Origin of the sequence: Streptomyces sp. NPDC056486, assembly GCF_042795295.1 — a bacterium.
Lineage (GTDB): Bacteria > Actinomycetota > Actinomycetes > Streptomycetales > Streptomycetaceae > Streptomyces.
Genome location: NZ_JBHTSF010000055.1, coordinates 1 through 53,820 on the forward strand (window position 1 = coordinate 1; position 53,820 = coordinate 53,820).

51 protein-coding genes are annotated in these 53,820 nt (G+C 70.7%); 31 read left to right on the forward strand and 20 right to left on the reverse strand.

Annotation, left to right across the window (positions count from 1 at the left end; translation table 11 throughout):
* The first annotated feature begins 61 nt into the window (after window positions 1-61).
* Both ACFQ7F_RS22220 and ACFQ7F_RS22225 read left to right on the forward strand, forming a co-directional pair.
* Complete coding sequence (locus ACFQ7F_RS22220; protein WP_383273071.1) at window positions 62-1,624, forward strand: sigma-70 family RNA polymerase sigma factor; 1,563 nt, start codon at window positions 62-64, stop codon at window positions 1,622-1,624.
* Between the two features lie 128 nt (window positions 1,625-1,752).
* The gene (locus ACFQ7F_RS22225; RefSeq protein ID WP_383272974.1) at window positions 1,753-2,541 is read left to right on the forward strand and encodes a VOC family protein; all 789 of its coding nucleotides are present in this window, start codon (window positions 1,753-1,755) and stop codon (window positions 2,539-2,541) included.
* 25 nt (window positions 2,542-2,566) lie between these two features.
* Here the strand turns inward: ACFQ7F_RS22225 and ACFQ7F_RS22230 are convergent, their stop codons facing one another.
* From ACFQ7F_RS22230 to ACFQ7F_RS22270, 9 genes are all read right to left on the reverse strand, one after another.
* Complete coding sequence (locus ACFQ7F_RS22230; RefSeq protein ID WP_383272977.1) at window positions 2,567-3,403, reverse strand: DUF1206 domain-containing protein; 837 nt, start codon at window positions 3,401-3,403, stop codon at window positions 2,567-2,569.
* Between the two features lie 67 nt (window positions 3,404-3,470).
* Window positions 3,471-3,887, reverse strand: coding sequence for an N-acetyltransferase (locus tag ACFQ7F_RS22235; RefSeq protein ID WP_383272979.1), 417 nt, complete (start codon window positions 3,885-3,887; stop codon window positions 3,471-3,473).
* A gap of 151 nt (window positions 3,888-4,038) precedes the next feature.
* A complete protein-coding gene (locus ACFQ7F_RS22240) occupies window positions 4,039-5,061 on the reverse strand; it encodes a hemolysin family protein (RefSeq protein ID WP_383272980.1) in 1,023 nt (340 codons plus the stop codon).
* Window positions 5,058-6,413 (reverse strand): hemolysin family protein, encoded by a 1,356-nt coding sequence (locus ACFQ7F_RS22245; RefSeq protein WP_383273073.1) that lies wholly within the window; start codon window positions 6,411-6,413, stop codon window positions 5,058-5,060. Before ACFQ7F_RS22245 ends, ACFQ7F_RS22240 begins: the two co-directional genes overlap by 4 nt.
* A 197-nt stretch (window positions 6,414-6,610) precedes the next feature.
* A complete protein-coding gene (locus ACFQ7F_RS22250; RefSeq protein ID WP_383272982.1) occupies window positions 6,611-7,399 on the reverse strand; it encodes an ABC transporter permease subunit in 789 nt (262 codons plus the stop codon).
* Window positions 7,396-8,346, reverse strand: coding sequence for an ABC transporter ATP-binding protein (locus tag ACFQ7F_RS22255; protein WP_383272984.1), 951 nt, complete (start codon window positions 8,344-8,346; stop codon window positions 7,396-7,398). The genes ACFQ7F_RS22250 and ACFQ7F_RS22255 overlap by 4 nt, the downstream gene beginning before the upstream one ends.
* A gap of 86 nt (window positions 8,347-8,432) precedes the next feature.
* Window positions 8,433-9,107, reverse strand: a complete 675-nt coding sequence (locus ACFQ7F_RS22260; protein ID WP_383272986.1) for a response regulator — start codon at window positions 9,105-9,107, stop codon at window positions 8,433-8,435.
* A gap of 228 nt (window positions 9,108-9,335) precedes the next feature.
* Window positions 9,336-10,541, reverse strand: a complete 1,206-nt coding sequence (locus tag ACFQ7F_RS22265; protein WP_383272988.1) for a sensor histidine kinase — start codon at window positions 10,539-10,541, stop codon at window positions 9,336-9,338.
* A gap of 82 nt (window positions 10,542-10,623) precedes the next feature.
* Window positions 10,624-12,123 (reverse strand): serine hydrolase domain-containing protein, encoded by a 1,500-nt coding sequence (locus tag ACFQ7F_RS22270; protein ID WP_383272990.1) that lies wholly within the window; start codon window positions 12,121-12,123, stop codon window positions 10,624-10,626.
* Window positions 12,124-12,279: 156 nt separating this feature from the next.
* Between ACFQ7F_RS22270 and ACFQ7F_RS22275 the strand changes: the two genes are divergently transcribed.
* Window positions 12,280-12,906, forward strand: a complete 627-nt coding sequence (locus tag ACFQ7F_RS22275) for a TetR/AcrR family transcriptional regulator (protein ID WP_383272992.1) — start codon at window positions 12,280-12,282, stop codon at window positions 12,904-12,906.
* Window positions 12,907-12,957: 51 nt separating this feature from the next.
* Here ACFQ7F_RS22275 and ACFQ7F_RS22280 read toward each other — a convergent pair whose 3' ends face one another.
* Complete coding sequence (locus ACFQ7F_RS22280; RefSeq protein WP_383272994.1) at window positions 12,958-13,344, reverse strand: hypothetical protein; 387 nt, start codon at window positions 13,342-13,344, stop codon at window positions 12,958-12,960.
* Between the two features lie 611 nt (window positions 13,345-13,955).
* Here ACFQ7F_RS22280 and ACFQ7F_RS22285 point away from each other — a divergent pair.
* The 16 genes from ACFQ7F_RS22285 to ACFQ7F_RS22360 all read left to right on the forward strand — a co-directional run bounded on the left by ACFQ7F_RS22285 (window position 13,956) and on the right by ACFQ7F_RS22360 (window position 31,691).
* Window positions 13,956-15,941, forward strand: coding sequence for a hypothetical protein (locus tag ACFQ7F_RS22285; protein ID WP_383272996.1), 1,986 nt, complete (start codon window positions 13,956-13,958; stop codon window positions 15,939-15,941).
* A gap of 151 nt (window positions 15,942-16,092) precedes the next feature.
* Window positions 16,093-16,785 carry an alpha/beta hydrolase gene (locus ACFQ7F_RS22290; protein WP_383272998.1) on the forward strand — a complete coding sequence of 231 codons (693 nt, stop codon included), beginning with the start codon at window positions 16,093-16,095 and terminating at the stop codon, window positions 16,783-16,785.
* A 98-nt stretch (window positions 16,786-16,883) separates the two neighbouring features.
* Window positions 16,884-18,170, forward strand: coding sequence for an NAD(P)/FAD-dependent oxidoreductase (locus tag ACFQ7F_RS22295; RefSeq protein WP_383273000.1), 1,287 nt, complete (start codon window positions 16,884-16,886; stop codon window positions 18,168-18,170).
* The gene (locus ACFQ7F_RS22300) at window positions 18,167-18,910 is read left to right on the forward strand and encodes a DUF1365 domain-containing protein (RefSeq protein ID WP_383273002.1); all 744 of its coding nucleotides are present in this window, start codon (window positions 18,167-18,169) and stop codon (window positions 18,908-18,910) included. Before ACFQ7F_RS22295 ends, ACFQ7F_RS22300 begins: the two co-directional genes overlap by 4 nt.
* The gene (locus ACFQ7F_RS22305; protein ID WP_383273004.1) at window positions 18,907-20,211 is read left to right on the forward strand and encodes a class I SAM-dependent methyltransferase; all 1,305 of its coding nucleotides are present in this window, start codon (window positions 18,907-18,909) and stop codon (window positions 20,209-20,211) included. Before ACFQ7F_RS22300 ends, ACFQ7F_RS22305 begins: the two co-directional genes overlap by 4 nt.
* Window positions 20,208-21,023: a DUF1295 domain-containing protein gene (locus ACFQ7F_RS22310; RefSeq protein WP_383273006.1), complete on the forward strand. Its 816-nt coding sequence runs from the start codon at window positions 20,208-20,210 to the stop codon at window positions 21,021-21,023. Before ACFQ7F_RS22305 ends, ACFQ7F_RS22310 begins: the two co-directional genes overlap by 4 nt.
* Before the next feature lie 213 nt (window positions 21,024-21,236).
* Window positions 21,237-21,986, forward strand: a complete 750-nt coding sequence (locus ACFQ7F_RS22315) for an ANTAR domain-containing protein (RefSeq protein ID WP_383273008.1) — start codon at window positions 21,237-21,239, stop codon at window positions 21,984-21,986.
* A 173-nt stretch (window positions 21,987-22,159) separates the two neighbouring features.
* Complete coding sequence (locus ACFQ7F_RS22320) at window positions 22,160-22,930, forward strand: GntR family transcriptional regulator (protein WP_383273010.1); 771 nt, start codon at window positions 22,160-22,162, stop codon at window positions 22,928-22,930.
* A 51-nt stretch (window positions 22,931-22,981) separates the two neighbouring features.
* Window positions 22,982-23,209: a ferredoxin family protein gene (locus tag ACFQ7F_RS22325; RefSeq protein WP_383273012.1), complete on the forward strand. Its 228-nt coding sequence runs from the start codon at window positions 22,982-22,984 to the stop codon at window positions 23,207-23,209.
* Window positions 23,210-23,220: 11 nt separating this feature from the next.
* Window positions 23,221-24,570: an ABC transporter substrate-binding protein gene (locus ACFQ7F_RS22330; RefSeq protein ID WP_383273014.1), complete on the forward strand. Its 1,350-nt coding sequence runs from the start codon at window positions 23,221-23,223 to the stop codon at window positions 24,568-24,570.
* Window positions 24,570-25,439, forward strand: a complete 870-nt coding sequence (locus ACFQ7F_RS22335; protein WP_383273075.1) for an ABC transporter permease — start codon at window positions 24,570-24,572, stop codon at window positions 25,437-25,439. The genes ACFQ7F_RS22330 and ACFQ7F_RS22335 overlap by 1 nt, the downstream gene beginning before the upstream one ends.
* A complete protein-coding gene (locus ACFQ7F_RS22340) occupies window positions 25,436-26,224 on the forward strand; it encodes an ABC transporter ATP-binding protein (RefSeq protein ID WP_383273016.1) in 789 nt (262 codons plus the stop codon). Before ACFQ7F_RS22335 ends, ACFQ7F_RS22340 begins: the two co-directional genes overlap by 4 nt.
* Window positions 26,225-26,256: 32 nt before the next feature.
* Window positions 26,257-28,965 carry a fumarate reductase/succinate dehydrogenase flavoprotein subunit gene (locus ACFQ7F_RS22345; protein ID WP_383273018.1) on the forward strand — a complete coding sequence of 903 codons (2,709 nt, stop codon included), beginning with the start codon at window positions 26,257-26,259 and terminating at the stop codon, window positions 28,963-28,965.
* 150 nt (window positions 28,966-29,115) lie between these two features.
* Complete coding sequence (locus tag ACFQ7F_RS22350; RefSeq protein ID WP_383273020.1) at window positions 29,116-29,790, forward strand: DedA family protein; 675 nt, start codon at window positions 29,116-29,118, stop codon at window positions 29,788-29,790.
* Window positions 29,791-29,889: 99 nt separating this feature from the next.
* Window positions 29,890-31,056 (forward strand): sensor histidine kinase, encoded by a 1,167-nt coding sequence (locus ACFQ7F_RS22355; RefSeq protein ID WP_383273022.1) that lies wholly within the window; start codon window positions 29,890-29,892, stop codon window positions 31,054-31,056.
* Window positions 31,047-31,691, forward strand: a complete 645-nt coding sequence (locus ACFQ7F_RS22360; protein WP_383273024.1) for a response regulator — start codon at window positions 31,047-31,049, stop codon at window positions 31,689-31,691. Before ACFQ7F_RS22355 ends, ACFQ7F_RS22360 begins: the two co-directional genes overlap by 10 nt.
* Before the next feature lie 10 nt (window positions 31,692-31,701).
* Here the strand turns inward: ACFQ7F_RS22360 and ACFQ7F_RS22365 are convergent, their stop codons facing one another.
* The 3 genes from ACFQ7F_RS22365 to ACFQ7F_RS22375 all read right to left on the reverse strand — a co-directional run bounded on the left by ACFQ7F_RS22365 (window position 31,702) and on the right by ACFQ7F_RS22375 (window position 33,927).
* A complete protein-coding gene (locus tag ACFQ7F_RS22365) occupies window positions 31,702-32,262 on the reverse strand; it encodes a TetR/AcrR family transcriptional regulator (RefSeq protein ID WP_383273026.1) in 561 nt (186 codons plus the stop codon).
* A 62-nt stretch (window positions 32,263-32,324) separates the two neighbouring features.
* A complete protein-coding gene (locus ACFQ7F_RS22370; protein ID WP_383273028.1) occupies window positions 32,325-33,734 on the reverse strand; it encodes an amidase in 1,410 nt (469 codons plus the stop codon).
* On the reverse strand, window positions 33,721-33,927 hold the full coding sequence (locus tag ACFQ7F_RS22375) for a hypothetical protein (RefSeq protein WP_383273030.1): 207 nt from the start codon (window positions 33,925-33,927) through the stop codon (window positions 33,721-33,723). The genes ACFQ7F_RS22370 and ACFQ7F_RS22375 overlap by 14 nt, the downstream gene beginning before the upstream one ends.
* Before the next feature lie 177 nt (window positions 33,928-34,104).
* Between ACFQ7F_RS22375 and ACFQ7F_RS22380 the strand changes: the two genes are divergently transcribed.
* Complete coding sequence (locus tag ACFQ7F_RS22380) at window positions 34,105-35,022, forward strand: MBL fold metallo-hydrolase (RefSeq protein ID WP_383273032.1); 918 nt, start codon at window positions 34,105-34,107, stop codon at window positions 35,020-35,022.
* Between the two features lie 4 nt (window positions 35,023-35,026).
* On the opposite strand, the gene ACFQ7F_RS22385 is transcribed toward ACFQ7F_RS22380, so the two are convergent.
* Window positions 35,027-35,947, reverse strand: coding sequence for an AEC family transporter (locus ACFQ7F_RS22385; protein WP_383273034.1), 921 nt, complete (start codon window positions 35,945-35,947; stop codon window positions 35,027-35,029).
* Between the two features lie 165 nt (window positions 35,948-36,112).
* Here ACFQ7F_RS22385 and ACFQ7F_RS22390 point away from each other — a divergent pair, with 165 nt between their 5' ends.
* From ACFQ7F_RS22390 to ACFQ7F_RS22400, 3 genes are all read left to right on the forward strand, one after another.
* Window positions 36,113-36,976 carry a mycofactocin-coupled SDR family oxidoreductase gene (locus ACFQ7F_RS22390; RefSeq protein WP_383273036.1) on the forward strand — a complete coding sequence of 288 codons (864 nt, stop codon included), beginning with the start codon at window positions 36,113-36,115 and terminating at the stop codon, window positions 36,974-36,976.
* A gap of 25 nt (window positions 36,977-37,001) precedes the next feature.
* Window positions 37,002-38,648, forward strand: coding sequence for an amidohydrolase (locus ACFQ7F_RS22395; RefSeq protein WP_383273038.1), 1,647 nt, complete (start codon window positions 37,002-37,004; stop codon window positions 38,646-38,648).
* A gap of 149 nt (window positions 38,649-38,797) precedes the next feature.
* The gene (locus ACFQ7F_RS22400) at window positions 38,798-39,634 is read left to right on the forward strand and encodes an STAS domain-containing protein (RefSeq protein WP_383273040.1); all 837 of its coding nucleotides are present in this window, start codon (window positions 38,798-38,800) and stop codon (window positions 39,632-39,634) included.
* 101 nt (window positions 39,635-39,735) lie between these two features.
* On the opposite strand, the gene ACFQ7F_RS22405 is transcribed toward ACFQ7F_RS22400, so the two are convergent.
* A complete protein-coding gene (locus tag ACFQ7F_RS22405) occupies window positions 39,736-40,476 on the reverse strand; it encodes a hypothetical protein (RefSeq protein ID WP_383273042.1) in 741 nt (246 codons plus the stop codon).
* Window positions 40,477-40,504: 28 nt separating this feature from the next.
* Complete coding sequence (locus ACFQ7F_RS22410; RefSeq protein ID WP_383273044.1) at window positions 40,505-41,911, reverse strand: hypothetical protein; 1,407 nt, start codon at window positions 41,909-41,911, stop codon at window positions 40,505-40,507.
* Window positions 41,912-42,100: 189 nt separating this feature from the next.
* Between ACFQ7F_RS22410 and ACFQ7F_RS22415 the strand changes: the two genes are divergently transcribed.
* Window positions 42,101-43,543: a hypothetical protein gene (locus tag ACFQ7F_RS22415; RefSeq protein ID WP_383273046.1), complete on the forward strand. Its 1,443-nt coding sequence runs from the start codon at window positions 42,101-42,103 to the stop codon at window positions 43,541-43,543.
* Window positions 43,544-43,580: 37 nt separating this feature from the next.
* On the forward strand, window positions 43,581-45,068 hold the full coding sequence (locus tag ACFQ7F_RS22420) for a hypothetical protein (protein ID WP_383273048.1): 1,488 nt from the start codon (window positions 43,581-43,583) through the stop codon (window positions 45,066-45,068).
* A gap of 19 nt (window positions 45,069-45,087) precedes the next feature.
* Here ACFQ7F_RS22420 and ACFQ7F_RS22425 read toward each other — a convergent pair whose 3' ends face one another.
* Window positions 45,088-45,804, reverse strand: coding sequence for a 1-acyl-sn-glycerol-3-phosphate acyltransferase (locus ACFQ7F_RS22425; protein WP_383273050.1), 717 nt, complete (start codon window positions 45,802-45,804; stop codon window positions 45,088-45,090).
* Window positions 45,805-45,965: 161 nt separating this feature from the next.
* Here ACFQ7F_RS22425 and ACFQ7F_RS22430 point away from each other — a divergent pair, with 161 nt between their 5' ends.
* Window positions 45,966-46,214 (forward strand): acyl carrier protein, encoded by a 249-nt coding sequence (locus tag ACFQ7F_RS22430; protein ID WP_383273052.1) that lies wholly within the window; start codon window positions 45,966-45,968, stop codon window positions 46,212-46,214.
* Window positions 46,211-47,416: a beta-ketoacyl-[acyl-carrier-protein] synthase family protein gene (locus ACFQ7F_RS22435; protein WP_383273054.1), complete on the forward strand. Its 1,206-nt coding sequence runs from the start codon at window positions 46,211-46,213 to the stop codon at window positions 47,414-47,416. The genes ACFQ7F_RS22430 and ACFQ7F_RS22435 overlap by 4 nt, the downstream gene beginning before the upstream one ends.
* A 145-nt stretch (window positions 47,417-47,561) precedes the next feature.
* Here ACFQ7F_RS22435 and ACFQ7F_RS22440 read toward each other — a convergent pair whose 3' ends face one another.
* Window positions 47,562-48,620 carry a VWA domain-containing protein gene (locus ACFQ7F_RS22440; protein WP_383273056.1) on the reverse strand — a complete coding sequence of 353 codons (1,059 nt, stop codon included), beginning with the start codon at window positions 48,618-48,620 and terminating at the stop codon, window positions 47,562-47,564.
* A gap of 186 nt (window positions 48,621-48,806) precedes the next feature.
* Here ACFQ7F_RS22440 and ACFQ7F_RS22445 point away from each other — a divergent pair, with 186 nt between their 5' ends.
* Entirely contained in the window at window positions 48,807-49,259 is a 453-nt protein-coding gene (locus ACFQ7F_RS22445; protein ID WP_383273058.1) for an SRPBCC family protein, read from the forward strand.
* 65 nt (window positions 49,260-49,324) lie between these two features.
* On the opposite strand, the gene ACFQ7F_RS22450 is transcribed toward ACFQ7F_RS22445, so the two are convergent.
* Both ACFQ7F_RS22450 and ACFQ7F_RS22455 read right to left on the reverse strand, forming a co-directional pair.
* On the reverse strand, window positions 49,325-49,639 hold the full coding sequence (locus tag ACFQ7F_RS22450) for a hypothetical protein (protein WP_383273060.1): 315 nt from the start codon (window positions 49,637-49,639) through the stop codon (window positions 49,325-49,327).
* Window positions 49,640-49,817: 178 nt separating this feature from the next.
* Window positions 49,818-51,023, reverse strand: a complete 1,206-nt coding sequence (locus ACFQ7F_RS22455) for a helix-turn-helix domain-containing protein (protein ID WP_383273062.1) — start codon at window positions 51,021-51,023, stop codon at window positions 49,818-49,820.
* Between the two features lie 243 nt (window positions 51,024-51,266).
* Here ACFQ7F_RS22455 and ACFQ7F_RS22460 point away from each other — a divergent pair, with 243 nt between their 5' ends.
* Genes ACFQ7F_RS22460 through ACFQ7F_RS22470 form a run of 3 tightly spaced genes read left to right on the forward strand, consistent with a single transcriptional unit; the run spans window position 51,267 to window position 53,732 of the window.
* Window positions 51,267-51,938 carry a DUF4097 family beta strand repeat-containing protein gene (locus tag ACFQ7F_RS22460; RefSeq protein WP_383273064.1) on the forward strand — a complete coding sequence of 224 codons (672 nt, stop codon included), beginning with the start codon at window positions 51,267-51,269 and terminating at the stop codon, window positions 51,936-51,938.
* Between the two features lie 28 nt (window positions 51,939-51,966).
* The gene (locus ACFQ7F_RS22465) at window positions 51,967-52,950 is read left to right on the forward strand and encodes an ATP-binding cassette domain-containing protein (RefSeq protein WP_383273066.1); all 984 of its coding nucleotides are present in this window, start codon (window positions 51,967-51,969) and stop codon (window positions 52,948-52,950) included.
* The gene (locus tag ACFQ7F_RS22470) at window positions 52,947-53,732 is read left to right on the forward strand and encodes an ABC transporter permease (RefSeq protein ID WP_383273069.1); all 786 of its coding nucleotides are present in this window, start codon (window positions 52,947-52,949) and stop codon (window positions 53,730-53,732) included. The genes ACFQ7F_RS22465 and ACFQ7F_RS22470 overlap by 4 nt, the downstream gene beginning before the upstream one ends.
* The last annotated feature ends 88 nt before the right edge of the window (window positions 53,733-53,820 follow it).

Sequence of the window (53,820 nt, forward strand, 5' to 3'; positions counted from 1 at the left end):
TCGCGGACGGTGGGCAGGATCCGGTCCTCGACGCCACGGGAGACGAGCGAGGGACGACCTGGTGGCCGGATACCTGCCGCTGGTCTACAACATCGTCGGGCGGGCGCTCGACGGCCACGCCGACGTCGACGACGTGGTGCAGGAGACCATGCTGCGGGCGCTCGCCGGCCTGTCGTCGCTCCGCGACCCGGCGAGCTTCCGGTCCTGGCTCGTGGCCATCGCCATGAACGAGATCCGCAGGCACTGGCAGCAGCGTGCGTCCGGGCAGAAGAGCCCGAGCCCGCTCCACGAGGCGCACGACGTCGTGGACCCCGGTGCGGACTTCGTCGACCTGACCATCATCCGGCTCGGCCTGGTGGGGCAGCGCCGGGAGGTGGCAGAGGCCACCCGCTGGCTGGACACCGACGACCGCGCGCTCCTGTCGCTGTGGTGGCTCGAGGTCTCCGGCGAGCTCACCCGGGCAGAGGTCGCGTCCGCCATGGAGCTGCCGACGCAGCACGCCACGGTCCGGGTGCAGCGGATGAAGACCCAGCTGGAGACGGCCCGGATCGTGGTCCGCGCGCTGGCCGCGACGCCCCGGTGCCCGGATCTGAGCGACGTGGTGGCCCCGTGGGACGGCACCCCTTCCGGCCTCTGGCGCAAGCGCCTGGCCCGGCACGTCCGTGACTGCGCGATGTGCTCGGGCCACGGCGCGGGCCTGGTGCTCGCCGAGCGTCTCCTTGTGGGCGTCGCCCTGGTGCCGCCGACCGCCGCGCTGGCCGCCCCCGGTGCGATACGCGCGGTGAGCGCGGCCGACGCACACCACCTTGCGGCCGACTCACCGCACACGGCGACCGACGCGCACACCACGGCGGGGAACACGTACGAGATATCCGGCTCCCGGAGCGCACCGGCGAGACACGCGGCCAAGCGCCGTCGGACGCCGCGCAAAGGCCGCACAGCGGCCGCGGGCGTCGCCGTGCTCGTTGTCGCGACCGGGGTCATCTACTCGGCGACCCGCCCCTCGGACGACGTACAGACCGAGGCAGAGCCGCTCACCGCCTCGCAGTCGCCCTCCTCGGCGGCTCCGACCACCAAGGCCCCCAAGGCCGGCAAGTCCCCCTCCGCCTCCCCCAGCCGGACACGGAAGCCGTCCCCCAAGCCCACGCCGTCGAAGACGAGGACAAAGGCGCCGAAGCCCGAGGCGACCCCGAAGCCCACCCGCTCGAGCAGCGCGCCCAAGGCCCCACAGGCCCCGGCGGGCAACTCGTACAGCGCGGAGGTCACCCGGCTGGTCAACGCCGAGCGCTCCAAGAGCGGCTGCGGCCCGCTGACCCTCAACAGCAAGCTGGGCAAAGCGGCGCAGGGCCACTCCGAGGACATGGCGGAGCGCGACTTCTTCGACCACACCAACCCCGACGGCAAGGATCCCGGCGACCGGGTCACGGCAGCGGGCTACAAGTGGACCACCTACGGCGAGAACATCGCCGCGGGCCAGCGCACCCCGGCCGCCGTCATGGACTCGTGGATGAACAGCTCCGGCCACAAGGCCAACATCCTCAACTGTTCCTTCAAGGAGATCGGCATCGGCTACCGGCAGGGCAGCGGCGGCCCCTGGTGGACGCAGAACTTCGGCGCGCAGTGAGCATGGAGCACACGCGTGGCGACCGGCGGTGCGGGGCCCGACGGGCGCGGACGCCTCCGTTCGAATAGCGTGAAATCGACAGGAATCCCCCGCAAGTCGCTCGGGAGTCCTCAGAAGGAGGCCTCGCGATGTCCGCGTACCCGGAAGGCACGCCCTGCTGGGCGGACGCGATGTTCCCCGACGTGGCGGCCGCGAAGAGCTTCTACGGCGAGCTGCTCGGCTGGACGTTCGACTCCGGCTCGGAGGAGTTCGGCGGCTATGCGCAGGCGCGCTCGGACGGCAGGGCCGTGGCCGCGGTCGCCCCGCAGATGCCGGGCGTGGAAGGCCCGGCCGCCTGGAACCTCTACTTCGCCTCGCCCGACGCCGCCGCGACGGCCGCGAAGATCCGCGACAACGGCGGGACCCTGGCCATGGAGCCGATGCCGGTCGGTGAGTTCGGCACCATGGTGACGGCCCAGGAGCCGAGCGGCGCGCACTTCGGCGTCTGGCAGCCGGGCACCCACCAGGGCTTCGAGAAGACCGGCGAGGCCGGTGCGTACTGCTGGGCGGAGCTCACCACGCGGGACCCTGCGGCGACGGACGCGTTCCTGCCCTCCGTGTTCCCCTTCGAGGTGGAGACGATGGACGTCGACGACGTGGACTACGGCGTCTTCAAGGTCGGCGGCCGGCCGGTGCTCGGCCGGCTCAAGATGACCGAGGACTTCCCGCCGGACATGCCGCCGTATCTCAACGTGCACTTCGCCGTGGACAACTGCGATGCCGCGATCGTCACCGTCACCAAGCTCGGCGGCCGGCTGCTCTTCGGCCCGATGGACAGCCCCTTCGGCCGCTTCGCCACGGTCACCGACCAGCAGGATGCCACCTTCAGCGTCGTCGATCTGACCACCACGGAGGGCGAGATGCCCTCGTTCGCCTAGGCGGCAGGCGGCAGGCGGCACGCGTTCACAGACGCCGCCAGCGCGCGGAGGCGAAGGAGAACACCCCGAAGAGGATGAGCCCGGCCGCGACGGCGGCCAGGAGCCAGGGGCCGACGGGGGTGTGCGAGAAGCTGCGGAGCGTCGCGTCCACGCCCTTGGCCTCGTCGGGGTCGGCCTGGACGGCCGCCGTCAGGATGAAGACACCCGCGGCGGCGAACACCGCGCCGCGTGCGACACCACCGGTCACGCCGAGGGCGGTGACGACCTGCCGCGTGCGGCCCTTGAGGGAACCGAGGTCCAACTGGCGCAAGAAGCGGCGCATCATCGCCCGAACAGCGAGCACCACGCCGACGCCGATCAGCACGGCCCCCGCGGCGCCCACCAGGTGGCGGCCGTAGGGGAGTTCCAGCGTGGACGCCGTCCAGCCCTGCGACTTGGCGTCGCCGCTCGAGCCCTGACTCCCGCCGGCCGCGTATGTGGCGGTCGCCCAGCAGACGAAGGCGTAGAAGACCGCCCTGCCGCCGTCGAGGGCCCGAGAGGGGGCCTTGCGGCGGGGCCCCCGCCTCCCCACCGCGCGGGAGCCCCGCCACAGCGCCATGCAGCCGAACCCGACGGCCAGCGCCCACAGCATCACCTCACCGAAGGGCTGCTCGGCGACCTGGGCCAACGCGCCCTGTCTGTCGGCCTGTTCGCCGCTGCCGCCGAGGGCGATGCGCAGGGCGAGCGCGCCGATGAGGACGTAGACGACACCGCGGGCGACGAAGCCGGCCCTGCCCGCCGCTGTCAGCGATTCCTTCTCCGCCGAGCGACGGACCGCGGCCTTCTTGGTCCGGCCTCGCGTGTACACCCGAGACAACGTCATCGTGTCCTCCCAGAAACGTGGGCGCGTGGTGCGCGCCCGGTCTCCGAGTGCCCCGGTCAGCGGCCGTTCATTCCTGACGACCAAGCACCCCGCCGGATCTGGATCCCGGTGGCGACGCGGTGATGTGACGGCACCCCACGGCTCCCGGCACGAAGTCCATGCCTGTCTCCTCCGCCATCGCGGCGAAGAACTTCCGGCCGCCCGCGGACTGCCGGGAAGTGCTCCACGCGTACGCGGACCAGGGGTCCGTGGCGCGGTGGAGTGCTTCGCGCCCCAGGCCCATCCCCTGCCAGGGCCCGGCGATCGCGATCGTGTTGACGTGGGCGGCGCCGCACACATGGCACACCTGGTAGTCGAGGTGCCCGATGTCGTGGCCCTTGCCGTCCAGGAGCGTGATGACCTGGCAGCCCGCCGCCACCGTCGCCGGGGCCCACCGGTAGGTGACCGCCTGCGGGCAGGGAGGAGGCGGTCTTCGGAACTTCATCGCGGCGCCGCGCTCGTGCGGGGTGCCGGGTGACGGCGCGTGACTACGTCGGCACGGGACATTGCGAGCACAGTAGCCACAGAACACGACACACGTATATCCCCGTTCCGAGTGGCTTTTTCCCGCCCGGAGGGGCGGAACCGGGTGGCCATCAGACCGCCTGCCGCGGTTCCATGAGGCGGGCGAGCAGATCGTCCAGGCTGACCAGGCCGGTGAGACGGCCCGATTCGTCGCAGAGCACGGCGAGCGATGCGCGGCGGCGGCGCAGTTCCTCGACGGCGTGCGCGACGGTGTCGTCGGCGGCGAGTTCCGGTACGGGGCGGGCCAGTTCGCGGGCGGTCAGGGCGCGGCTGCGGGCGCGGGCCACCAGGGCGTCACGCGCGTGCACCGAGCCGAGGACGGTGGCACCGTCCCTGACGAGCAGCCGGGTGCGGTCGCTCGCCGCGGCCACCTCAAGGACATCGTCGATGCTGGCGTCGGCCGGGACGGACGTGATCTGCGCGGCCGCGGTCTGGAGGTCACCGACCGGGGTCAGTGGCGCGGTGAGCGAGGTGGTGATGAGGCCGGAGTCGGCCTCGCTGATCAGGCCGAGCCGCCACGACTCCTGGACCAGGTGCGCGAGTTGCTCGCGATTGTGCACCGAGGTGAGCTCGTCGCGCGGGGTGACCTTGCCCAGGCGGACGAGCGCGTTGCTGACCTTGTTGAGGACGGTGAGCAGCGGGCGTACGACCTTGACCACGGCGCGGAAGGGCGGGGTGAGCAGCATCGCGGAGCGCTCGGGGTGGGCGATGGCCCAGGACTTGGGTGCCATTTCACCGAGGACCATGTGCAGGAACACCACGACGACCATGGCGAGCGCGAAGGCGATGCCGTAGCTGACTCCGGCGGGCAGGCCCAGCTTCGCGAGGAGCGGGTCGAGTTCGTGCGAGATGGCGGGCTTGGAGACCGAGCCGAGACCCAGAGTGCAGACGGTGATGCCGAGTTGGGCCCCTGCGAGCATCAGGGACAGCTCCCGCATGCCCGCGAGCGCGGACTTGGCGCCGCGCTGCCCTGCGGCCACCGCGCGCTCCATGCGGTGCCGTTTGGCGGCGACAAGGGCGAACTCCGCGGCAACGAAGAAGCCGCTGGCGATCAGCAGCAGGACGGTGACGAAGAGGGCCAGCGGGAAGCTCATGCGGTGGTCTCCTCGGAGGTCTCCTCAGCGGCCGGCACGTGCGCGGCAGGCAGGCGCTCGATCCGTACGCGCTCCGGTACGTGGCGGTCCAGACCGAGTACGGCGACGGCGACGCGGCCGCCGTCGGACAGCTCCACGGTCAGGCGGTCGCCGATGGCCGGGAAGCGGCCGAGCCGGTCCACGATGAGCCCGGCCACGGTGTCGTAGTCGTCCTCCTCGGGCAGGTCGATGCCGGTCGCGTCGGCCACCTCGTCCAGACGCCGCCCCGCGTCGACGAACCAGCCGCCGCCGTCCGCGACCGCGAGCGCGACGACGGTGTCGGTCTCGTCGGCGATGTCCCCGACGAGTTCCTCGGCGATGTCCTCGTACGTCACGATGCCCGCCACACCTCCGTGCTCGTCGAGGACGACCGCGAACTCGTCGTCCCGCTCGCGCATCTGCGCCACCGCGCCCGGCAGCGGCAGGGTGTCGGGCAACAGCAGGGGGCGGCGGGCCTGTTCGCCCGCCGTGGTGCGGTCGAAGCGGCCTGTGGGCAGCCGCATCAGCTCGCGCACCCCGAGGACGCCCGCGACATCGTCCGGATGGTCACCCATGACGGGGTAGTTCGAGTGCCCGTGCCCGGCGATGAGCCGCACCGCCTCGTCCGCCGTGGCGTCCTTGCGCACGAAGGTGACGTCCGCACGCGGCACCATCACCTCGCTCAGCGTGCGCTCGGAGAACTCCAGGGCGTGGTCGAGGAGTTCGGCGCTCTCGCGCGGCAGCTGGCCGTGCTCGTGGGACTCGCCGATGAGGTGGCTGAGCTCTTCGAGGGTGGCGCCGTGGTGCAGCTCCTCGACGGGCTCGATGCCGATCCGGCGCAGCAGCCTGTTGGCCGCACTGTCGAAGACACGGACCACGGGTCCGACGACCTTCAGATACGCCAGCGTCGAGGCGGCCAGGGACTTCGCGAGCCGCTCGGGGACGGCGAGCGCGAGATTCTTGGGGGCGAGCTCGCCGAGGACCATCTGGAGCACGGTGGCGACGACGAAGCCGAGGACCACGGAGAGGGCGGAGACGACTCCGTCCGAGAGGCCGGTGCCGTCCAGGGCGGGCTTCACGAGCCCGGACACGGACGGCTCGGCGAGGAAGCCGACGACCAGACCGGTGACGGTGATGCCCAGCTGGGCGCCCGACAGCATGAACGAGAGCCGCTCGAGGACCTGCACGGCGCGGGCCGCCCGCCGGTCGCCCGCCTGTGCCTCGCGGGCGAGCGCGAGGCGGTCCGCGGCCACGTACGCGAACTCCTGCGCGACGAAGTAGCCGGTGCCCGCGGTCAGGACGAGAACGGCGAGCAGACCGAGTACGGCGGACAGCAACAGTGGCTCCGTTCCGGTGAAGGGGCGTGCCGGTCATTCTCGACGCGGCCGGTGCATCTCGCCACGCCGGACGTGACGCCCCGACCGTAGAGCGACAGTGGGTGTAGAAGTAAGGCTAACTTCTACACCCACTGTAAAAGAATCGCAAAATACCGAGATGCTGGGATGCCGGGATGCCGTACGAGGCCGGGATGTCATACGTCGCGTCGGCGCAGGCGCCACGCGGCCAGGCCGAGGAGCAGCAGGGTGTACGCGGCGACCAGGCCGAGCGAGGGCCAGGCGCCGAGGCTGCCGACCGTCTCCGGGCTCGCGTCCGAGGTCTGCGTGAGTTTCTCCAGGGCGGCCGTAGGCGTCGCCCCGGAGACCCAGCGCTGTAGATCACCGAGCAGCGGGCCGAACAGGGATGGCAGCAGCAGGACGCCGACCACGGTGACCACGGCCCCAGCCGAGTGCTTCAGGAGGGTGCCGACCGCGAGGCCGAGGAGTCCGACGAGCGCGAAGAGCGCGGCGATGCCGAACAGCGCGGGCAGCGGCTCGCCCCGGGCGTACTTGCCGTCCTCCAGGACCGCGCCGCCCAGGAGATACGCCGCCGTGCAGGCGACGAGCCCGGTGACGTACAGGAGGCAGGCGAGCAGGGTCGCCTTCGCGGCGAGCACACGGCCGCGGCGCGGTACGGCGGTGAGGGTGGTGGCGATGGTGCCGCTCGTGTACTCGCCGCACACGGTCAGGGCGCCCACCGCGCCCGCGACCATCAGCGAGACGACGCTGAGGGTGAGGCTGCCGCCGAGCACTGTGTCGTCGGCTTGCAGGCTGCCGCTCAGGGCGACGAACACCGCGCCGACAACGGTCAGTGCGCCGGTCGTCAGGAGGGTCCAGCGCGTGGAGCGCAGGCCTGCGAACTTGGTCCACTCGAAGGCCAGGGCTTCGCGGAAGCCGGGGGCGGCCGGGCTCGCTGTCACTTTGGCCGTCATCGTCATCGTCATCGGACCGGCTCCTTCGCCTCGGATTCGTACGTCGCCGCCGCGGTGCCCCGGTACTCCACCGAGGCCCGCGTCATGTCGGTGTAGACCTCCTCCAAGGAGGAGAAGACCGGGGTGAGTTCATGGATCGCCAGGCCTTGCGTGCGGGCCAGTTCGCCGATCTCGGCGGGCGTCAGGCCGCCGACCCGCCATCCGCCGCGCGCGTCCAGGCGTACGGACGCCCCCGCCGTCTCGAGCAGCGCCCGCATCCGCTGCGCCTCGGCGTCGGGTATGCGCAGGAGGGTGGCGCCCTGGGAGTTGGTCTCGATGAAGTCCCTCATGTCCGTGTCCGCGAGGAGCCGGCCGCGGCCGATCACGATCAGGTGATCGGCTGTCAGTTCCATCTCGCTCATGAGGTGGCTGGAGAGGAACACCGTCCTGCCGTCTGCCGCCAGGGACTTGAGCAGGTCGCGGATCCAGCGGATGCCTTCCGTGTCCAGGCCGTTGACCGGCTCGTCGAGGATGAGCACGCCGGGGTCGCCGAGCAGCGCCGCCGCGATGCCCAGGCGCTGGCCCATGCCCAGGGAGAGGCCTCTGGCCCGCTGCCCGGCGACGCGTGTGAGGCCCACCGCTTCGAGGACCTCGTCGACACGGCGTCCGCCGATTCCGTTGCTGCGGGCCAGGCCCAGGAGGTGCTGTCGCGCGGTGCGCCCGCCGTGCACCGATGTGGCGTCCAGGAGCGAGCCGACCTCGCGCAGGGGTGCGGCGAGACGGCCGTAGGGCCGCCCGTTGACCGTGACCGCGCCGCCGCTCGGTGCGTCGAGGCCGAGCATCATGCGCATGGTGGTCGACTTTCCGGCGCCGTTCGGGCCGAGGAAGCCGGTCACGCGGCCGGGGCGGACGGTGAAAGTGAGCCGGTCGACGGCCGCCTTGCCGCCGTACCGTTTGGTGAGTTCCCGTGCTTCGATCATGCCGTCGACGCTACGGAGGGCGTGTACCCCCGGACATCTGCCGACGGGAGTCGGCCGCTACTCCCTGGGGAGTAGCGGCCACCGGGTCAGGTCTCGCCCGCGCGCACCAGGCCGGTCTCGTACGCGAGGACCACCAACTGCGCCCTGTCCCGCGCCCCGAGCTTCGTCATCGCGCGGCTGACGTGCGTCTTCGCGGTCAGCGGCGACATGAGGAGACGGGCGCCGATCTCGTCGTTCGCCAGGCCGCGGCCGACCAGCGCGAGCACCTCGCGCTCCCGGTCGGTCAGCGGATCAAGGACCCGCAGCGCCTCGGCCTCGGGCGCCTTGAGCCGGGCGAACTCCTCGATGACCCGGCGGGTGACCCCGGGTGACAGGAGGCTCTGCCCGGCGGCGACGGTGCGGATCGCGGTGCGCAGGTCGTCCGGTTCGATGTCCTTGAGCAGGAAGCCCGCGGCCCCTGAGCGCAGCGCCTCGAAGACGTACTCGTCGGCCTCGAAGGTCGTCAGGACCAGCACGCGTACGGCGTCGAGGACACGGTCGGCCACGATGCGACGGGTGGCTTCGAGGCCGTCGCATCGTGGCATGCGGATGTCCATGAGGACGACGTCGGGGCGGGTGGTGCGGGCCAGCTCCACCGCCGCGAGGCCGTCCGCCGCCTCGCCGACCACCGCAAGGTCGTCGGTGAGGTCGAGCAGGGCGCGAAAGCCCGCGCGGACGACGGTCTGATCGTCGGCGAGCAACACCCTGATCCGGTCGCTCATACCGCGGTCCCCTCACTCCGGTCGCTCATACCCCGGGCCCTCACTCCGGTCGCTCACGCCGTGCCCTCCTCGATCCGAACGCTCATGCCGCCTCCGCCTCCTCCTCAACAGGAATCACCCCACGCGCCCGCCCCTTCACCGGACCCGCTTCAAGACGGCCGCTCACCGCGACGGCCTGCGTCTGGCCGACTATATGGCCGCCTGCCGGCAGCACCCCGGTCCGGGCGCTCACGCCGTGCCCTCCCCGACGGGAATCACGGCACGCACCTGCCACCCACCACCCGGCACCGGACCCGCTTCGAGCCCACCGCCCACCGCGGTGGCCCGCTCCCGCATGCCGATCAGGCCGTACCCCTCCCCCTCCCCCGTGGCCGCAGAGGTCCCGTCAGTCACTGCGGTCGCCGCCCCGTCGTCGGTGACCTCCACGGCGAGCCGGTCGCCCGTCGCGGCCACCGACACCGCCACGTGCCGCGCATCCGCATGCTTGATCACGTTGGTCAGCGCCTCCTGGACGATGCGGTACGCCGCCAACTCCACCAGCTGCGACAGCTCCCGGCCACCGGTGTCGGTGTGCAGGGTCACCCGAAGGCCGGTGCCGCGCACGCCCTCCACCAGTTCGCCGAGCTGCGCGAGGCGGGGCGCCGGGTCGACGGAGGCCGCCCGACGCCCCTCCCTCAACACCCCTACCGTGGCCCGCAGTTCGCGCACGGCCTCCTTGCCGGACGTCCGTACCTGCCGCATCGCCGTCCGTGCCACATCCGGCCTGCTGTCGAGCGCGTCCAGGGCGAGGCCCGCCTGCACGGTCATCGCCGACACGGTGTGGGCGACCACGTCGTGCAGTTCGCGCGCGATGCGCACCCTCTCCTGGTCGACCTTGCGCCGCGCCTCCCGCTCCCGGTCGGCCTCGGCGCGCTCGGCCCGGTCGGCGTACTCCTTCATCAACTCCTGCCGCCCACGCACCACTTCGCCGAGGAGCAAGGGAACGAGGGGCCAGAGCATCTCCAGGAGAGGGGCACCCTGGGGCTGCGCCACGTCTTTGCCCGCGATGACCGACACCACCCCCGAGACGAGAGCCGCGACCACGGCGGTACGCAGCGTGCGACGCCGGTCGCCCCGCACGGCGAGGGCGTACAGCGCGACCATCACCGGCAGATTGAGCAGCTCCCCGATGTGCCCGTAGAGCGCCCAGCCGGCGCAGGCCGCCCCGGTGACGACGGTGACGGCGACCGGCCACCGGCTGCGCACCAGGAGAGCCGCGACGGACACAGCGAACAGCAGCCAGGTCAGCCGGTCGGCCTGCCGGTGTCCGGGGTCGTTGACCGCCGCGTCAAGGCCGGTGGGCAGCGCGACGACGGCGGCCACGGCCAGGTCCGTGAGCTGCGAGGGCAAGGGCCACGGGAGGCGGCGCCACCAGGGGCGGGAGCTGGGGGTCACGGGACTCACGATAGGAGCAGCTCGCGCAGGGTGCGTACGACAGCGGGAGTATCCCTGACCCCTGAGGATCGCCTCGCCCATCTCAAGGGTGATGGCTCCGGCCGCCCCGTCGCCGCAGGTCCAAGGCCGCGAGAACCGTACGCTCCACCGCCAGCAGCAAGGCGAGCGCGATGGCGGCGACCAGGCCCCACCCCACGTCGGGCATCCACAGCAGCGCCATCGGCAGCGTACCGCCGAGGGTCGAGGGCAGCCACCACAGGAGCGCCGCGACGCCAAGGGCCGCGGTGACCGATGTGAGGGTGGTGACGACAATCCTGCGCTGTGAGCGGGCCCGGACCGCGGCACGCCGTCCGGGCATGCGGCGCAGGGCCGGGGCGGCCACGCTCAGCAGCAGCACTCCGGCGAGGCCTGCCGTGGCCCAGGGCAGGGCGACGGCGAACCCGTCGACGGGCGTAGTGCGGGGGTCCTCGCCGGAGAGCAGTTGCGCCGTCCCGATCGCGGCGTCACCGAACTCCTTGGCCCGCAGCTGGTGGTAGGCGTTCTGCAGAACGATCACGGCCCGGTCGCTTTCGGGCAGCATGACCACCATGGCCTGGAAACCGGGCAGAGCCCCGTCGTGCCAGACCATGCGTTCGCCCGTGCCCTTGAGCGTGCCGACCGACCAGCCGAGGCCGTAGCGGTCGGCGCTGCTGTCGACGTGCCCGCGCTGGGTGTCGGCGATCCCCTCCGCCGAAAGGACCCGGCGGCCGTTCAGCTGCCCTCCGCCAAGCTCGGCCATGGCGAATGCGGCCAAGTCCCGCACGCTGCCGCCCACATGGCCGTACGGGACGCCCGATGTGTCGTAGGGCGCGTCGAACGGGACAGGGGTGCCGAAGACGGAGCGGTGGCCGGGCGCCACCCGCTCGCGTACGAAGTCCCGCTCGGTGGCGACGGCGTGCTCCATTCCGAGCGGGTCGAGGATCTTCTCGTTCAGGTAGGTGCCGAACGGCCGCCCGGACACCTCTTCGACCAGCGCTCCGAGTACGGCGTAACCGGCGCTGGAGTAGGCGTAGGAGCCGCCGGGCCGGTCGGCGGGCTCGATCCGCGCCAGGTCGCGGGCCGCTTCGGCGAGGGCACCGGGCGCGTTGTCGTAGCGGTCCCCGATCTCGCCGGACGCGGAGGTGGGGATGCCGCTGGTGTGGGTGAGCAAATGCCGGACGGTGATGCGGTCGGACACGTCCGGGTCGGCGAGGCGGAACCACGGCAGATAGGTACGCACCGGAGCGTCGAGGGCCACGCGGCCGGCCTCCACCTGCTGCATCACGGCGAGGCCGGTGACCGGCTTGGACAGCGAGCCCCACAGGAAGGGGGTGTCGGGCGTGACCGCCCGGCCCCCGCCGTCCTCGCCGAAGCCCCGCTGGTGCACGACGCGGCCGTCCTCGATCACGGCGAGCGCGGCACCGGGCGTGCCCGTCGCGTCCAGTCGGCCGCGGACGAACGCGTCCACCTCCGACCAGTCCCCCGCGTCGGCGGCAGCGACGGGCGCCGCGAGGCCCGCCAGAACTCCCGCCAGCACGCCCGTCACGAACAACGCACGCGTCAACTGCCCTAATCGCGCACCCCATTGGCGCTCTCGCGCCTTCATTGCCACTACCGCTGCCATGTCCGCAGCCACCCCCTGGTCGGCGTCCCAACATTTTTACCATATGACCATATGGTAAAAACTTTCCGCAAGGTTCCGGGCGGATACCCTGGCGGCATGCCGAAGGTCGTCGATCACCAAGCCAGGCGCATCCAGGTCGCCGACGCCGTACAGAAGCTGGTCACCGAAGAGGGGCTCGACCGGGTCACCGTGGCACGGACCGCCGCGACGGCTGGCTTCTCCGTCGGCCATGTACAGCACTACTTCCCGACCAAGGACGAGATGCTGCTGTTCACCCACGAACGCGTCGTCCAGAAGATCCGCGACCGGGTCGCCGCCCTGGGGGAACGCGCCACGCGACAGGAGCTGCCGATCCGTGACGTGGTAGTCGAGGGGCTCGCGGAATGGCTTCCGGTGGACCCGCGCCGCCGTTCGGCACACCGGGTGGTGCTCGCCTTCCTCGGCCGCACCGTCGACAACCCCCGCCTGGCCGGGTCCCACGCCGAGACGGGCCGGCTCATCCGCTCGATGCTCGCCACAGCCGTGCACAACGGAAAGGAGTGCGGCGAGGTCCCGGCCGACACCGACCCGGACCTCGCCGCACTCGAACTCCACTGCCTGGCCGAAGGCCTGGCCCTTCAGCTCGGGTCCGACCCCGACGCCACCGAATCGCGGGCCGCCGTCGGCCTCGTCACCGCACGCGTCCAGGCCGTCTTTCCCGGCCGCTGTCGCCAGTACGGCTGAGCCGCCGCGCGGTCAGCCGATGCGGTCAGTCGGTGAAGTCAGTCGGTGAAGTCAGTCGGTGAGGGTGACGCAGGGAAGGCCCACGCTGTCGCCGCCGCGGAAGCCTTCCGCGCAGAGCCGGGTGCCCGCGGGGAAGTGGCGCTGTGGGTAGGCCTGGTCCCGGTAGGTCCTGAACGCGTCGACGTCCTCCACCTTGGTGTTGGCGCCCCAGCCGTTGGTGGTCCACACGCGGGCGCTAATGCGGTGCGGCTGGTTGGTGTTGATGACCGACACCTCGACCCTGCCGAGATAGGTGCCGCTGTCGTAGGTCTCGATACAGACCGCGTTGTTGCACCACTTGCCGTCGGCCGCCGCCGAAGGACCGGAGACGATGACGCAGCCGAACGCCGCGGCCATGGCGCCGATACCCGCGGCGATCTTCCTGGTGATGTCGTGCATGATGAATGCCCCTCAAGCCTTCGTCATGGCCCGGCCGGACATGCCGGGGCCCCGGCAGACCAACGCAGGGCAAGATCATCGGTTACGCGGTGTCCTCCGCGCGCTCCGGAACGCCCCCGCACGCCTCAGCAGGGCTTCAGCACGGCCTGCGCCACTCGTCCAGCTTCAGCTTCTCGCGCATGGAGGAGAGGCCGAGGCGGAGCGCCGGGGCGCCGGGCGTGCGAGTCAACGCCCGGGCGGCGTTGAGGTAACCCATCCGTCCCAGGCCAATCCAGCACGCGGTCGCCGACGAATCACGGGTGTCCGACAGGGTTGTGAGGGGCCCCGCTCGGACGCACGGAGGTGGCGACGGGCGCAGGTGATCCCGGTGGAGTGTCGAGGCATCACCCTCCTCCGCCCGGACGCTGCCGTCGCCACCTCCGCCTTCCGCCCTCCGCTCTCGGCTCTCGGCTCTCGGCTCTCGGCTCTCGGCTCTCGGCTCTCGGCTCTCGGCTCTCGGCTCTCGGCGGCTGCCCCCGCCGGTGACGCGGCGGCTGTGACCATCGCACGATTCACTCGTTTGAATCGGGTCAGGACGCAACGTCGTCAGCCTTTGGAAGGCTTCTTGATCGATGAGCACATCACAACGGCGCGCGGCGAAGGGCTCCGGGCGGGTGGCCCTTGACCAGGTCGAAGCCGTCATCGTCGACCAGTACACCCGACTCGTACGCCTCGCCTACCTCACGCTCCCCCACACCCTCAGCAGACACAGACGGGTCCTCGTCGCCCACGCTCTGGTACAGCGCGCCCTGCCCGGATTCCGCGTCGGGCGATCAATATCCCGTGTGCCCGAGCAGCGGAGGGGCACGCGAAAGGGCACGCCTGACCCCGCGTTGGCGAGCACGCGAGCGCGCGTCCTGCGTTCGGCGCTCGCCCATGACCGCCGTCCGCGCGGCTGGCCGGGCTTCCTCCCGCCGCCCCGCACACTTCGCCCCATGCTCCCGGTGGTCTGGGGGCTGCGCCTTTTCCCTCGTGCGGGCGGCGGCGAGGAGATCGCGCTGGGGCAGGTTCTCTCCGAGGTGCCCGCGCCCGCCCGTGCGGCGTTCGTGCTGCTCCACCTCGAGAGCCTGTCCCGCTCCGAGGTCATCCAGCTGCTCACCGCCGCCGGTGTGCCTCAGCCGAAGCACGTGCTGCGCACCGCACGCGATGTGGAGGCGGCGGCGGGCGGCGCGGCAGAAGCGCTCCTGCGTTCGCGGGAGTTCGACGCCTGTTCCGTACAGACCCGCCCGACCGATCTGCTGCGCCGCAGACGCCGGTTCCAGCTCGCCTGGTTCACCGCGGGCATCGTCGGCCTCTGTTGCGCGGTACTGATGACCACCGTCGGTAGCACACCCTCGGCCGAGCCCTCGCGCACAGTCGACGTACACCCCGCGATCAGCGCCGCCCAGTTGGTCCACACCCCTCGTGACGTCTGGGCCGACACCTCGCGCGTGGACTTCACCGCGTGGCCGGCACGAGGCACACGTATCGGGGACGACGCGCTGCTCACCCGCGCGCTCGCCACGTGGACCGATCCGCCGCACGGCACCCGGGTCAGCGTCGTCAGGGGCACCAGCGCCGAACCACCGCCCGGCAACACCCAGTTGCTGTACGCGGGTGACATCGGCCAGGAGTCGGTCGTGCTGTTCCACGACGGTCGACGCGTCGTCCGCTATGACGAACCGCCCTCCTCGTCGAGCGCCGCGTCCCTGGACATCTCCCGTTCCGACGAGGCCGACGTGACCACGGCAGCCGCCCTCGTCGTCAGCCGCAAGGCGGGCAAGGTCCGCTACCTGACCGCCCCTTGGATCGCCGAGGCGCAGACGCGCGACCTGCTGGCCCCCAACTCCCCCGGCCGTCCGCTCGACGTGTCGGACGAGGGTGTCACCGATACCGTCCCGGAGTCGCCCGGCAAAGGATCGTGCGACAGCCTGCCGGTGCTGCAACTGCGCTCCTCCAGCAAGATCGTGGAGAAGCACGCCTTCCTCGTCACCGACCTGGGAGGCATCGCTCCCGTACATCTCAGCTACACCCCCCTGCCCGGCACCGGAGCTCCGCCCCGGCAGCCTCGCGAGGCCACCAGCGGTACGGCGCTGCGAAGTTGGGCCCGCACCGCATGCCAGCTCCCCGAGATGCGGCGGCGCGGCGTGCGATCCGTCAATCAATGGGACTTCGCCGAGCAGGATCTTCCCGAGCGAGGGGGCAAGGCGGTGTGGTCCTGCACCCGCGCCTCCACCTGGCGCGGCCCCGGCGACGTCCTGGTGCAGTTCCGCACGTCCACGGCGTCCGCGACCGCACCGGCGAAGGTCGTCGGAAAGGCACGCTCGACCGCTGCCTGCAGCCGGTTCGGCCAGCACATCGTGGCCAGTACCCCCTGGACGGCGGGCTCCGGGCGCCACTACCTCCTCGCGGCGGGCAGCCGCGAGGTCACCGGCATCGATGTGACCGGTGACGTCGACGTGACGGAGCGGGGCCGCACACTGGCCGTCAAGGCTCCCCGGAAACCCGGCGTGACCGTGCGGGCGGACCTGAAGGACGGTGAGACCCTGGAGGAGGTCGGCTCGCGCCCCGTGCACTAGGGCAAGGTCCTAGCGGCATCGGACGGAGCCGACGAGCGGCCATGGCAGAGGCAGAGGCGACCGCGTCGGGCGACCCGTCCGGCACCGGCGCGGCTCCGAATCAGTCATGTCCGGTGCGTACCGCCGGTCACCGACATGTCGAGGAGTCCCTGTGCCCTTCCGCGATGGCCCCCGCGCGGCCCTGGAGCTGAGAGGACCGGTCCAGGAGCCACGTGCCGTCGTGCTTCTGCTGCACGGCGGCAGTGAGCACGGGACCGCCACGCCCCCGCCGTGGAATCTGCCGGGCGCGCGGCTGCGCCTCTTCGAGGGCGCGATCCGCCGGGCCACGTCGGGAGGCGGTGTGCTGATCGGGCGGGTGCGCTATCGCCACCGGGGCTGGAACGGGGAGCGACAGGACGCGGCCCAGGACGCACGCCGGGCCCTGCGTGAGCTGGAGGAGTTGCTCCCCGGTGACGTGCCGACCGTCCTGGTGGGGCACTCGATGGGGGGCCGCGCCGCACTGCGGGCCGGCGGGGACCCGCTGGTGCGCGGAGTGGTCGGCCTGGCCCCCTGGTGCCCCACCGGGGAGCCGGTGGCGCACCTGCGCGGGCGTCGCGTGGTGCTGCTGCACGGCGACAGGGACCGTACGACCGATCCGAGGGACTCCCTGGACTTCGCGGCACGAGCCCGTGCCGCGGGCGCCGAAGCGGCCAGCGTGCTGATGGACGGCAGTGACCACGCCATGCTGCGACGTGCCACCGCATGGCACACGCTGACCGGACGGGCGGTGGCCGGGCTTCTGGGCCTCTCCGAGCTGCCTCCCGTGATCGCCGATCAGCTTCCCTCCACCAGTACGTCGTGGTGACGCGGAGATCGTTCCGCTTCTGACCAAGCCACGGCGCGTCCCGCTCCGAATCATCTTCAGAGCACGTCCGGCGGATCCGGACGAGGAGATGGGACGGCATGAGAGAACAGCGACGGCGTACCGCGGTGGTGGGGTCAGGGGTGGCGGGGCTCACCGCCGCGTACATCCTGCGATCCGCACATGATGTGACCCTCTACGAGGCGGACGACCGGCTCGGGGGCCACGCGCACACCCACGACCTCTGGGCGTCGGACGGCCGCACACGCAGCGTGGACTCCGGTTTCATCGTGCACAACGACCGCACCTATCCGAACCTGCTCCGCCTGTTCCGGGAACTGGCCGTCACCTCGCTCCCGACGGAGATGAGCATGTCCGTGCGGTGCGAGGGCTGCGGTCTCGAATACGCGGGCGCGCGCGGCCCCCGCGGCCTGTTCGCGCAGCCGCGCAACGCGCTGCGCGGCCCGTACCTGCGCATGCTCGCCGAGATACCGCGCTTCCACCGCAGAGCCTCGGAGTCCCTGACAGAGAGCACGAACAGCACGGACGGCACGGGCCCCGCCGAAACGTTCGGCGCGTTCCTCACCCGTCACCGCTTCTCCCGCTACTTCGTGCGGCACTTCGCGGTGCCCCTCGTGTCGGCGGTGTGGTCCTGTCCGCCGGGTACGGCGCTGCGCTATCCGGCTCGCTACCTGTTCCGGTTCCTGGACCACCACGGGATGCTCACGGTGACCGGATCTCCCGCCTGGCGCACCGTGGCCGGCGGCTCACGGGAATACGTGGAGCGGATCGGCAAGCAGCTCCAGACCGTCCACACATCTACGCCGGTACGGTCCGTGCGCCGAGGCGACGGCGGCGTGAGAGTCACCACCGAGGACGGCACGACCGATTTCTACGACTCCGTGGTCGTCGCCGTCCATCCGGACCAGGCGCTGCGTCTCCTTGCGGACGCGTCCACGGCGGAACGCGAGATCCTGGGAGCCTTCCGCTACTCCGCCAATCCCGCCCTTCTGCACACCGACACCACGGTCCTTCCCCGCAGCCGCGCCGCGCGCGCCTCGTGGAACTATCTGCTCCCTTCGTGCGACGCCACGACCGAGAACGTGCGGGTCAGCTACGACATGAGCCGCCTGCAGCGGCTCGACGCCCCCGAGACGTACGTGGTGACCCTGGGCGGCGAGAGCACGGTCGGCCCCGACCGCGTGCTTGCCCGGATGGCGTACGAACACCCCGTCTACACCCCGGAGTCGCTCGCCGCGCAACGCCGGTTGCCCTCGCTGAACGGTCCCGTCACCACCTTCGCGGGCGCCTATCACGGTTGGGGTTTCCACGAGGACGGCTGCCGCTCGGGGGTCGAGGCGGCCCTGGCGATGGGGGTGCGCTGGTGAACGCCTCCCCCGGTCAGGTGCCCGCGCTGTATCCGAGCGTCATCACCCACGTCCGCACGAGCCCGCGTCACTACAGGCTCACCCACCGCACGTACCTGTGGCTGATCGACCTGGACGAGCCTCCCCGGCTGCCTCTCGCGCTGCGTCCGCTGGCCCGGTTCAACGGCCGCGACCACTTCGGCGGCGGGACCACGGACATCAAGGCGGGGCTCCAGGCCTTTCTCGCCACCCACGGGATCACGCTGGACGGCGGCCGCGTGCTGATGCTCGCCCACGCCCGCGTCCTCGGATACGTCTTCAACCCGCTGTCCCTGTACTGGTGCCACGGCCCCGATGGGGAGCTGCGCTGCGTCGTGGCCGAGGTGCACAACACCTACGGCGAGCGCCACTGCTATCTCCTGAGCCCCGATGCCGCACAGAGCGCGGACGTGCCCAAGGAGTTCTACGTCTCGCCCTTCTTCCCCGTCGAGGGCGAGTACCGGATGCGGCTCCCCACGCCGGGCGAGCGCCTCGGCGTCACCCTGCACTTCGACCAGGGCGGGCGGCGCAGGTTCACGGCGACCGTGCGCGGCGAGCGCCGCCCCGCCACCACCGGCGTGCTGCTGCGGGCGGCCGTCCGCCACCCCTGGTCCACGCTGGCCGTTTCCGTGGCCATCCGGCGGCACGGCATCGCGTTGTGGCTGCGCGGCCTGCCCGTGCAGAAACGACCCCGGCATCGTCCCCAGGAGGGCATGAAGTGAGTACGTCCGTTTCCGGTGTACCCGGTGTGGCCGGTGTGCCCCGTCCACGGGGCACGATCGACGCCGAGCGGTGGCCCGATGTCGTGGCCGTCCCGCGCTGCTCCGCGGCGCGGCAGGCGGTGGGCCGGATCATCGTGCGCCACGCCTTGAACAATCTGCCGCTCCGGGTGGCGATGGGCGGCGGTGAACACTGGGGCGAGGGCGGCCCGTTGTTGGAGGTACACGATCCCGACAGCTTCCTGCGGCGTGTCGCGACGAACGGGCTCATCGGCTTCGGCGAGTCGTACATGGCTCACGAGTGGGACGCGGAGGACCTGGTCGCGGTGCTCACCGTGCTCGCCGAGCACGCGGCCACGCTGGTACCGCCTTCGCTGCAGAGGCTGCGTGCCCTCTGGGCGCCCAGGCATCCGGCCGCGCAGCGCAACACCCCCAGTGGCGCGCGGGCCAACATCCAGCACCACTACGACCTGTCGAACGACCTGTTCGGGCTCTTCCTCGACGAGTCCCTGAGCTACTCCTCCGCGCTCTTCGAGCACCTGCCCGCGCCCTGGACCGATCTGGAGGCGGGCCAGCACCGCAAGATCGACAGGTTGCTCGACCTGTGCGGCGTGGGGCCCGGTACGCGGCTGCTGGAGATCGGCACGGGCTGGGGCGCCCTGGCCGTTCGCGCGGCGGCGCGTGGAGCGAGCGTCCACTCGGTCACCCTCTCCGCCGAACAGCGCGACCTCGCCCTGGAGCGGGTGCGGGCCGCGGGACACGCGGACCGCGTCCGCATCGAGCTGTGCGACTACCGTCAGGTGCGCGGGAGATACGACGCGATCGCGAGCGTGGAGATGATCGAGGCGGTCGGCGCGGAGTACTGGCCCACCTTCTTCCGCACCCTGGACGCCCTCCTTGTGCCGGGCGGCAAGGTGGCGCTCCAGGCGATCACCATGCCGCACGACCGCATGCTCGCGGGGCGTGACACCTACACCTGGGTGCAGAAGTACATCTTCCCCGGCGGGCAACTGCCCTCCGTCCACGCCATCGAGGAGACCGCGCGCGCCCACACCGGGCTGCGAGTCGCCGCATGTGAAGGATTCGGCGCGCACTACGCGCAGACGCTGAGGCTGTGGCGCGAGCGCTTCGCCCAACAGGGCGCCGAGGTCGGGGACTTGGGCTTCGACGCCACCTTCCGGCGCATGTGGGACTTCTATCTCGCCTACTCGGAGGCCGGATTCCGCTCCGGCTACCTCGACGTCCACCAGATCCAGCTGACCGGAAAGACGGCTGTCTCGCACCGCGGGGAGGTCGCGTCGTGAACGGCTTCGCCTGGGGCGCGTTCGGCGTCAATCTCGGCTTCGCCGCGCTCACCGCCCTGGCCGTGCTCCTGGCCACCTTCGCGCTCGCGCTGCATCGTGGTCTGCACCGCGTCGTGGACATCGCCTGGGGGGTCGCTTTCGCCGCCGTCGCCCTCATGACGTACGCCCTCTCGGCGGGTCACGGTGACGAGGGGCGGCGGCTGCTGGTGACGGCTCTGACGGTGGTGTGGGGCCTGCGGCTCGCGGGGCACATCGCCTGGCGCGGGCGGGGCCACGGCGAAGACCCGCGCTACGAGCGGCTGCTGTCCAAGGCTCCGGGCAACCGCGCCGCGTACGCCCTGCGCATGGTCTACCTGTTGCAAGGGGGTCTGGTCTGGCTGGTGTCCCTGCCCGTGCAGGCCGCCGCCTACATCGAAGGACCGACGGGTGCGCTCGCCGCCGCCGGAGGGCTCCTGTGGCTGGTCGGTCTGACCTTCGAGACGGTCGGGGACCACCAGCTCGCCCGGTTCAAGGCGGACCCGGCCAACAAGGGCCGCCTCATGGACCGCGGCCTCTGGTCCTGGACGCGCCATCCCAACTACTTCGGTGACTTCTGCGTCTGGTGGGGCCTGTTCCTGATCACGTGCGAAGCGCCCGTGGCGGCTGCCGCCACCGTCGTCGCTCCCCTGGTGATGACGTATCTGCTGACGCGGGGCAGCGGCAAGGCGCTGCTCGAACGGCACATGGCGGACCGGCCCGGCTACGCCGCCTACCGGCAGCGCACGAGCGGATTCTTTCCCAGGCCACCACGGGCTACGGAAAGGCCGCGATGAGGAGAGAAGGTTGACAGGAATTCAATCCTGATTTCAACAGAGCGAAAGAGGGCAGTTAATTACGATCCTTGCGACCTCTCGACCACATCCGATCGGCGCGCGTCTGATGTCAGACGACCGATCGCGGTAATGTGGAGAAGATTCCGTGGATTCCTCAACTGGAGCATGCGCACAGTTCTGTTGCTGATAGAGGGTGTGGAAGGGAGTGGCGGCATGACCGCCATGTCCGAGAGGCAGCGCGAAGAGCGGCTGGCGTCCGCGTTCGTGGACCTCACCGCCCCACTGGTGCGGGATGTGAGCGTGACCGATGTCCTGCGCACCCTGACCGAACACTGTGTGGACCTGCTCGACGTATCGGCGGCCGGGGTTCTCCTTGACGTTCCGCACGGCCAGGGCGTGCAGGTGGTGGCCTCCGACGAGTACACGCATGCACTGGAGCTGTTCGGCCTCGAATGCGACGAGGGTCCGTGCCGGGACTGCTGTCGCTCCCCCGCGAACATCTCCGAGACCCGCCTCGACGTCGAGGACGCCTGTCCACGCTGGCCCCGGTTCACGCCGCGCGCCCTGCTCCTCGGCTTCACCTCGGTCGCGACGGTCCCGCTGCGCTGCCAGGACACGGTGGTCGGCGCCCTGAGCCTTCTCCATGACCGGACAAGACCCCTGGACGACAGCCGGCTGCGACTGGCCCAGGCGCTTGCGGACATCGTCACCGTCTGCGTGATGCAGCGGCAGGTGGTGCACGAGCAGATGACACAGATCGCGCAACTCCAGGGCTCCCTCGACTCGCGGATCGTCATCGAGCAGGCCAAGGGGTATCTCTCCAACTCCCGCGGATGCAGCGCGGATCAGGCATTCGTCCGCATGCGGACCTATGCCCGCAACCGGCAGCTCAAGCTCTCCGACGTGGCCCGCCAGGTCCTGAACGGCACGGTCGCGGCCACCCTGCTCGATCCCGAACGCTGAACACGCCAGCCCTCGCCGCTGACGCGCCGGCGTCGCCGCGCCCGCCCGTTCTCCTGGCAGATCTTCCCGACAGCTTCGCGAACACGCAGGTCAGAGGCAGTACGTGTGGTGCGCTGGGTGGCGCAATACTCCGGCAACACCACCGCCGCTGCGACGTCGGTATGGTCCCTCGCATGCCAGCCGAACGTATCCGTGAGCACACTGTGCCTGTCGCCGCCGCACGACGGCGTCGGCTGCGCGCGGACCAGGCGCGGCAGCTCGCCGACCTGTTGCGCCACCAGGTGCGCACCGGGGGCTTTCCCAGCGGTGTCCTGCCGCTGGAGGGCACGATCGGCAGCGACTACCACGTCTCCCGGAACACCGTCCGGCAGGCGCTTGATCTGCTCCGTACGGAAGGGCTGCTCGAACGGCAGCCCGGTGTCGGCACCGTCGTGGTGTCCGAGAAGTATCCGCACGGCCTGAACCGGCTGCAGGGCCTCGCCGAGACCCTGCTCGAACACGGCGACGTCACCAACGAAGTCCGTACGGTCGGTCCCGTCCCCGCGCCCGCACCCGTGGCCCGGCGGCTCGGCCTCGTGGAGCACACCGACGTGCTCTACATCGAACGCCTTCGCCGGCTGAACGGCCTGCCGCTCTCCCTCGATCTCACCTACATCCCGATGGACATCGGCGCCGGTCTCATCGGCTGCGACCTGGAGAACACCGATGTGTTCCGGCTCCTCGAGACGCTGACCGGGCAGCCGCTCGGCACTGCCGAGATCACCCTGGAAGCCGTCAACGCCGACGTGCACTCCGCCGCCGTCCTCGAGGCCCCGCGCGGCGCCGCCGTGCTCATGCTCGAACGACTCACCGCGCTGTCCGACGGCCGCCCCGTGGACTTGGAGTTCATCCGTTTCCGCGGTGACCGCATCAGCATGAGCGGGCTGCTCCACCGCGTCCTCTGACCCCACCGGTCCCCAGTCTTTCCACCAGCCACCTCTTTCCGGGAGACAGCCATGCCTCTGGCCCCCCAGCGTGCCGACGTGCCCGTGACCATCGACGAGTCGAAGTGCATCGACGGCTGCACCCTCTGTGTCGACATGTGCCCGCTCGACTCGCTCACGATCAACCCGGACAGCGGCAAGGCCTTCATGCACGTCGACGAGTGCTGGTACTGCGGGCCGTGCGCGGCCCGCTGCCCCACCGACGCGGTCACGGTCAACATGCCCTATCTGCTCCGGTGAAGGCGACGAAGATGAAACGCACGGCACTCAACGCTGCCCTGGCCGCCCTCCTCACCATCCCCCTGGCGGGCTGTGGCGGGGCGAGCGCGGACGACTCCGGTACCGTCACCATCACCGTCGGCTACCAGTCCAAGACCATCAACACCGTCACCGCCGGCACGCTGCTGCGCTCGCTCGGATACTTCGAGCATGAGCTTGCCGCGCGCGGCAAGCGTGAGGGCGTCACCTACAAGGTCAAGTGGCAGGACTACGCCACGGGTGCGCCGATCACGGCGCAGATGACCGCCGGGAAGATCGACATCGGTTCGATGGGCGACTTCCCCCTGCTGATCAACGCGGCCCGCGGCACCCAGCTGAACCGGCCGACGAAGCTCGTCTCCGTCACCGGCTACAACCTCCGCGGCGGCCTCAACACGATTGTCACGAGCCCCGGTTCACAACTGGCGTCGCTGAAGGACCTGCGCGGCAAGAAGGTCTCGACGAGCGTCGGCTCGGCCGCCGACGGCACTCTGGTACGGGCCCTGCGGCAGGCGGACATCGACCCGGAGAAGGACATCCGCAAGCTCAACCAGCAGCCCGCGGTGGGTGCTTCGGCGCTCCAGGCGGGCAGCGCCGACGCGCTCTCGCAGTTCGTGGCGTGGCCGGGTCTTCTCGCCTTCCAGGACCGTGCCCGGGCGCTGTACGACGGTGCGGAACTGAACCTGCCGACCTTCCACGGAGTCACCGCACGGGAGGACTTCGCGAAGAAGCGGTCCGGAGTCCTGGAAGATTTTCTGCGCGCCCAGGCCAAGGCGACCGACTATCTCAACAAGCGGCCGGTAGCAGCCGCCGAGTCGGTGGCCGAGGCCACCGGTCTTCCACCCGAGGTCGTCTACCTCTACAACGGCGCGCACGGCATCGCCACGTTCGACCCCACGATCAAACCCGCGCTGGTGAACGCCTTGAAGAAGGACGTGCCCGTGCTGAAGTCGGCGAAGTTGGTGGGCGACGTGGACGTGGACAGTTTCGTCGACGATCAGTACGTGAAGAAGGCGTACGGCGACGGTTACGCCACCGCGCTGACCGCCGCCCCCGAGCCCGCGCGCAGCGAGTTGTGGCTGAAGGGCGAGAACAAGACCCGGTCGTTCGCCACCCCGGCCGAGTTGCTGCGCCGGGCAGCCGAGCGGCAGGGCAAGGTGCGCGCCGCGTACGTGCCCGACACCACGACAGGGACGCCTTGGTTCGCCGACAAGGCCGTGTGGGTGGCGGACGGCACGAAGCTGCTGCCCTTCGTCACCCCCTCCACCGCCGACGCCTACACCGAGGCGCATCCGGGCGCTCGTACCGTCTCGTACAACCAAGCGCTGAAGCAGGCGTCATGATGGGGCGTCACCTCCTGCGCGTCCTCTCGCTCGCCGCGGCTCTCGGCCTGTGGCAGCTCCTGACCACGCTCGACGTCAATCTGTGGCTGCGCTTCGAGCAGTTTCCGACGGTCGTCGATGTCGCGCGGGAGTTCGGGGAGCGCGTCGGCGGCGCCACGTACTGGCAGGACCTCACCGACAGCCTCAGCCGCATCGTCACCGGCTTCGCGCTCGCGGCGGTCGCCGGGGTGGCCGTCGGCACGGCGATCGCCCGCTCGCGCCTGGTAGCCGACCTGCTCGGTCCTGTCCTCGAAGTGCTGCGGCCCATACCGGCGATCGCCCTGGTGCCGGTGGCGATCCTGCTCTTCCCCAGCAACGAGCAGGGCATCGTCTTCATCACCTTCACCGCGGCGTTCTTCCCCGTCATGGTCTCCACCCGGCACGCGGTGCGCGCCCTGACCCCGGTCTGGGAGGAGGCGGTCCTCACGATGGGCGGCGGCCGGTGGCGCGTCCTCGGCTCGGTGGTCCTGCCGGGGGCGCTGCCCGGCATCCTCGGCGGACTCTCCGTGGGTATCGGCGTCTCGTGGATCTGTGTCATCTCGGCGGAGATGATCTCCGGGGAGTACGGCGTGGGCTACCGCACCTGGCAGGACTACACGGTGGTCGACTATCCCGGCGTACTCGTCGGCATGGTGACGATCGGCGCGCTCGGGTGGATGACGTCGACGACGGTGGAAGTACTTGGCCGCCGTGTGACGCGGTGGCTCCCGCGGACGGAGTCCCGTATCGAGGCGCAGGTGCCGCGCCGGTCCCTGCCGAAGGTTCCGCGGTCCGGACCGCGCCCCGGACCGCGCCAGGGACCGCGTCCACAAGAAGAGGTGACCCCATGACCACACCCCCCGAAACCGCTCTCGCCCCCGTCCTCGCCCCGCCCCGCGGCACGCGGCTCACCCTGTGCGACGCGTCGATCGGGCGAGGGGGAACCGCCGTACTCGACGGGCTCGAACTGGACATCGCACCCGGCGAGATCCTCACCGTCGTCGGCCCGTCGGGGTGCGGGAAATCCACCCTCCTTCGCACCCTCGCCGGACTCCTTCCGCCGCTCGGCGGGGAGGTCGCCCAGGACGGGAAGCCCATCACCGCACCCCACGCCGAACGGGCACTGATCTTCCAGGACGACGCACTGCTGCCGTGGCGCACCCTCCGGGCCAACGTCGAACTCCCCCTGGCAATCAAGGGGTTGAGGCGGCCCGAGCGTCGCGCCCAGGCCGAGAGCTGGCTGGAGCGTGTCGGCCTGGGCGGCGGGCACGGCGCCAAACTGCCGCACCGCGTATCGGGCGGGCAGCGGCAGCGTGTCCAGCTCGCCCGCGCTCTGGCGGGCGAGCCCCGGGCCGTCCTGATGGACGAGCCGTTCGGCGCCCTTGACGCGCAGACCAGGGCCGGGATGCAGCAGTTGCTGTCCGAGGTGCTGCGCGGCACGGGCGCGACCGTCGTCTTCGTCACCCATGACGTGGACGAGGCGCTCTTCCTCGGCGACCGCGTCGCCCTCCTCGGCACCGGCACCGGACGCGTCCTTGACGTACTCGACGTGCCGCGCCCCCGCGACCGTACGGCTCACGGCGACCCCGCCACCGTCGAGCTGCGCCGCACCGTTCTGACGTCCCTCGGCACCTGAGAGTACTGAGAGCACCTGAGAGGCCCCCTCCCATGCAGATCCCCGCAGTCACCGACGCCCAGGAGCTCTCCTGCGACGTCCTCGTCATCGGCGGCGGAACGGCCGGCACGATGGCGGCGCTCACCGCGGCCGAGCAGGGCCGGGACGTACTCCTCCTGGAGAAGGCGCACGTCCGCCACTCCGGTGCCCTGGCCATGGGCATGGACGGCGTCAACAACGCCGTGATCCCGGGCCGCGCCGAACCCGACGACTACGTAGCGGAGATCACCCGCGCCAATGACGGCATCGTCGACCAGTCCACCGTCCGCCAGACCGCGACCCGCGGCTTCTCGATGGTGCAACGCCTGGAGTCGTACGGCGTGAAGTTCGAGAAGGACGAGCACGGCGAGTACGCGGTGCGCCAGGTGCACCGCTCCGGCTCGTACGTCCTGCCCATGCCCGAGGGCAAGGACGTCAAGAAGGTGCTCTACCGGCAACTGCGCCGCCGCGAGATGCGCGAGCGCATCCGCATCGAGAACCGCGTGATGCCGGTCCGGGTGCTCACGGCGGACGGCAGGGCCGTAGGCGCTGCCGGATTCAACACGCGTACGGGCGAGTTCGTGACCGTACGCGCCGGTGCCGTGATCCTCGCGACAGGGCCGTGCGGCCGCCTCGGCCTGCCCGCGAGCGGCTACCTCTACGGTACCTACGAGAACCCCACCAACGCCGGGGATGGCTACGCCATGGCCTACCACGCCGGCGCCGATCTCACCGGCATCGAATGCTTCCAGATCAACCCGCTGATGAAGGACTACAACGGCCCGGCCTGCGCCTATGTCGCCAACCCTTTCGGCGGTTACCAGGTCAACCGGCACGGCGAGCGCTTCGTCGACTCCGACTACTGGTCGGGCCAGATGATGTCGGAGTTCGCGGCCGAACTCGCCTCCGACCGCGGCCCGGTATATCTCAAGCTCAGCCATCTCCCGGAAGAGTCCATCAGCGCGCTCGAGGGCATCCTGCACTCCACCGAGCGCCCGACACGGGGCACCTTCCACGCGAACCGCGGCCACGACTACCGCACCCACGACGTCGAGATGCACATCTCCGAGATCGGCCTGTGCGGCGGCCACTCGGCATCGGGCGTCCGCGTGGACGACCACGCGCGCACCACCGTGCCCGGTCTGTACGCCGCCGGGGACCTGGCAAGCGTCCCGCACAACTACATGATCGGCGCGTTCGTCTTCGGTGACCTGGCGGGCGCCGACGCCTCCCGATTCGACGTGTACGAGGGCGAGTTGCCCGGCCACCAGGTGCGGGACGCCCACGAGCTGATCTACCGTCCGCTGCGCAATCCGGACGGGCCACCGCAACCGCAGGTCGAGTACAAGCTGCGCCGCTTCGTGAACGACTATGTCGCCCCGCCCAAGTCGGGTGCCCGGCTCTCGCTTGCCGTGGACCACTTCGAGCGGATGCGCGGCGAGATCGGCGAGATGGGCGCGCAGACTCCGCACGAGCTGATGCGCTGCGCCGAGGTGCACTTCATCCGGGACTGCGCCGAGATGGCGGCCCGTTCGTCCCTGGCCCGCACGGAGTCCCGCTGGGGGCTCTACCACGAGCGTACGGATCACCCGAGGCGCGACGACGACGGCTGGCTGCACCATCTGGACCTGCGCAAGTCGCCTTCCGGGGCGATGGAGTTCACGGCACGTCCGGTGGACCCGTACCTGGTCCCGATCGAGGAGTTCACGCCGAGCGGCGGCGCGTCACGCCATCTGGGCGAGGTGCACCCGGAGCACGTGGCCACCGCCGGGCAGCGCGACCTCGCCCCTGTCGGCTCCGGCATCCGCACCGGCACCGCTGCCTCCCGGGACACGGTCGCCGTCTCCCATTCCCCGCGCATCCTGGAACTGCTGACCCTCACCGAGGACGAGCCCGAACTCCCCCGCCTACGCCCCTTCCTGAGCGACCCGGACCCCGCCGTACGCCGCGCGGCCGTCGCCGCTCTCACCGAAACCGTTCCGACGGGCACGGGCCCGGCGCTCGCCGGGACGCTCGCGGACCCGGATGCGGGTGTTCGCGGCGCCGCTGCCGCGTCCCTGCGTGAACTCGTCGAAGTCCTGGTCCCTGAGCCTGACTTGTCGCGGGGGCTGCACGACGCCCTCGGTCAGGAGGACGCCCTGGTCCGGGCGACCGCCCTCGACGTCCTGCGCGCCCTGCGTCTCGGCGGGGCCACCGCCTACGCCCTCGCGCTCACCGACCCGGACATCGAGGTCCGCATCGCGGCGGTCCGCGCCCTGGTCTCGGTCGGCGCCCTCGACGCCGTCGCCCGCGCCCGCGTCGACCCGGCCCGTGAGGTCCGTGTCACGGTGGCCCGCGGCCTCGACACCCCTGCGGCGCTGGCTCCCCTGCTCCACGACACGGACATCCTGGTCCGCGCGGCCGCGCTCACCGCCCTGGCATCCGCGGGCTGCCCCGCCCCGTACGGCAGCACGGCGGTGGAGGCACTGGCCGCCCCGTCCTGGCAGGTCCGCACGGGTGCGGCCACCGCGCTTGGCGCGGCAGAGCCCCGGCTCGCCGTACCCGCCCTGGCCAAGGCGCTCGGCGACACCAACGCGGATGTCCGCAAGGCAGCTGTCCTGGCCCTTCTGGAACACTCCGGGGACTCAGGGGACCCAGCCGCACGCGCGGCGCTCGCCACCGCGGTCCTTGACCCGGACGCCGACGTCCGCGCCTACGCCGCTCGGGCGGCTGCCCCTGCCTGAGATCCGGAGGGGGCGCCTCCGAACCCTGCGGAAAACCCCACTATGCTCGACGGTAATCCGCATACCGCCGCTGATCCGCGGTTTCTAGCGTTGCTGATGAATCCCGGGGCCTGTGCTGCACCCGCCGTCCCACCAGCTTGGAGAAACCGCATGGATCTCGTCACTCTCGCCCTCCCCCAGGAACCCGCGGGCGGCATAGCGGGCTGGGCGGCCGACCTCGTGGACACGATGGGCGGCCCGGGAGCCGGTCTCGCCATCGCCCTCGAGAACCTTTTCCCGCCGCTGCCCAGCGAGGTGATCCTGCCGCTGACCGGTTTCGCCGCCGGGCAGGGCGTGATCAGCCTGACGTCCGCGCTGTTCTGGACCACGCTCGGTTCGGTGGTCGGCGCCGCCGTCCTGTACTGGATCGGCGTGCTGTTCGGCCGTGAGCGCATGCACGCCATCTGGGCCAAGCTGCCGCTGGTCAAGGGCTCCGACCTGGAGCGCACCGAGCAGTGGTTCGCCAAGCACGGCACGAAGGCCGTCCTGCTCGGCCGCATGGTGCCGATCTTCCGCAGCCTCATCTCGATCCCGGCAGGCGTGGAGCGTATGCCGCTGCCGGTCTTCCTGTCCCTGACCGCCCTCGGCAGCCTGGTCTGGAACTCGGTCCTCGTGATGGCGGGTTACTGGCTCGGCGACCAGTGGGACGCGGTGGGGACCTACGTCGGCTTCCTCTCCAAGGCCGTCCTCGTCCTGGTCCTCTTCGCCGTAGCCGTCTACGTGGTCATGCGCGTCCGGTCCAGGAGGCGGCCTCAGCCGCAGTCCCGGCATCGCCACACCTCCTGACCCGCGGCGATGACCGGCGACGCGACCAACTCCCGTCCCCTGCCCGCCCAGACTGAGCGATCTTGTCCCGACGGTCCGGCAGCACTAATGTCAACGGGCGTGGAGGGGGAGCCTGTAGGCACGGACATCGACCGTCGTCCGCCGACGCGCCTCCTCAGGGGCGCCGGAGTCCTGATCAGCTGCTTCACCGCCCTGCTCGGCCTGTTGTACTTCGTCCTGGCCGGTGCCGTGCTCGGCGCCTTCCTGCTGTGGCCGCGCACCCGCGGCCGGGCCCACGCCCTGCTCGCCGCGGGGGCCCGCAGGCTCACCGCCCTTGAGCGCCGGCGTCGCTCGGTCTTCTTCCACGACTCGTTCCCCGAGCACCACGCCTCCGACCAGCAGGTACTGCGCTACCTCGCATCCCGTACGTACGCCGGACTGCTGTGCGGCATCGTGGTCGGACTGCTCGTCGTCGGCGTCATCCTGGCCGGGCTGCTCGCCGCGGGCGTCGCCCGGTCCACGCTGACCTGGCAGGAGCTCCTGAGCCAGGTGGTGCTCGGCGGCGTCCTGCTCTTCCTCGACGTGCAGGGCCTGTTGTCCCTTGCCGCCCTGGACACCCGCCTGGCCCGCGAGTGCTTCGGGCCCTCCGAGCGCGAGCTCCTCGAGCGGCGCATCAACGAACTGGCCGCCAGCCGCGCCGCGGTGGTGCAGGCGGTGGACACCGAGCGGCGGCGCGTCGAGCGCGATCTGCACGACGGCGTCCAGCAGCGCCTCGTGGCGCTCGCCATGCTGCTCGGCCGGGCCCGCCGCAGCAAGGCTCCTGAGCAGGCGGACGCCCTCCTGGAGCAGGCGCACAAGGAGTCGCAGGAAGTCCTCACCGAACTGCGCGAAGTGGCCTGGCGGGTCTACCCGTCGGCGCTCGACAACCTCGGTCTGCATGAGGCGCTCGGTGGGGTCTCCGAGCGCTGCGGCATCCCGTTGAGGATCGAGTACGACGTGTCCGGGCCGCTCCCCCCGTCCGTCGAGACGGCCGCCTACTTCATCGTGTCGGAGGCCGTGACCAACGCGGCCAAGCACTCCTCGGCCGAGGACATCTTCGTCAGCGTCAAGGGGCATGACACGCGCCTCGCCATCCTCGTACGTGACAGCGGGGTCGGCGGCGCCGACCCGGCGGGCAGCGGTCTGACCGGGCTGCACAGCCGGGTGGCGGCGCTCGACGGCAGACTGAACGTCCACAGCCCTTCCGGGGGCCCCACCACCATCACCGCGGAGCTGCCGTGCGCGTAATTCTCGCCGAGGACTCGACCCTGCTGCGAGAAGGGCTGATCCGGCTGCTCGTCGATGAGGGCCACGAGGTCCTCGCCGGGGTGGGCGACGCGGTCTCACTGCTCCGGGAGATGGAGACGCAGAAGCCGGACGTGGTGGTCACGGACATCCGGATGCCGCCGACCCACACCGACGAGGGGCTTCGCGCCGCGGTGGAGATCCGCGAGCGCTGGCCCGGGGTCGGCGTGCTCGTGCTCTCCCAGTACGTGGAGCGCAACTACGCGGCACAGCTGCTCAGTTCGAACGCCGAGCGGGTCGGCTATCTCCTCAAGGACCGCGTCGCGCAGGTCGACGAGTTCCTCGAATCGCTGGAGCGGATCCACGCGGGCGGCGCCGCCATCGACCCCGAAGTCGTACGGCAGTTGGTCATCCGCACCACGCACGTCGACCCCCTCTCGCGCCTCACGCCCCGCGAGCGGACCGTCATCGAGGTACTGGCTCAGGGCCATACGAACGCGGCCATCGCGCAGAAGCTGCACATCTCACTGAGCGCGGTCGAGAAGCACCTCAACATGATCTTCGACAAGCTCAATCTTTCGCACACCACCGGATACAGCCGCCGGGTGCTCGCGGTGCTGCGCTATCTGGAGTCCTGACACAGCCGCATCAGAGCCGGTCGAGGGCGTGCGCCACGAGCTCACGCGCGTACGCGGCGTCAAGGCGTCCAGGGCGGAAGAGGATGCGGTACATGATCGGCGCCACGACATCGTCGATCATCAGTTCCGTGTCGGGCACGGGCTCACCGCGTCGGACGGCGCGGTCGAGCACGGCGTCGATCTGCTCGGCGGCGTAAGCGGAGCACTGGCCCGCGTTGGTGCCTTCCGGGTCTCCCAGGAGCGCGTCCCTGATGTAGGCACGCCCGGCCGGAGACGCCATCTCGTCGAGGAACTGCTCCGCCCATGCGTCGAGGTCGGCCCGAAGACTGCCGAGATCGGCGGGCTCCGTCTCCGGTCGCAGCCGCTCGACCGCGACGTCGGAGAGGAGTTCCTGCAGATCGCCCCAGCGACGGTAGACGGTGGACGGAGTCACACCCGCGCGGGCCGCCACCATGGGGACGGTCAGCACATCACGCCCCACTTCACCGACGAGCTCGCGGACCGCGGCATGGACGGATTCCTGCACGCGTGCGCTGCGCCCGCCGGGGCGGGTCATGGGTCTGGGACTCATGCTGTCCACCTTAATGCGAATCCGTTGCTTCTAGGGCTTCCCCTGCACATGTATCAGGGCTCTCAGGCCGCTGCCGGAGCGAGTCGCCCCGTCTCGGCGACCGCCTCCTCGTAGGCCCGGCCCACGCGCAGCACCGTCGCATCCTGGAAAGGCCGCCCCATCAGCTGCATGCCGATCGGCAGCCCGTCGTGGTCGCGGCCGACCGGAAGGGTGAGGGCGGGCGCGCCGGTGATGTTGGCCGGGGCGGAGAGACGGACGTAGCTGTCGGACACGGCCTCGACGGTGCCGTCGGCCCATTCGACCGTGTGCTGGCCCGAGGCGGCAGCCGTCATCGGCACCGTCGGCGCGGCGAGGACATCGATCCCGTCGAACATGCGCGCCCAGGCGTCGCGCATCATGGTGCGGGCGCGCTGGGCGCGCAGATAGTCGCCCGCCGAGGTGAGTTCGCCCGCCTCAAGGAGGATGCGGACGTCCGGCGCGTACAGGTCGGCCGTGGCCCGCAGCGACCGCTCGTGGTAGGCGGAGGCCTCGGGGACCATCAGCCCCCACTGCGTGGCCTGGATGTAACGCGACATCGGGATGTCGACGTCGACGAGCTCCGCCCCGAGCTGCGCGAGCTGCTCGATCGCGCTCCGTACGGCTTCCTCCACCTCGGACATGACTCGGTCGAAGTAGTAATTGCGGGGCACCCCGACCTTCAGACCCTTCAGACCCTTCAAGCCCTTCAGGTCACCTGTTTCGAGGAAGTCCGTCGAGGGGCCTGCCACGCTCGCCGGATCGCGCGGGTCGTGGCCGGCTGTCGCGGCAAGCACCAGGGCCGCGTCCCGCACGGTGCGGGTGAGGGGACCTACATGGTCCAGGGACCAGGAGAGCGAGGTCACGCCGGAGCGGGAGACGAGGCCGTAGGTCGGCTTGAGACCCACCACTCCGTTCAGGGCGGCGGGAACCCGGATGGAACCACCGGTGTCCGTGCCCAGCGCGAACGTCGCCCCACCGGCGGCGACCGCTACCGCCGAGCCGCCGCTCGACCCTCCGGCTACACGGCTGTGGTCCCATGCGTTGTTCGTCTGCGGAGTGGTCAGGCCGTAGGCGAATTCGTGCGTGTGCGTCTTGCCCAGGAGAACGGACCCGGAGGCGTCGAGGCGTGCGGCCACGTGGCTGTCACGGTCCGCGACGTGCCCGGACCGGACGTCCGAACTCGCCGTGGTGGGCAGCCCCTCCGCATCGATCAGGTCCTTCAGACCCATGGGAATTCCGTGCAGCGGACCGCGCGGCCCCCTGTCCGCGATCTCCCGTTCGGCCCGGGCAGCCGCCGCCAGGGCTGTGTCCGTGGCGACGGTGACATAGGCGCCGAGACGTCCGTCCACCGCGGAGATACGGCCGAGCACGGATTCGGTCAGTTCGACAGGAGACAGCTCCCTTGCGCGCACAGCGCGGGAAGCCTCGGTGAGCGACAGCTCAAACGGTTGCATCGGTGTTCTCCTGTCCGGCTCGGTAGGAAGCCGCGGGAGGCGTGTCGCCGAAGTCGAGCTCACGCAGCGTGGTGATGACGGAGTGGATGTGGTTGGCCGTCGCGGCCACCCCTGCGTGCCGGTCGTCCGCGAGGGGCAGTCCCGCACGCAGCGCCCATCCGGCCGCCTCCTGTGGAGTGAGTTCGCTGGTCATGGCGTCCCTTCCGGGCATCTGTGGTCTAAACGCGAATCGTTTGCTTTAGCCGACCATAGGACCTACGGTGGCTTAACGCAAACCGATGGCTTTTAGCCCGTCGGCGCCCTGGTCCGCTCCCCACGCCCGCGGCCTCACCACCCCCGACACCGACACCGACGTATACGGAGACCAACCATGTCCACGCCTTCGCGTCCCGACACCACCGCCGACCTCGACACCCCCGCGTGGGCCGTCGGCGACCACATCGTCCGGCGTATCGACGAAACAGCCCTGCCCGCCCGGACCGGTCCGTGGCTGCTCCCCGGAGCGAGTGCCGAGGTCGTGACCGGGACACCCTGGCTGCGCCCCGACTTCGCCGACGACCGGGGTGTCATCCGCCTGGCGAGCCACAGCTTCGCCGTCGAGGCCGACGGCATGCGCGTCCTGGTCGACACCGGCATCGGCAACGGAAAGCAGCGCGCCAATCCCGCTTGGCACAACCTGAACAGCGACTACGTCTCGCGGCTGCGGTCGGCGGGCTTCGCGCCGGAGAGTGTGGACCTCGTCGTCATGACCCACCTCCACACCGATCACGTGGGGTGGAACACCCGCGCGGAGGGCGACGACTGGGTGCCCACCTTCCCCAACGCGCGCTACCTCACCGCGCGCACCGAATGGGACTACTGGGCCGGCGTCGACATGGAGGAAGCGCGCCGGCAGATGTTCCGTGACTCGGTCCACCCCGTCCGCGACGCGGGCCTGCTCGACTTGGTCGACGTCGCGGACGACGGCACGGACATCGCGCCGGGCATCCGCCTGCTGCCCACTCCTGGCCACACCCCGGGGCAGGTGGCGGTCGAGTTGAGCAGCAGGGGCGAGCGGGCGCTGGTCACCGGCGACAGCATCCACCACCCGGTCCAGATGTCGCATCCCGCGCTCTGCAGCTGCGTGGACATCGACCCCGAACTCGCCGTCAGGACCCGCAATCGGGTGCTCGACTCGCTCGCCGGTACGTCAGACCTTCTGCTCGGCAGCCACTTCCCGCCGCCGACCGCCGGACACGTACGACGTGCGGGGGACGCGTACCGACTGGCGCCGGCCAAGCCGTTCTGAACAGCTATCCGAGAAGAGCGGCGATGGTGATCAGCACCGGCACGGAGGCGAGTGTGGACAGCAGTATGGATTCGCGGGCCAGTTGTTCGGCCACGCCGTACCGCGACGCGTACGTGTAGAGGTTCTGGGCGGCGGGGAGGGCCGCGGTCACGACGACGGCAAGCAGTTCCGTGCCGTGCAGGTGGAAGAGACCCGCGCCGAGGCCCCAGGCGGCGAGGGGCTGGGCGACCGTCTTGAGGACGGTGGAGAGGACGATCGCGGGCCTGTGGTTCCCGCGAGCGGGTAGCCCGCTGCCCCGCAGGGAGATCCCGAACGCCAGCAGAACCGCGGGGACGGACATGTTGCCGATGAGGATGAGGGGTTCGAGGGCCGACTGCGGGATGGTCCACCCTGTGCAGGCCACCGCGACGCCCGACAGTGACCCGACTGCCGTCGGGTTGCGGAGCGGTGTGGTCAGACGCCGCCAGAGGGGCGTCGGCTCGCCGTGCTGGTTCAGGTCGAGGACGGTGAGTGCCAGCGGGGTGACGATGATCTGCTGGAAGAGCAGGATCGGTGCGACGAGCGAGGCATCTCCCAGCACATACACGGCGATCGGAATGCCGAGGTTCCCCGCGTTGACGTAGCTGGAGCACAGGGCGCCGATGGTGATCTGCCCCGTGCCCCAGCCTCGTAGGGCCCCGACGGTGATGAAGACGGCGGCTACGGCGACAGTGCTTGCCGCGGTGACGAGAAGGCGCTCGGAGAGGATGACCGAGAGGTCGGCGCCTGCCAGTGTGGTGAACAGCAGCGCGGGAGTGGCCACGTTGAAGGCGAGCGAGGTCAGGACGGTCCGGCCGTCCTTTCCCAAGTGCCCGCGGAGACCGAGGAAGTAGCCGACCGCGATGACGACGGCGATCACCGCGAATCCGGTGAGTACTCCCTGCATGGCCTTCCTCGCTGGTGGATCGGACGCTGGTGGTCAGCGGGCGACGACGGCTGTCCGGCTCCGAGCTCCGGGCTGAAGATCATATCCCGGCGTCAACAGCTCGCCTTCCCGGCCTCGGCCCTTCACCCCCTGGCCAAGCCGGCTGCCGCGCGGTACATCACCAACATGACCCCGCACAGCGGCTACAAGCGGACCAAGAAGACTCGGGGAAAGAAGGGGCGTCTAGACGGCAAGGTGGCCTTCGTCACCGGTGCGGCCGGAGGGCTCGGCCGCGGCCACGTTCGACGGATGGCGGAGGAAGGCGCCGACTTGGTCATCGTGGACATCTGCCGGTCGGTCGACACCGTGCCCTACCCCCTGTCGACGCCGGAGGACCTGTCCGACGCCGTTGAGGAGGTGCGGGCCCTGGGCCGCCGCGTCGTGGCGCGGCAGGCGGACGTACGCGATCGAGCCGCCCTCCAGGAGGCGTACGACGCCGGGCTCGCCGAGTTCGGGCAGATCCACATCGTTGTCGCCAACGCCGGGATCGCACCGCTGCTTGTGGAGGACAGGGTGCAGGCGTGGCATGACGCCATCGACGTCAATCTCAGCGGCACCTTCCACACCATCGAGGTGGCCGTCCCGTCGATGGTCGCCGCCGAGCAGGGCGGCTCGATCGTGATCGTCAGCTCCACCGCAGGCCTTGTCGGCATCGGCGGGGCCAGTAACGGCGGGCTTGGCTACGCCGCCTCCAAACACGGTGTGGTCGGGCTGATGCGTACGTACGCCAACAACCTCGCCCCGCACAGCATCAGGGTGAACTCGGTGCACCCCACCGGAGTGGCCACGCCCATGGTGACCGACCCCGCCATCGCCGAGTTCGTCGCTCAGGACCCGATTCTGTCCGAGACGGCGCCCAATGCCCTTCCGGTGGACACGATCGAAGCGGTCGACGTGTCGAATGCCGTCCTGTGGCTGGCCTCGGACGAAGCCCGCTACATCACCGGTGTCACGCTGCCCGTCGACGCCGGATTCATCAACCGCCGCTGAGTCGCCGAGCTGGAGGTGGAGCGCCATGACCGATCAGTACGCGGACACGATATTGGTGGGTGGGCACGTCAAGACATCGTCGGGCTGGGCTCAGGGGCTCACCGTGCGCGCCGGTGTCATCGAAATGGTCGGCGACCACGAGGATGTGCTGCGGCGGCGCGGGCCGGACACGCGGGTGGTCGACCTGGCCGGCGACACCGTCCTGCCGGGCCTGCACGACCTGCACGTGCACCCGATCTACGCCGGAATCCGCGAACGCCGCTGCAAAATCTCGCAGGGCTCGAGCCTGGCCGAGACCCTCCGCATCGTGGCCGAGCACGTATCCCGGGCCACCCCCGGCACATGGGTCCTCGGCGGGCAATGGGACACGTCCGCGCTCGGCACCACCCCGGACCGGACCATGCTCGATGCTGTCTCCCCCGCCCATCCCGTCCTCCTGGAGGACACCAGCGGACACAGTTCATGGGCGAACAGCGCGGCGCTGAGGGTCGCCGGAATCGGCCCCGGCACACCGGACCCGGCAGGCGGCATTTTCGAGCGGGACGCCGCGGGCAATCCGAGCGGCATACAACGCGAGACCGCCGCCGATCTGCTCGCCGCCTCGGCCCCCAAACCGGCCGACGACGAGGTCGAGGCGGCCCTGGAGTGGGCCCTGAAAGAGATGCTCTCCTACGGGATCACGTCATTCACCGAAGCCGCGGTCGGATTCACGGCAGGGCCACGAGCCGAGCTGCGTGCCTACACCCGTCTCGCCGCGCGCGGAGCCGTCGGGCAGCGGGTGCGCCTCTGTCTCGTGTGGTCCCCCAACGACCCCGCGTGTGAAGACGTGATCGCTGCACGAAACCTCTACGCGAGCAGTCACATCGCGCCCGACTGCGTGAAGATCTTCCTCGACGGGGTACCGACCGACAGCCACACGGCGGCAATGATCGAACCCTATGCGGACACGGTGGCGGGACGGGACGACGAGGCCGGCCGGCACGGACTGCTCGCGATCGCGCCGGCAGTCCTCGATCAGGCGGTGACCCGGTTCGACCGCATGGGCATCACGGTCAAGTTCCACGCGGCCGGCGATGCTGCGGTCAGGGCCGCACTGGACGCCGTCGAGGCCGCCCGCACGGCCAACGGACACGGCCCGTACATGCACAACGTAGGACACTGCACGTTCGTGGCGAAGTCCGACATCGAGCGCGCGTCGCAGATCGGCGCGACGTTCGAAGTCTCTCCCTACTTGTGGCAACCCTCCCCCATCTGCTCCGACATCGCTGCGGCCGTCGGCCCTCAGGCGGTCGAACGCGTCTGGCCGGTGCGCGAGATGCTCGAGGCGCGCGCACTGGTCGTGCCGGGGTCGGACTGGTGCGTCGTGCCGTCGGTGAACCCGTGGTCCGCCATCGAAACGCTCGTCACCCGACAGGTGCCAGGAGGCGGCGCCGACTCCTTCGGCGCATCCCAAGCCATCACGCTGGAGCAGGCATTCGCCCTTTTCACGGTCAACTCCGCGCGCCAGGAGGGCATGGCGAACCGCCTCGGACGCATCGAACCGGGCATGCTCGCCGACATCATCGTCGTCAACCAGAACCCCTTCGAAGCGAAGATCACTCAAGTTCACGCAACTGAGGTCAAAATGACGTTCATTGAAGGTGAACTGGTCTTCGACCATGCAAGTGCGTGACAGGCATGACAGGCCCGTGGTCGTTGTGGGCGGCCACACCGTTGTGAACATAGGCGAAGCTGTCCGTATCTGGCCGAGTCAGTCCCGTGGCAGACCTGCCTGGTGAAGTGCCCCCGACGCAGGCGGCGTCGGCTCTAGCGTGGGCGGACATGGGCACGGGGAGCGAATCGCGGTCCGGGGTGAGCGTCCAGTGGGACCAGCCGTCGCGGACTGTCCGGGTCGGCGTCGCGAGGGCGGAGGGGCGGGTCACCATCTGTGTGGCCGGTGAGCTGGACATCGACTCCGTGCCGGTCCTGGCCCGCGAGTTGAACGACGCGATAGAGCGACCCGCCGACCACATCCTGCTGGACCTGAGCCGGGTGACGTTCTGTGGGACGGCCGCCGTGGCCCTGCTGGTGGACGCCCATATACGGGCCGCCGCTGCGGGCGGCAGCCTGCTGGTGGAGCGGGCTCATAGCGCGGTGCTGCGCCCGCTTCAGCTGTGCGGGGATGCGGAGGGCCTGCAGGTCACCCAGGAACTGGCGGCGGCGCCGATGTCGTTGAACGAGCGGCGCCTGCGACTGTCCGTGGTGTCCGCGGCGCTGTCGGCGGCGTTCGAGATCACCGGGGCGCCGATGGGCAATGCCCAGCTGTACGATCCGGAGAGTCGCGCACTGCGGATCGTGGCCCAACAGGGCTTCCGCCACCCGTTCTTGACCTTCTTCGAGACGGTGGCGGACCAGGAGACCGCGTGCGGCCTGGCCGCACAGGAGCGCACACCGGTCCTCGTCGAGGAAGTGGCCACCTGCCCGTTCTTCCTCGGTACCCCGGCGCTGGACGTGCTGGAAGAGGCAGGCGTCGGCGCGTGCGCCTCAGTACCGATCACCTCTGAGGACGGTGCGCTGATCGGCGTGGTGTCCACACACCACGAGCAGGCAAGGCAGTGGACGGACGAGCAGCGCCACGCCCTGGAAGGACTCACCCGCGCCGCCCACCCTCTCTTTTGAGAGCAACTGCGCGAACCTCGCGGCGAATCGACGTCAACCGGCGGTCTCCTCGCCGATGGCCCGGGCGGCCTTTCTGTAAGCCCTTCCGCGAGACGCTCCGGTCAGAAGTAGCGCGTGAACGGGGCCGGGTCGACGGCGAACAACCCGCTGAACGGGCTGTCCATTTGGTAGATGAGGAGCACGGTGAAGCTGATGAGGGCGGAAAGGCCCATCACCATCACGACATGGGTGAAGCTGCGCTGGACGCCGAACATGAACATGAAGGCGATGGTGAGGACGCCGCCGACGATCAGGCCGAACCAGATCACCGGCGAAAGGCGCTCCGTGGAGTCGGCCTCGCGACCGCGGCGCGCCTCGTCCAGGGTGCTCAGCTGCGCCAATGTCTCCTGGGCCGTGGCCTGTTGGGCCGGCGTGGCGTCCGTAGGCACCTGACCCGCCGCGCGCACCTCGTTCAGCAGGCGCCACCCCTGCGTACCCAGCGGGGCGCGCTCGGCCATCGCGGGCCACTCCGACTCGGTGACGTGCCGGACGTACGTCTCGATGCCGTCCCGTACCCGGTCGGCCTGCCCCTGGGGCAGGCCCGCGGCGATCAGATGGATCTGGTGCGCAGCACTGGCCTCGGTTGCGGCATGGTCCTCGGCGCCGGAGTGGGTGTCCCAGACCGACACCAGGGCGAGGCCCAGGACGAGGGCGTACAGGACGCCGACCATCATGGAGATGTACTCGGCGACGTCCTCGCGGGGCTCCTCGTCCGGGCCCATCGGCCAGAAACGGTGTTTGAGCAGGACGACCGCCGCTGCGAGCAGGGCGACGCCCAGGACGATGGCGAGGCTTTCGATCATCGATGGGTCCCGTTTCGTAGCGGCACGGTCAGAGTCTGCGGGAGCCGAACACGGCGGCCGCGATGGCTGCGGGCAGCAGGACGAGCAAGAGAGCGGCCAGCATGCCCATGCCGGTGGGAGTGTGGTCCGCCCGGACGAAACGGCTGAGCAGCGGATGCCGCGCCTCGGCCTCCTTCGGCACAGCGGCCGGTGGCACAGCGGGTGGCGGCACGACGGCTGGTGGCACCGCGGCTGGTGGCACCGCGGGCGGAACCGCTGCCGGAGCCCGTCCCGCACCGTCGGGCACAGCGGGAGGAGCGACACCGGGTGCCGCCCCCTCGGGTGCGCCGGGCCCGGGTGGTGCGACTCCCGGTGGGCCGACGCCAGGCGCAGGCGGTCCGACACCGGGTGGGGCAACGCCGGGTTGTGCAACGCCGGGTGCCGCGATTCCCGGTGCCGCGATGCCCGGTGGGAGAGGTACCGCGGGGAGCTGTGATGCGAGGCGGGGCACGGAAGCCGGTGTCCCGGCTCGCGGCCGTTGTCCGGGATCCACCACGGGCGCACGCGGCCGTGGCGCCAAGGGAGTTACGGGCACCTGAGCCCGGAGCGTGAAGCGTGCCCGGGCCCGTGCCGTCAGCCGCGGGGGTATCACCGCTTCGCCGCGTGGACCGAGCGTGCGGAGCAGGTCGCTGCCGTCGGCGCGCCCCCCGCTGATGTACGTGCCAGGGGGGCGCCGGACGACGGCGGTGCACGCGGCACGCGCCCCTGCGGCGAGACGGGCGACAACCGGCCGCCCGCCCACACAGGCAATCCGGCCCGGGGCAAGGACCGGGTCCGTGATCCGAACGCCGTGGACGGGCCGGTTGCCGTGGTTGACCAGGACGTAGCGGACCTCCGCCTGCTGCGGTCCTGTGACGCGCGCCGTCTCTGTCAGGGCCAGAGCCGCACCGACCCCGGTATACCCGGAACGCGCGGTCGCCTGCACGCCGCCGGCGCGCAGGGAGCGCGTGCTCGCCCGCATGGCGCCGGCGCGCAGATAGGGCTGCTGCCCGGTGGCCCGCACCTCGCCGACCCAGGCTCCGGGGCGGGCCGCCCCGATCGCCGTGCAGCGCACCGAGCGCAGTCCGGTCAGCATCGGCACCCGGTCCCGTCCGCCCGGGCAGCGGATCACGGCGCCCGGCAGTCCGGGGTCCCGGACCCGCACCTCGTACAGGTCGGCTCCACCGCGATTGACGAGGCGGTACGACTTGACGACGGCGGCGCCTGTCCGGATGCCGGGATGCAGGGCGCCCAGGCCGGGCCGGGTGTTCACCGTGACCTCGAGGGCAAGGCCGTGCGACCCGGGGCCGTCGGCGACGGACGGCCCGGCAGCCGACCAGCAGCCCACGGTCAGGAGAAAGCCGACCAACAGCCACCGCGTCCGCGCCGTCGTCACGCCCTCTCGCCCGATGATCACACCGGAAGCTGTTCACGGGCACCCGTCGGCAGTCGACCCCGGCACGCGTACACGCTCGGTGATTCACCCGAGCGGTGGCAGCGGCCCTGCCGAACGGCACGCGGGCGGTTCTACTGCTGGAAGTGACAGGGCCGGCCTCGCGCGTTACCTCGCGGTGCGGCCGGAACTCCCGGAGATGAGGTGGCGGGGATGACAGCCCGGACAGCCGACGCGGCCGAAACAGCCGATGCAATCGACGCCGTCGGCGTGCGGACGTCCGCACGACAGGAACAGTCGGCACAGCAGGCGCAGACCGATGCCGAGCTCCTTCTCGCGACCTCGGTGCTGCTCGCGGATGCCGCACTCGCGGCACGGCGGACCGGCGCGGGGCTGACCGCGGCCGGCGCAAGCTGGCGGGTCGGGCTGCAGGCGCTGCGGCGCCCCGCGTGGGCGCTCGGCACCGCGCTTTCGGCGGCCCGCGCCATGTCGAACCCCGCCGGGCTCGGCCTTGCCGCCAACGGCGGCCTCGTCGGTGAGACCGTCCGGTCCCTGGGGGCCGTGGCGCGTCGGCGGCCCGCCTGCGTGGCGATGGCCGTGGACGCCTTCGCGCTGCGCATCGAGGCCGCCGCCCGTGAGCACCCGAACCTGGCGGCGCCGCTCGCCAAACGGCTCACGGACGCGGTGGTCGCCGGCCGCAGAATCGAAGTGGTGCGTGCCGCAAGGGAGTTGGTGAACCTTCTCGGTGTCACCCGCACCCTGACCACGGTCAGCCCCGTCATCATGGAGCTGCTCGCGCTTGCCGGACTGCTCGACGAGAACCCGACCAACGACAGCTTCGCCTGGGTCACCCTGGCCGGCGGCGTCCCCACCACCGACCCGCTGTTCGGCCTGCCCGCCGCGCTGATCCGGCACCTCAACCCGGGCCCCGGGCGCGCCGAGCGCACCGAGGCCGACGCGATGCTGACCCGCGTCCTGGCCCGCTCCGGCAACGACATCGTCCGCTACATCGACGACATCTCCGCCCTCGGCAACCACGGGCTCGCCCTGCTGCGGCGCGTCGCCTGCGCGGACGGCACAACGCGGCACGTCCTGCTGCTGCCGGGCACCAGTTTCGGGCGGCTGAGCAACAGCACCCCGCAGGACCTGGTCGGCGCGTTCGACGCGCTGCTGCGTACCGACACCACGTACAGCCGGTCCGCGAAGCAGATGCTGTTGCGCGCGGGTGTGCCCGAGGGCGCGGAGCTGATGATCGTCGGACACAGCCTCGGCGGGATCACCGCCATGAACCTCGCCTGCGACGTCGACTTCGTGTCCACGTACCGGCTCACGCATGTGATCACCGTCGGCTCCCCCATCGACACCAAGCGCCCCGCCGACCCCACGGTCCAGGTGATCAGTCTCGTCAACGAGCACGATGTGATCCCGGGCCTCGACGGGCGCGGCCCTGCCTGCGCGAACGACATCCCGGACAGCTGGATCGAGCTCTCGTGGCTGGACGAGACCTGCGACTATCCCCTCTCCCACGCCCCGCAGTCGTACGCGGGAACCCTGCGCGGCGGCGATCTCCCGCACCGTGCCCGCGTGAATGAGCTCATCACCCTCTACGACGGCGAGATCGTCGACAACCAGCCCTATCTGCTGCGCGACAAGTGACGCCGCCAACCAGCAACCCCCTCTAGGGAGACCGGCGATGAACGCCAGTGACACCACGACAGCTTCCCGCAGGCCCGCGACGGCCTGGCCCCTGGAGAACGCTCTGATCAGCGCCGCGCTGGCAGCTCAGCGCGTCTCCTGGATCGACGCTCCGGCGCGCGCCCTCGGCCTCAAACCGTTCACCCGGCAACACTTGACCCGGCAGGTCCTGGCCCAGCTGCGGCGCACCACGTCCGGTCGGCCGACCCGGCTGCGTACCGCGTTCGGCACCTTCTTGATGCCGTTGAGCGCCGATGACGCCACCGGTCTGATCCGCGGCGCCGACGAAGCGGGCGCCGGGGGCACCGTCACCGCCCTCACGGCAGAGGGCCGCCGCCTGCGGCTGACACCCCATGCGAGGCTGCCCGTCCCGCTCGACGCGCTGCGCACCCAGGTGCGGGCCGCCGTCGACGAGGAGGCCGCAGCCATCTACGCCGGTCGCCGCACGGACGGCAGCCTCGCCCGCGCCGACTGGTGCGCGTACACAGCGCGCCTCGCGCGGCGCATCGTCCTCGGGGACGGCGCCGCCGACGACAGTCTCGTCAGTGCCATCCTCGAGGCCACCGCCCGGTCCGATGACAGCACCGAGTACGCCGCCCGCGCCGCCGCACTGCGCCGCCGTCTCGACCCGTACGTCCATGGCGCGCATCCCGGCGGACTCGCCGCCGCCGATCTCGCCGACGACACCAGGGACGCTGTGCTCGAGCACGCCCTCGAGACCGTCACCCGGGCCCTCGCCGACACGGCGTCACAGGCCCTGGCGCTGGTGACGGTGCAGCCGCCGATGCCCGCCACCGACCGTACCGAGCGGGCCGAGCGGGCCGAGCGGGCCGAGCGGGCCGTCAGGGAGGCCCTGCACCGGTACCCGCCGCTGGCCGCCACCGTGCACGAGGTCCGCGTCCCCTTCGTATGGCACGACCTGACCGTGGAGGCCGGCTCCGAGATCCTGTGTGCGACCGCCTGGCTGCGCGATCTGGACGAGGCAAAGGGCCACGGCAGCGACGGCCCGTCGGTCTCCCTGTGCGCGGCGCCCGCCCCGTGTGCCGCGGCCGAACTCGCCGTCCTCGCCGCCACCGAACTGGTCCGCGCCCTCACCCGGCGCGCCGAACCGGTCGTCCTGGCCCCACACCTGACCCCCGACGCGCTGCCGGCCGCCCTGCCCGCCGATTCCCTCCGCCTCGCCCTCCCGGACGCCGATCACGCACCGCGGGACGCCGCACCGCACGACACCGACGCCCGTCCGGTGGCCGACGGGTACGTGCCGCCGAGCCCCGGACAGAGCCCCGCCCACTACGCCGAGCTCACCGCGGCAGGCGCCCGCAGCCTGGAGGAGCACGCCCGGAAACTCGCCGACTGCGCACACCAGCCCGGCTGGAACCACGACGCGTTCGGCGAGCACTGCCGGATGACACTGCTCGCGCACGCCGAGCGCTGCTCCCGCGCCGCCGCCGACGCGCGCCGGGCAGCCGATTGGCTGACGAACTAGGACCCGGGCGCCTACGTCTCTACCAGAACGGTGACACCCGGCGGTGCCTGTCCCGGTCGACCATGCCCTGGACGGTGAACCAGACCTCGTCGCTCAGCCGCCGTGCCGCCGCCGAGCGGGCGGCGTAGGAAGCGGCGCGGGCCGGGGCGGGGACCGGCTCGCCGATGCTGATCCGCCACTTCGCCGGCAGCGGCAGCGGCGTGGTGAGGGGGAAGTACGGCAGGTCGAACCGGCGGGCCAGGGCCCGGATCTCACCGAGCTTCGGGTACGTCTCCTCGGCGCCGACGATCGACACGGGTACCACCGGCACGCCGGTCTGCACCGCGGTGACCGCGAAGCCGGGGCCGAAAGGCCGCATCCGGTAGCGCTGCGAGAACGGCTTGCCGACCCCGTCGAGTCCCTCGGGGAACACAGCGACGATGTGCCCCGCCTCAAGACGGTCCCGGCCCAGGGTCGGATCGTCGGTGAAGACGTCGTGCCGACGGGCGTACGCGGCGAGGGGCGGCAGCCGGAAGACCGATGCGGAGGCGTAGAAGTGCACCGGCCGTCGCAGCTCCCGGTGCAGAAGCTTGTGCAGGACGAAAGCGTCGAGCCCCCAGGCGCCGGAGTGGTTGGCGACCATGAGCGCGGGGCCGGACCGCGGCACATTCTCCAGGCCCGAGACCTCGACGCGGAGGTAGTCGTCGGCCAGCCAGGTCAGTACGCCGTCCAGCAGGTCGGCCCCGGCTTCATCCAACGGTCCCGCACACGCCTCTGGCACATCTTTCATATTGTTCACATATGTCACAAGATCCCACTTTCAGCTGAAAATGGGGCATTGCAAGCCTAAAGATGCCATTGAGGTGGTCTCTCTCACTAGCGCCCGAATTCCGGGCGGCGTCCAGTGAAAGGCCAGCCATGAGTACCTCTGCGTCACCTGCGACCGCGGATCTGATCACCGGCCTGCTCGTCGGCAAGTTCGAGGTCGACCCGGCCGCCGTCCGGGCCGATGCCCGCATGACCGACCTGCTCGCCGACTCGCTGATGGTCGTCGAGATGGCCATCACGCTCAAGGACGACCTTGGCGTCAGCGCCACCGAGGACGAACTGCGGGAGCTCACCTTCGCCGAATTCTCCGCACGCGTCGACGAGCGCCGCGCCGGATGACGCGGGACACCGCCGTCGCGGTGGCCGGCAACGGCCAGGGCACCGCCGCGGGGGCCGACACGGAGAGCACCTGGGCCGCGGTCCGTGAGGGCCGCGCGACCGCCAGGACCGACCCGGAACTGCGGGACCTGCAGGTCTCCCTGAGCTGCCGCGTCGACGCCGTGGACGCGCTTCGCCCGCGGCAGCCCGGCGCCGCGCAGCTCGATCCCGGCGCCCGTATGGGCCTGGCCGCCGTCGCGCAGGCCCTGGACACGGCCAAGCTCGACCCCGCCGAGTGGGACCCGGCCCGCGTCGCCGTCGTCACCGGCTGCTCCGTCGGCGGGATGCACACCCAGCGGGCTGCCGGGGCTCGCCTTGCCGCCGACGGCCCGCAGAGCGTCTCCCCGTACTTCCTGACCGGCTACCTGCCCAACATGGTGTGTGCCGCCATCGCCCTGCACCTCGGCGTGACGGGGCCGAGCCTGAACGTCGCGACCGCGTGTGCCTCGGGGGCCACCGCCCTCGGCACGGCCCGTGACCTGCTCGCCTCGGGCCAGTGCGACATCGCCGTGGTCTGCGGTGCCGACGCGGCCGTCACCCCCCTCATGGTGACCGGCTTCGCCCAGCTCCGGGCACTGTCCGACCAGTGCTCCCGCCCGTTCGACACGGCCCGCGACGGCTTCGTCATCGCCGAGGGCGCGGGCGCCCTGATCCTGGAGCGGCCCGAACACGCGGCCGCCCGCTCGGCACCCCGGCTCGCCCGGCTCATCGGCTACGGGGCGAGCAGCGACGCCCACCACCTGGTGGCCCCGCATCCCGAGGGGCGGCACGCCGAGCGGGCCCTGCGTGCCGCGCTCGCCGAGGCCGGGATCGCCCCCGGCGACGTCGACCACGTCAACGCGCACGGCACGTCCACCCCGCGCGGCGACGCGATGGAGGCGGCGGTCCTGGCACGGGTCCTCCCGCACCGGCCGCCCGTCACCTCTGCCAAGGGGGCCCTGGGCCACACCCTCGGCGCGGCCGGGGCGATCGAGGCCGCCCTGACGGTACTGGCGCTGCGCGCGGACCTCGTCCCGCCCACGGCGGGGCTGACCGACCCCGATCCGGCGCTCGACATCGACGTGGTCGCCGGCGCCGCCCGGCCCGTGCCCTCGGCGGTCGCCGTCAGCAACTCCTTCGGCTTCGGCGGCCACAACGCGGTCGTGGTCCTGGCCCGCGACTGAGCTCGCGCCCCGCGCCGGGTCCCCCGTCGGCGCGGGGCACTCAGGCGCGTCGAGGAGCAGGAGGGGGCCGGGCGGTTGTGACGTCCACCGAACCCGTGTCCCACTGATTCTCAACGCATGCTGATTCTCAACGCAGGCTGAGCGTTCAGAGCATGATGAGCAGTCGTGTCTTCGGCTTGAGCTTCCTGTTCACCGAACGACTCTGCACATAGACCTCCAACTTGGGATTGTTGCCCGCCTTCACCGAGACGGTCCCCTGAATACCCGAACCGAACAGAAGGCTGCGCGCCGCGTCTCCCGTATAGGCGCGATCGGTGTCTTTCTCGACCACGATGACTTCCTTGTTCGGCTGGACCTGAGCGCGGGCGCCCAACTGGTAGTAGCAAGCACCGCGTTCGTACGTCACGCCCGGATGTGAATCGACGAAGGGGCGGATCTCGATCTCCTTGTCGACCTTGAGGAGCCGGTACATGTCGGCCGGAATCGGTTCGAGATTCGCCCGCACTTCGTCAATCGATATGTCCTGGCCGACGGCGAACAGATTCTTCGTGCCGCGCACACCCTGCTCGCGGGCCCGGAGGAAACTGGTGGCGGCCGCGCGCACGGTACCTATTGCCTCCTCGACGCCCTCCTGGGAATCCGCATCCCAGATGGCGATGTTCCCGGCCGGGAAGCCGTAGTTCTGGGCCGTCCGCTTGGCCAGGGAGTTCGGAACGAGGATCGCCGAGGTCCAGTGGCCCGGGAGCCCGCCCATCTTCGCCGCGATCTTGTCGAGCCAGGGTCCGAGGATGGTCATGTCGCCGTCGTGCCGCCTGTCGCCGCCGGAGGCGTTCTCCTCGCCGTCCGTCACGACTATCTGGAGGAAGCTGTGCTCGCCGTATTCCTCCCATATGTGTTCCAGGTCGTCCAGGGACTTCAGTGAGGCCTCAATAAGGGCCGTAGCGCCATTGTTGACGTGGTAAAGACCCCGCATGGACGGCAGGTGCTTCACGTCCATGTCCCAAACCAGGTTCTCCACCCGGTGGTCGAAGGAGTAAAGGCTGATTCGGGTCTCGTGACCGAGGCTGTCCGACTCGGCTTTCAACCCCGCCACGAACTCGTCCACGACACGGACAAGCTGGTTCTGGTGCGGACGCATGGAACCCGAACAGTCGACTACCAGCGCCACGTGATTCACCTTGTGCTGGATCCTGTTGCCGGACATGTTTCTGCTCCTTCTCCGAGGGCTTCCCGAGTGATTTCACTCTATGGGGAGGCACTGACAACGGCCTTTGACGCACGATCACCTGCCGTCGTTCCGGCGGGCCTTGACGCCTCCGCCCAGCCGGGCGTGCCGGTGAACGTGGCAGGCGGTCGATCTCTGTCCGAGTGCTCGTGCGAGCATCCCGGCATGAAGCGCTTCGAGACCGTCACGCACATCGCCGCGTCTCCGGCGACCGTCTTCGACCTGTCGTTGGACGTGGATCTGCACACCGCGTCCATGGCCGAATCCGGGGAGCAGATCGTCGGCGGCGTCCGCGCCGGACGTATGACGCTCGGTGACACGGTGACTTGGGAGGCCCGTCACTTCGGTGTGCGGTGGCGGATGACCTCACGCATCAGTGCGTACGAGCGGCCCGGAAGATTCGTGGACGAGCAGGTGGCCGGGCCGTTCAAGCGGTGGCACCACACGCACCACTTCGCACCGGACGGGCGCGGGGGCACGGTGATGCGCGACGTGATCGAATTCGCGGCGCCGTTCGGCCTGCTGGGAGCGGGCGTGGAGGCGGTGGCGCTCGGCCGATACATGCGCAAGCTCATCGACGCGCGCAATGCGTACGTGAGGGAGTGCGCGGAGGGGTAAGTGGATAGGTCGGTGGGTGGCCGTGGCCGTGGCCGATCAGCGTCGTCAAGAGCAGTCAGGAACAGTCAGGAACGCTCCCCTTCTTCCAGTTGGCGCAGGCAGTCGTTCCAGCGTTGGCGTCGTTCGGCCAGGGTCTGTTCCCACCAGGCCGTGCCGCGCTCCCCCAGTCCTGTTTTTGCGAGCTGCACGCGGGCTCGGGCCGCTTTCCGTGCGTCTTCGTCGTCGCCCGCGGCGCCCACGGCCCGGCGGGCCGACATCAGGTGGTGGGTCAGGCTCTTCTCCACTTCGTGGGGTAGGCGGGGGTCAGTGGCCCGCCAGCGCCGCCCCTTGATGATGACGAAATGGCCGTCTTCTGTGTACTGCACGTTCTCTGCCGCCACCAGGTCATCATGCTGGCCGCCGCGCTCCCCCTGTGGCTCCGACGTGCCGCTCCGTGCGGTCGTCGTGGCGGAGGCCGTCGGTATGAACCCGGCCGACGACAGAGCAGCGACGACCGCAGGAACGTCTGCGTCGTTTACTCGTATCCGCGTGCCCCCGCGCTCGCCCGCTTACTTCGCCCTACTTCGCCAGGGATTCGGCGACCAGCCGCCAGATCTCCGCGGCCAGGTCCATGTTGCCGCTCTGCTGTGCCTGCTCGGCGAGCTCCCGCAGCCCGGCGAGCGCCGAAGCCTGCTCCCCCTCCTGGAGCAGCACGCGGTTGCGCAGCACATCGAGCCTGATCCGCTCCTGATACGGCAACAGGTCGTCGAAGTGCGCCAGTTGGTCGAGGAGCGCGCGTGCTTCGTCGGGACGGCAGGTGACGACGGCGATACGGGCGCGCACCGCGATGAGCTCCTGCTCGACGGCGGGTGTTCCCGCGAACGGCAGCGCCGCCTGGACTTCTTCGACGCGCCGCTGGGCGCGCTCCGTCCTCGGCGGATCGACCATGAGATCGAGCCGGGCCGCATTGACCCGCAGGCCCACCCACACCGTCAGGTCGTCCCGGCCGTCGAAACCGCCCACCGCCTGGTCCATCAGTTCTGCCGCGGCGACGCGATCACCCTGACGGGCACGGGCGCCGGCCGCGGCCCACAGCGCCTGCGCCCATCGCAGCCCTGAACCCTCCTCCTGCGCCAGGGCGAGCAGCTCGTCGGCGTAACGGACGGCGTCGGGGACCCGACCGGCCTCACTCAGCGCCGACACCAGAGCAAGAAGCGTCGAGATCTGCACATGGGCGGGCAGAGCCTCGCGCCGCGCCAGCTCGTAGGCGTTGGTCGCGGTGTCGACGGCGGCGGCGGTCTTGCCGGTGTTGCGCATGCAGCGGGCCAGCTCGGCCCCCGCCCTGGCCTGCAGCTCGGGCAGCCCGATCTCCGCGCTGAGCGCGACAAGTTCGTCGAGGCACACGCCTTGTTCGGTGTACTCCTGGCGCCGCCGCCGCCACTCGGCGACTCGCCAGAGCGCCTGCCAGCGCAGCAGCGGATCCTCGCCCCCGGAAGCCTGCAGGGCTTCGCTGAGCGCCTGACCTGCTTCGTCCTGACCCAGCCCGGTGGCCAGCGTCAGGCTCCGCGCGAGCGAGGTCGCCGTGGATTGAGTGAGTTCGGCCGGAGTGACGCCCAACTGGGTGGCCAAATGCGCGACGGCCCGCTCGGTGGGCTGGCGCGCGCCGGACTCAAGCCGGGACAGATACCCGGCTGACATGCCCTCCCCGGCGAGCGCGGCGAGCGTCAGGCCGTGCTCGGTCCTCAGTTGCCTGAGCCGGCGGCCGAAGACTGGCTGCTCGAGCATGTCCGAACTCCCGGATAGCGGGGACGTCGCCCGACGTCCAAAGGGGCGTTTCACGGCCGAGCGTACCCCACTTGCCCACATCGGGACAATCTCTTGCCATCCATGAAGCCGACCCCCTGACCGCATTGGCAATTTATTCTGGCAAGTACTTGCCAAGCTCATGGCAACAGCCCTAGCGTTGCTGTCGTTCCCGGACGAGCCCCGCCCCGGACGACCCAGACGCCACAAGAGAAGGAGCGCACAATGCACGAGTTCGACACCCCCTCCCCGATTGCCACCGTTATGGACATCCCCGCCGGGCGGATCCAGTTCATCGCCGCCGACCGGGCCGACACCGTGGTCGAGGTCCTGCCCGCCGACGCGACCGAGCGCCGCGACGTGAAGGCCGCCGGGCAGACCACGGTGGAGTACGGCGACGGGGTGCTGCGGATTACAGCGCCGGAAGCGAAATCCCAGGTCTTCGGCCCCTCAGGATCCGTAGAGGTGACCATCCAACTGCCCGTCGGCTCCCACATCGAGGCGAGGGCGGCCGACGCCGACTTGCGGGGCGTGGGACAGCTCGGCGATGTCGCCTTCGAGAGCGCGCAGGGCTCGGTCGAGCTCGATGAGGCCGCGGGCGCCCGTCTCACCCTGCAGGCCGGCGACGTCTCGGTCGGCCGCCTTACCGGCCCGGCCGAGATCAGCACCCAGAAGGGCGACCTGCGTATCGCCGAGGCGACGCGCGGCACGGTCACACTGCGCACCGGGTACGGCGAGATCTCAGTCGGCGCCGCCGCCGGAGTCTCCGCCTCGCTGGACGCCGGTACCCCCAACGGGCGGATCCACAACGCGCTGAAGAACTCCGACGGTGCCGCCTGCGGCCTGAGCATCCACGCGACCACGGCCTACGGCGACATCACTGCCCGCAGCCTCTGAACCTCGCAGCTTTGAAGGAGCACTCCTCATGACGAACCTGGCCATCGCGGCGCACGGGCTGCGCAAGGCTTACGGCGACAAGACCGTCCTGGACGGCATAGACCTCGCTGTCCCGGAAGGCACGGTCTTCTCGCTGCTCGGCCCGAACGGGGCCGGCAAGACCACCGCCGTCAAAATCCTCTCCACCCTCGTCTCCGCCGACGCCGGTGACCTGCGCGTCGGCGGCCACGACCTGGCCGTCGCCCCGCAGGCGGTGCGGGCCGGTATCGGTGTCACCGGGCAGTTCTCCGCCGTCGACGGCCTGATCACCGGCGAGGAGAACATGCTCCTGATGGCCGACCTGCACCACCTGTCCAAGTCCGAAGGACGGCGGGTCGCCGCCGAACTCCTTGAACGCTTCGACCTCACCGAGGCCGCCAAGAAGCCCGCCTCCACCTACTCCGGCGGCATGAAACGCCGCCTCGACATCGCCATGACCCTGGTCGGCGACCCCCGGATCATCTTCCTCGACGAACCCACCACCGGCCTCGACCCCCGCAGCCGCCACAACATGTGGGGCATCATCCGCGAACTCGTCCTCGACGGCGTCACCGTCTTCCTCACCACCCAGTACCTGGAGGAGGCCGACCAACTCGCCGACCGCATCGCGGTGTTGAGCGACGGCAAGATAGCCGCCGAAGGCAGCGCCGAAGAACTCAAACGGCTCATCCCCGGCGGACACGTGCGGCTGCGCTTCTCCGACCCGGCCGCCTACCAGTCGGCCGCCGCCGCCCTGCACGAGGCCGCCCGCGATGACGAGGCTCTCGCTCTCCAACTCCCCAGCGACGGCACCCAGCGCGAACTGCGCTCCATCCTCGACTGGCTCGACTCCGCAGGCATCGAGGCCGACGAACTCACCGTGCACACCCCCGACCTCGACGACGTGTTCTTCGCCCTGACCGACAACACCCACGTCCCCACCCAGCCGAACCAGTCCACTGAGCCGAACCAGCCCAAGGAGACCGTCCGATGAGCGCCTTCTCCCTCGCCGTCCGTGACTCGTCCACGATGCTGCGCCGCAACCTCCTGCACGCCCGGCGCTATCCGTCCCTCACCCTGAACCTGCTGCTCACGCCGGTCATGCTGCTGCTGCTCTTCGTCTACATCTTCGGCGACGTCATGAGCGCGGGCATCGGCGGCACCGACCGCTCCGACTACATCGCCTACATCGTCCCGGGCATTTTGATGATGACCATCGGTGGCACCGTGATCGGGGCCGCGGTGTCCGTCTCCACCGATATGGCCGAGGGACTTGTCGCCCGCTTCCGCACGATGGCGGTCCACCGCGGTTCCGTGGTCATCGGGCACGTCGTCGGCAGTGTCCTGCAGTGCATCGCCAGTGTGGTCCTCGTCGGTGCCGTCGCCGTGGCGATCGGCTTCCGCTCCACCGACGCCACCGCCCTGGAGTGGCTGGCGGCCTTCGGGCTGCTCCTGTTCTTCGCCCTGGCGCTCACCTGGATCGCCGTCGGGATGGGCATGGCCAGCCCGAACGCCGAGGCGGCCGCCAACAGTGCGCAGCCGTTGATCCTGCTCCCCCTCATCTCCAGCGCCTTCATCCCGGCCGACACCATGCCGGGCTGGTTCCGGCCCATCGCCGAGTACCAGCCCTTCACCCCGGCCATCGAAACGCTGCGCGGCCTGCTCCTCGGTACCGAGATCGGCAACAACGGCTGGATCGCCATCGCCTGGTGCGTCGGTCTCGCGGTGCTCGGCTACCGCTGGTCGACATCGCAGTTCAACCGCGACCCGAAGTAACCGCCATGACCGCGCGAACCACCCCGGCGCCTGAGGTGCCCGACTCCGCGCGTCCTGTTGGCCGGGAGGAGTCCCGCCGGATGATCCC

Coding starts and splice junctions, on each gene's coding strand:
- ACFQ7F_RS22275 (WP_383272992.1), top strand. CDS start 12,280: ATGCCGAAGGTCGTCGATCACCAAGCCAGGCGCATCCAGGTCGCCGAC.
- ACFQ7F_RS22345 (WP_383273018.1), top strand. CDS start 26,257: ATGCAGATCCCCGCAGTCACCGACGCCCAGGAGCTCTCCTGCGACGTC.
- ACFQ7F_RS22405 (WP_383273042.1), bottom strand. CDS start 40,476: ATGATCGAAAGCCTCGCCATCGTCCTGGGCGTCGCCCTGCTCGCAGCG.
- ACFQ7F_RS22400 (WP_383273040.1), top strand. CDS start 38,798: ATGGGCACGGGGAGCGAATCGCGGTCCGGGGTGAGCGTCCAGTGGGAC.
- ACFQ7F_RS22280 (WP_383272994.1), bottom strand. CDS start 13,344: ATGCACGACATCACCAGGAAGATCGCCGCGGGTATCGGCGCCATGGCC.
- ACFQ7F_RS22335 (WP_383273075.1), top strand. CDS start 24,570: ATGGGGCGTCACCTCCTGCGCGTCCTCTCGCTCGCCGCGGCTCTCGGC.
- ACFQ7F_RS22445 (WP_383273058.1), top strand. CDS start 48,807: ATGAAGCGCTTCGAGACCGTCACGCACATCGCCGCGTCTCCGGCGACC.
- ACFQ7F_RS22465 (WP_383273066.1), top strand. CDS start 51,967: ATGACGAACCTGGCCATCGCGGCGCACGGGCTGCGCAAGGCTTACGGC.
- ACFQ7F_RS22470 (WP_383273069.1), top strand. CDS start 52,947: ATGAGCGCCTTCTCCCTCGCCGTCCGTGACTCGTCCACGATGCTGCGC.
- ACFQ7F_RS22395 (WP_383273038.1), top strand. CDS start 37,002: ATGACCGATCAGTACGCGGACACGATATTGGTGGGTGGGCACGTCAAG.
- ACFQ7F_RS22440 (WP_383273056.1), bottom strand. CDS start 48,620: ATGTCCGGCAACAGGATCCAGCACAAGGTGAATCACGTGGCGCTGGTA.
- ACFQ7F_RS22350 (WP_383273020.1), top strand. CDS start 29,116: ATGGATCTCGTCACTCTCGCCCTCCCCCAGGAACCCGCGGGCGGCATA.
- ACFQ7F_RS22375 (WP_383273030.1), bottom strand. CDS start 33,927: ATGACCAGCGAACTCACTCCACAGGAGGCGGCCGGATGGGCGCTGCGT.
- ACFQ7F_RS22330 (WP_383273014.1), top strand. CDS start 23,221: ATGAAACGCACGGCACTCAACGCTGCCCTGGCCGCCCTCCTCACCATC.
- ACFQ7F_RS22460 (WP_383273064.1), top strand. CDS start 51,267: ATGCACGAGTTCGACACCCCCTCCCCGATTGCCACCGTTATGGACATC.
- ACFQ7F_RS22320 (WP_383273010.1), top strand. CDS start 22,160: ATGCCAGCCGAACGTATCCGTGAGCACACTGTGCCTGTCGCCGCCGCA.
- ACFQ7F_RS22435 (WP_383273054.1), top strand. CDS start 46,211: ATGACGCGGGACACCGCCGTCGCGGTGGCCGGCAACGGCCAGGGCACC.
- ACFQ7F_RS22285 (WP_383272996.1), top strand. CDS start 13,956: ATGAGCACATCACAACGGCGCGCGGCGAAGGGCTCCGGGCGGGTGGCC.
- ACFQ7F_RS22340 (WP_383273016.1), top strand. CDS start 25,436: ATGACCACACCCCCCGAAACCGCTCTCGCCCCCGTCCTCGCCCCGCCC.
- ACFQ7F_RS22325 (WP_383273012.1), top strand. CDS start 22,982: ATGCCTCTGGCCCCCCAGCGTGCCGACGTGCCCGTGACCATCGACGAG.
- ACFQ7F_RS22380 (WP_383273032.1), top strand. CDS start 34,105: ATGTCCACGCCTTCGCGTCCCGACACCACCGCCGACCTCGACACCCCC.
- ACFQ7F_RS22455 (WP_383273062.1), bottom strand. CDS start 51,023: ATGCTCGAGCAGCCAGTCTTCGGCCGCCGGCTCAGGCAACTGAGGACC.
- ACFQ7F_RS22295 (WP_383273000.1), top strand. CDS start 16,884: ATGAGAGAACAGCGACGGCGTACCGCGGTGGTGGGGTCAGGGGTGGCG.
- ACFQ7F_RS22230 (WP_383272977.1), bottom strand. CDS start 3,403: ATGACGTTGTCTCGGGTGTACACGCGAGGCCGGACCAAGAAGGCCGCG.
- ACFQ7F_RS22420 (WP_383273048.1), top strand. CDS start 43,581: ATGAACGCCAGTGACACCACGACAGCTTCCCGCAGGCCCGCGACGGCC.
- ACFQ7F_RS22390 (WP_383273036.1), top strand. CDS start 36,113: ATGACCCCGCACAGCGGCTACAAGCGGACCAAGAAGACTCGGGGAAAG.
- ACFQ7F_RS22315 (WP_383273008.1), top strand. CDS start 21,237: ATGACCGCCATGTCCGAGAGGCAGCGCGAAGAGCGGCTGGCGTCCGCG.
- ACFQ7F_RS22385 (WP_383273034.1), bottom strand. CDS start 35,947: ATGCAGGGAGTACTCACCGGATTCGCGGTGATCGCCGTCGTCATCGCG.
- ACFQ7F_RS22430 (WP_383273052.1), top strand. CDS start 45,966: ATGAGTACCTCTGCGTCACCTGCGACCGCGGATCTGATCACCGGCCTG.
- ACFQ7F_RS22255 (WP_383272984.1), bottom strand. CDS start 8,346: ATGATCGAAGCACGGGAACTCACCAAACGGTACGGCGGCAAGGCGGCC.
- ACFQ7F_RS22250 (WP_383272982.1), bottom strand. CDS start 7,399: ATGACGATGACGATGACGGCCAAAGTGACAGCGAGCCCGGCCGCCCCC.
- ACFQ7F_RS22240 (WP_383272980.1), bottom strand. CDS start 5,061: ATGAGCTTCCCGCTGGCCCTCTTCGTCACCGTCCTGCTGCTGATCGCC.
- ACFQ7F_RS22235 (WP_383272979.1), bottom strand. CDS start 3,887: ATGAAGTTCCGAAGACCGCCTCCTCCCTGCCCGCAGGCGGTCACCTAC.
- ACFQ7F_RS22365 (WP_383273026.1), bottom strand. CDS start 32,262: ATGAGTCCCAGACCCATGACCCGCCCCGGCGGGCGCAGCGCACGCGTG.
- ACFQ7F_RS22415 (WP_383273046.1), top strand. CDS start 42,101: ATGACAGCCCGGACAGCCGACGCGGCCGAAACAGCCGATGCAATCGAC.
- ACFQ7F_RS22370 (WP_383273028.1), bottom strand. CDS start 33,734: ATGCAACCGTTTGAGCTGTCGCTCACCGAGGCTTCCCGCGCTGTGCGC.
- ACFQ7F_RS22225 (WP_383272974.1), top strand. CDS start 1,753: ATGTCCGCGTACCCGGAAGGCACGCCCTGCTGGGCGGACGCGATGTTC.
- ACFQ7F_RS22260 (WP_383272986.1), bottom strand. CDS start 9,107: ATGAGCGACCGGATCAGGGTGTTGCTCGCCGACGATCAGACCGTCGTC.